Annotated in this window: 56 protein-coding genes (1 of these 56 running past the window's edge); 7 read left to right on the top strand and 49 right to left on the bottom strand. The window is 54.9% G+C overall.

Features of this window, described 5'->3' with window-relative positions; all coding sequences use genetic code 11:
- The 3 genes from CDO73_RS12195 to CDO73_RS12185 all read left to right on the top strand — a co-directional run.
- Nucleotides 1–344, top strand: the 3' portion of a protein-coding gene (locus CDO73_RS12195) for an NAD-dependent epimerase/dehydratase family protein (protein ID WP_088488800.1). 517 nt of this gene lie to the left of the window's left edge; only the last 344 of its 861 coding nucleotides appear in the window; its start codon lies beyond the left edge, outside the window; it ends in the stop codon at nucleotides 342–344.
- A gap of 312 nt (nucleotides 345–656) precedes the next feature.
- Nucleotides 657–1,619 carry a hypothetical protein gene (locus tag CDO73_RS12190; RefSeq protein ID WP_088488799.1) on the top strand — a complete coding sequence of 321 codons (963 nt, stop codon included), beginning with the start codon at nucleotides 657–659 and terminating at the stop codon, nucleotides 1,617–1,619.
- A 79-nt stretch (nucleotides 1,620–1,698) separates the two neighbouring features.
- Complete coding sequence (locus CDO73_RS12185; RefSeq protein ID WP_088488798.1) at nucleotides 1,699–1,911, top strand: hypothetical protein; 213 nt, start codon at nucleotides 1,699–1,701, stop codon at nucleotides 1,909–1,911.
- Nucleotides 1,912–2,003: 92 nt separating this feature from the next.
- On the opposite strand, the gene CDO73_RS12180 is transcribed toward CDO73_RS12185, so the two are convergent.
- The 28 genes from CDO73_RS12180 to CDO73_RS12040 all read right to left on the bottom strand — a co-directional run bounded on the left by CDO73_RS12180 (nucleotide 2,004) and on the right by CDO73_RS12040 (nucleotide 31,524).
- Nucleotides 2,004–3,605, bottom strand: a complete 1,602-nt coding sequence (locus tag CDO73_RS12180) for a S41 family peptidase (RefSeq protein ID WP_179218681.1) — start codon at nucleotides 3,603–3,605, stop codon at nucleotides 2,004–2,006.
- A 221-nt stretch (nucleotides 3,606–3,826) separates the two neighbouring features.
- A complete protein-coding gene (locus CDO73_RS12175; RefSeq protein ID WP_088488796.1) occupies nucleotides 3,827–4,276 on the bottom strand; it encodes a DUF1569 domain-containing protein in 450 nt (149 codons plus the stop codon).
- Between the two features lie 37 nt (nucleotides 4,277–4,313).
- Entirely contained in the window at nucleotides 4,314–4,973 is a 660-nt protein-coding gene (locus tag CDO73_RS12170) for a DUF4279 domain-containing protein (RefSeq protein ID WP_088488795.1), read from the bottom strand.
- Between the two features lie 12 nt (nucleotides 4,974–4,985).
- A complete protein-coding gene (locus CDO73_RS12165; RefSeq protein ID WP_088488794.1) occupies nucleotides 4,986–5,474 on the bottom strand; it encodes a DUF6985 domain-containing protein in 489 nt (162 codons plus the stop codon).
- A gap of 89 nt (nucleotides 5,475–5,563) precedes the next feature.
- A complete protein-coding gene (locus CDO73_RS12160; protein ID WP_088488793.1) occupies nucleotides 5,564–5,932 on the bottom strand; it encodes a hypothetical protein in 369 nt (122 codons plus the stop codon).
- Nucleotides 5,933–5,984: 52 nt separating this feature from the next.
- Nucleotides 5,985–6,734: a hypothetical protein gene (locus tag CDO73_RS12155; RefSeq protein WP_143536127.1), complete on the bottom strand. Its 750-nt coding sequence runs from the start codon at nucleotides 6,732–6,734 to the stop codon at nucleotides 5,985–5,987.
- Between the two features lie 16 nt (nucleotides 6,735–6,750).
- Complete coding sequence (locus CDO73_RS12150) at nucleotides 6,751–7,215, bottom strand: hypothetical protein (RefSeq protein WP_088488791.1); 465 nt, start codon at nucleotides 7,213–7,215, stop codon at nucleotides 6,751–6,753.
- The gene (locus CDO73_RS12145) at nucleotides 7,212–7,577 is read right to left on the bottom strand and encodes a hypothetical protein (RefSeq protein ID WP_088488790.1); all 366 of its coding nucleotides are present in this window, start codon (nucleotides 7,575–7,577) and stop codon (nucleotides 7,212–7,214) included. Before CDO73_RS12145 ends, CDO73_RS12150 begins: the two co-directional genes overlap by 4 nt.
- Nucleotides 7,578–7,612: 35 nt before the next feature.
- Nucleotides 7,613–8,086, bottom strand: a complete 474-nt coding sequence (locus CDO73_RS12140) for a hypothetical protein (protein ID WP_088488789.1) — start codon at nucleotides 8,084–8,086, stop codon at nucleotides 7,613–7,615.
- A 41-nt stretch (nucleotides 8,087–8,127) separates the two neighbouring features.
- Nucleotides 8,128–8,460 carry a DUF2834 domain-containing protein gene (locus CDO73_RS12135; RefSeq protein ID WP_256972694.1) on the bottom strand — a complete coding sequence of 111 codons (333 nt, stop codon included), beginning with the start codon at nucleotides 8,458–8,460 and terminating at the stop codon, nucleotides 8,128–8,130.
- A 39-nt stretch (nucleotides 8,461–8,499) separates the two neighbouring features.
- Nucleotides 8,500–9,045, bottom strand: coding sequence for a GNAT family N-acetyltransferase (locus tag CDO73_RS12130; protein ID WP_088489121.1), 546 nt, complete (start codon nucleotides 9,043–9,045; stop codon nucleotides 8,500–8,502).
- 1,044 nt (nucleotides 9,046–10,089) lie between these two features.
- Nucleotides 10,090–10,521, bottom strand: a complete 432-nt coding sequence (locus CDO73_RS12120; RefSeq protein ID WP_088488787.1) for a hypothetical protein — start codon at nucleotides 10,519–10,521, stop codon at nucleotides 10,090–10,092.
- Between the two features lie 32 nt (nucleotides 10,522–10,553).
- On the bottom strand, nucleotides 10,554–10,802 hold the full coding sequence (locus CDO73_RS12115) for a hypothetical protein (RefSeq protein ID WP_256972673.1): 249 nt from the start codon (nucleotides 10,800–10,802) through the stop codon (nucleotides 10,554–10,556).
- 124 nt (nucleotides 10,803–10,926) lie between these two features.
- Nucleotides 10,927–11,658, bottom strand: a complete 732-nt coding sequence (locus tag CDO73_RS12110) for a DUF695 domain-containing protein (protein ID WP_088488786.1) — start codon at nucleotides 11,656–11,658, stop codon at nucleotides 10,927–10,929.
- 148 nt (nucleotides 11,659–11,806) lie between these two features.
- Nucleotides 11,807–12,484, bottom strand: coding sequence for a hypothetical protein (locus CDO73_RS12105; RefSeq protein WP_088488785.1), 678 nt, complete (start codon nucleotides 12,482–12,484; stop codon nucleotides 11,807–11,809).
- A gap of 125 nt (nucleotides 12,485–12,609) precedes the next feature.
- A complete protein-coding gene (locus CDO73_RS12100) occupies nucleotides 12,610–13,218 on the bottom strand; it encodes a hypothetical protein (protein ID WP_088488784.1) in 609 nt (202 codons plus the stop codon).
- A gap of 111 nt (nucleotides 13,219–13,329) precedes the next feature.
- Nucleotides 13,330–14,163, bottom strand: a complete 834-nt coding sequence (locus CDO73_RS12095; RefSeq protein ID WP_256972672.1) for a tyrosine-type recombinase/integrase — start codon at nucleotides 14,161–14,163, stop codon at nucleotides 13,330–13,332.
- 4 nt (nucleotides 14,164–14,167) lie between these two features.
- Complete coding sequence (locus tag CDO73_RS26965) at nucleotides 14,168–14,335, bottom strand: hypothetical protein (protein ID WP_218821623.1); 168 nt, start codon at nucleotides 14,333–14,335, stop codon at nucleotides 14,168–14,170.
- A gap of 292 nt (nucleotides 14,336–14,627) precedes the next feature.
- Nucleotides 14,628–17,033 (bottom strand): hypothetical protein, encoded by a 2,406-nt coding sequence (locus CDO73_RS12090; protein ID WP_088488783.1) that lies wholly within the window; start codon nucleotides 17,031–17,033, stop codon nucleotides 14,628–14,630.
- Nucleotides 17,030–20,260, bottom strand: a complete 3,231-nt coding sequence (locus CDO73_RS12085; RefSeq protein WP_088488782.1) for an alpha-mannosidase — start codon at nucleotides 20,258–20,260, stop codon at nucleotides 17,030–17,032. The genes CDO73_RS12090 and CDO73_RS12085 overlap by 4 nt, the downstream gene beginning before the upstream one ends.
- Before the next feature lie 106 nt (nucleotides 20,261–20,366).
- Entirely contained in the window at nucleotides 20,367–21,809 is a 1,443-nt protein-coding gene (locus tag CDO73_RS12080) for an extracellular solute-binding protein (protein ID WP_088488781.1), read from the bottom strand.
- Between the two features lie 96 nt (nucleotides 21,810–21,905).
- A complete protein-coding gene (locus CDO73_RS12075; protein ID WP_256972671.1) occupies nucleotides 21,906–22,841 on the bottom strand; it encodes a carbohydrate ABC transporter permease in 936 nt (311 codons plus the stop codon).
- The gene (locus CDO73_RS12070) at nucleotides 22,838–23,842 is read right to left on the bottom strand and encodes a carbohydrate ABC transporter permease (RefSeq protein ID WP_256972670.1); all 1,005 of its coding nucleotides are present in this window, start codon (nucleotides 23,840–23,842) and stop codon (nucleotides 22,838–22,840) included. The genes CDO73_RS12075 and CDO73_RS12070 overlap by 4 nt, the downstream gene beginning before the upstream one ends.
- Nucleotides 23,843–24,096: 254 nt before the next feature.
- On the bottom strand, nucleotides 24,097–25,275 hold the full coding sequence (locus CDO73_RS12065) for a GntR family transcriptional regulator (RefSeq protein WP_088488780.1): 1,179 nt from the start codon (nucleotides 25,273–25,275) through the stop codon (nucleotides 24,097–24,099).
- A 301-nt stretch (nucleotides 25,276–25,576) separates the two neighbouring features.
- Complete coding sequence (locus tag CDO73_RS12055) at nucleotides 25,577–27,622, bottom strand: GxGYxYP domain-containing protein (RefSeq protein ID WP_088488778.1); 2,046 nt, start codon at nucleotides 27,620–27,622, stop codon at nucleotides 25,577–25,579.
- Between the two features lie 183 nt (nucleotides 27,623–27,805).
- Entirely contained in the window at nucleotides 27,806–29,848 is a 2,043-nt protein-coding gene (locus tag CDO73_RS12050) for a glutaminase family protein (RefSeq protein ID WP_088488777.1), read from the bottom strand.
- A gap of 258 nt (nucleotides 29,849–30,106) precedes the next feature.
- A complete protein-coding gene (locus CDO73_RS12045) occupies nucleotides 30,107–30,619 on the bottom strand; it encodes a CarD family transcriptional regulator (protein ID WP_088488776.1) in 513 nt (170 codons plus the stop codon).
- Between the two features lie 308 nt (nucleotides 30,620–30,927).
- Nucleotides 30,928–31,524 carry a YdeI/OmpD-associated family protein gene (locus CDO73_RS12040; RefSeq protein ID WP_088488775.1) on the bottom strand — a complete coding sequence of 199 codons (597 nt, stop codon included), beginning with the start codon at nucleotides 31,522–31,524 and terminating at the stop codon, nucleotides 30,928–30,930.
- 171 nt (nucleotides 31,525–31,695) lie between these two features.
- Here CDO73_RS12040 and CDO73_RS12035 point away from each other — a divergent pair, with 171 nt between their 5' ends.
- From CDO73_RS12035 to nagA, 3 genes are read left to right on the top strand one after another with little or no spacing between them, the layout of a single operon-like run.
- Entirely contained in the window at nucleotides 31,696–32,562 is an 867-nt protein-coding gene (locus CDO73_RS12035) for a MurR/RpiR family transcriptional regulator (RefSeq protein ID WP_088488774.1), read from the top strand.
- Nucleotides 32,559–33,284: a glucosamine-6-phosphate deaminase gene (nagB, locus tag CDO73_RS12030; protein WP_088488773.1), complete on the top strand. Its 726-nt coding sequence runs from the start codon at nucleotides 32,559–32,561 to the stop codon at nucleotides 33,282–33,284. Before CDO73_RS12035 ends, nagB begins: the two co-directional genes overlap by 4 nt.
- The gene (gene nagA, locus CDO73_RS12025; RefSeq protein WP_088488772.1) at nucleotides 33,281–34,576 is read left to right on the top strand and encodes an N-acetylglucosamine-6-phosphate deacetylase; all 1,296 of its coding nucleotides are present in this window, start codon (nucleotides 33,281–33,283) and stop codon (nucleotides 34,574–34,576) included. Before nagB ends, nagA begins: the two co-directional genes overlap by 4 nt.
- A gap of 135 nt (nucleotides 34,577–34,711) precedes the next feature.
- Here the strand turns inward: nagA and CDO73_RS12020 are convergent, their stop codons facing one another.
- The 5 genes from CDO73_RS12020 to CDO73_RS11995 form a co-directional block, all read right to left on the bottom strand.
- Complete coding sequence (locus CDO73_RS12020; protein ID WP_088488771.1) at nucleotides 34,712–35,524, bottom strand: inositol monophosphatase family protein; 813 nt, start codon at nucleotides 35,522–35,524, stop codon at nucleotides 34,712–34,714.
- A gap of 161 nt (nucleotides 35,525–35,685) precedes the next feature.
- Nucleotides 35,686–36,501: a TrmB family transcriptional regulator gene (locus CDO73_RS12015; protein WP_088488770.1), complete on the bottom strand. Its 816-nt coding sequence runs from the start codon at nucleotides 36,499–36,501 to the stop codon at nucleotides 35,686–35,688.
- 249 nt (nucleotides 36,502–36,750) lie between these two features.
- Nucleotides 36,751–37,758: a methyl-accepting chemotaxis protein gene (locus CDO73_RS26480; protein WP_143536126.1), complete on the bottom strand. Its 1,008-nt coding sequence runs from the start codon at nucleotides 37,756–37,758 to the stop codon at nucleotides 36,751–36,753.
- The gene (locus CDO73_RS12005) at nucleotides 37,755–38,900 is read right to left on the bottom strand and encodes an FIST signal transduction protein (RefSeq protein ID WP_179218680.1); all 1,146 of its coding nucleotides are present in this window, start codon (nucleotides 38,898–38,900) and stop codon (nucleotides 37,755–37,757) included. Before CDO73_RS12005 ends, CDO73_RS26480 begins: the two co-directional genes overlap by 4 nt.
- A gap of 548 nt (nucleotides 38,901–39,448) precedes the next feature.
- Nucleotides 39,449–39,913, bottom strand: coding sequence for a VOC family protein (locus CDO73_RS11995; RefSeq protein WP_088488767.1), 465 nt, complete (start codon nucleotides 39,911–39,913; stop codon nucleotides 39,449–39,451).
- Nucleotides 39,914–40,033: 120 nt separating this feature from the next.
- Between CDO73_RS11995 and CDO73_RS11990 the strand changes: the two genes are divergently transcribed.
- Nucleotides 40,034–41,218: a helix-turn-helix transcriptional regulator gene (locus CDO73_RS11990; RefSeq protein WP_088488766.1), complete on the top strand. Its 1,185-nt coding sequence runs from the start codon at nucleotides 40,034–40,036 to the stop codon at nucleotides 41,216–41,218.
- A 636-nt stretch (nucleotides 41,219–41,854) separates the two neighbouring features.
- Here the strand turns inward: CDO73_RS11990 and CDO73_RS11985 are convergent.
- The 16 genes from CDO73_RS11985 to CDO73_RS11910 form a co-directional block, all read right to left on the bottom strand.
- The gene (locus CDO73_RS11985) at nucleotides 41,855–42,742 is read right to left on the bottom strand and encodes an ABC transporter permease (RefSeq protein WP_088489118.1); all 888 of its coding nucleotides are present in this window, start codon (nucleotides 42,740–42,742) and stop codon (nucleotides 41,855–41,857) included.
- 11 nt (nucleotides 42,743–42,753) lie between these two features.
- On the bottom strand, nucleotides 42,754–43,950 hold the full coding sequence (locus CDO73_RS11980; RefSeq protein ID WP_373446978.1) for an extracellular solute-binding protein: 1,197 nt from the start codon (nucleotides 43,948–43,950) through the stop codon (nucleotides 42,754–42,756).
- 14 nt (nucleotides 43,951–43,964) lie between these two features.
- Nucleotides 43,965–45,023 (bottom strand): ABC transporter ATP-binding protein, encoded by a 1,059-nt coding sequence (locus CDO73_RS11975; RefSeq protein WP_088488765.1) that lies wholly within the window; start codon nucleotides 45,021–45,023, stop codon nucleotides 43,965–43,967.
- A gap of 45 nt (nucleotides 45,024–45,068) precedes the next feature.
- Nucleotides 45,069–45,893, bottom strand: coding sequence for an ABC transporter permease (locus CDO73_RS11970; protein ID WP_088488764.1), 825 nt, complete (start codon nucleotides 45,891–45,893; stop codon nucleotides 45,069–45,071).
- A gap of 8 nt (nucleotides 45,894–45,901) precedes the next feature.
- Complete coding sequence (locus CDO73_RS11965; protein ID WP_256972669.1) at nucleotides 45,902–46,987, bottom strand: LacI family DNA-binding transcriptional regulator; 1,086 nt, start codon at nucleotides 46,985–46,987, stop codon at nucleotides 45,902–45,904.
- On the bottom strand, nucleotides 46,960–47,742 hold the full coding sequence (locus CDO73_RS11960; protein ID WP_088488763.1) for a glycerophosphodiester phosphodiesterase: 783 nt from the start codon (nucleotides 47,740–47,742) through the stop codon (nucleotides 46,960–46,962). The genes CDO73_RS11965 and CDO73_RS11960 overlap by 28 nt, the downstream gene beginning before the upstream one ends.
- Entirely contained in the window at nucleotides 47,742–49,013 is a 1,272-nt protein-coding gene (locus CDO73_RS11955) for a CehA/McbA family metallohydrolase (protein WP_088488762.1), read from the bottom strand. The genes CDO73_RS11960 and CDO73_RS11955 overlap by 1 nt, the downstream gene beginning before the upstream one ends.
- A complete protein-coding gene (locus CDO73_RS11950; protein ID WP_088488761.1) occupies nucleotides 49,010–49,474 on the bottom strand; it encodes a hypothetical protein in 465 nt (154 codons plus the stop codon). The genes CDO73_RS11955 and CDO73_RS11950 overlap by 4 nt, the downstream gene beginning before the upstream one ends.
- A 194-nt stretch (nucleotides 49,475–49,668) precedes the next feature.
- Nucleotides 49,669–50,289, bottom strand: coding sequence for a hypothetical protein (locus CDO73_RS11945; RefSeq protein ID WP_088488760.1), 621 nt, complete (start codon nucleotides 50,287–50,289; stop codon nucleotides 49,669–49,671).
- A 121-nt stretch (nucleotides 50,290–50,410) separates the two neighbouring features.
- Nucleotides 50,411–50,728, bottom strand: a complete 318-nt coding sequence (locus CDO73_RS11940; RefSeq protein WP_088488759.1) for a spore coat protein — start codon at nucleotides 50,726–50,728, stop codon at nucleotides 50,411–50,413.
- A 13-nt stretch (nucleotides 50,729–50,741) separates the two neighbouring features.
- Nucleotides 50,742–50,936 (bottom strand): spore coat protein, encoded by a 195-nt coding sequence (locus CDO73_RS11935; RefSeq protein WP_088488758.1) that lies wholly within the window; start codon nucleotides 50,934–50,936, stop codon nucleotides 50,742–50,744.
- A gap of 311 nt (nucleotides 50,937–51,247) precedes the next feature.
- Nucleotides 51,248–52,072: a carbohydrate ABC transporter permease gene (locus CDO73_RS11930; RefSeq protein WP_088488757.1), complete on the bottom strand. Its 825-nt coding sequence runs from the start codon at nucleotides 52,070–52,072 to the stop codon at nucleotides 51,248–51,250.
- A complete protein-coding gene (locus CDO73_RS11925) occupies nucleotides 52,065–52,994 on the bottom strand; it encodes a carbohydrate ABC transporter permease (protein ID WP_088488756.1) in 930 nt (309 codons plus the stop codon). The genes CDO73_RS11930 and CDO73_RS11925 overlap by 8 nt, the downstream gene beginning before the upstream one ends.
- A gap of 256 nt (nucleotides 52,995–53,250) precedes the next feature.
- The gene (locus CDO73_RS11920; protein ID WP_088488755.1) at nucleotides 53,251–54,573 is read right to left on the bottom strand and encodes an ABC transporter substrate-binding protein; all 1,323 of its coding nucleotides are present in this window, start codon (nucleotides 54,571–54,573) and stop codon (nucleotides 53,251–53,253) included.
- 237 nt (nucleotides 54,574–54,810) lie between these two features.
- Nucleotides 54,811–56,613: a cache domain-containing sensor histidine kinase gene (locus tag CDO73_RS11915; RefSeq protein WP_088488754.1), complete on the bottom strand. Its 1,803-nt coding sequence runs from the start codon at nucleotides 56,611–56,613 to the stop codon at nucleotides 54,811–54,813.
- 12 nt (nucleotides 56,614–56,625) lie between these two features.
- The coding region (locus tag CDO73_RS11910; protein WP_143536125.1) for a helix-turn-helix transcriptional regulator at nucleotides 56,626–57,671 on the bottom strand (1,046 nt) is incomplete at its 5' end.

Below are 57,671 nucleotides of genomic sequence, written 5' to 3'. Positions count from 1 at the left end.
ACGCGCCGAACGGATTGTTCGCGGAGCAGGCCCGACTCGGGGAGCTGCCTGCCGCGGAAGGCGTAACCTCCTTCGTGCATACGGAAGACGCGGCAGCGGCAGCCGTGCTGGCGCTGAACTGGACGCCGGGCATTTACAATATTGCGGACAGCGAGCCGGCAGCCGGTACGGAATGGGTACCGGTCTATGCCGAAGCGCTGCACGCCCCTGCTCCTCGAATCGTACCGGGAAGCGGGCGGGGCGAACGCGGAGCTTCGAACGCGAAGGCGCTTCGCGCAGGCTGGCAGCCGAGATTCGCTTCATGGCGCGAAGGATTTCCGGCCACGCTGCAAAGCGGCGAATAAACCGCAGCTTCTGCTTTCGAATCGACAATCCGACAAGTTCAAGCGGGCAAGCGGAGATCTCGGATCTCCGCCTTTTTTTTCGCGTCCGATCCGCATTCGATGAACCGATCTTCTTTTTTTATCATAAAAAAAACCAACTTTTGTTCGTTCGCAGGCGTCCATACTTATAAGCCTTTACAAATAAAAAGCGCCGAAAAATCGATTAAAGCTAAAAAAAGCACGCGTTTGACAAACGAATGGATGTTTTATAAAATGCAAAAAAAAAGAAAAGGAGGAAAGATCAGCAAAAAAAATAAGAGGAGGAATTATACGATGAAAAAACTGAATTCGGCTGTCGCGACGGTGGTTCTGGCAAGCGCAAGTCTGGTGGGCTTCTCCAGTAATGCCCACGCTAACGAGATTAACGGAGCAAACGCAAAGATCGGCGGGATGCAAGCTCAAGCAGGAGCAATCAAGGAACTCTCGCATACCAGCTCTACCGAGAACGGATCGACCAAAGTCGAAGCTTCTTATCAACTGAACGACCAAGGCGATACTTCGAATTTCGAGGTCTTGGATAATTCCGGCCAAAGAAACGTCAAGCAATTTATCAATGGAGAATTGGTGGCCGAAGCCACTTACGATAAGCAAAAAGGTACGGTGACCACGGTCGATGCCGAAGGACAAAAGACGGTCCAAAAAGCGGACGACTTGGTCAAAGTAAGCTCGGAGATTCCGGCCGAAGACGAGAAAGCGTTATCCGAAGGATTCGAGCAGTCCAATGCCGAGCAGGGCTTCAGCCCGAATTCGGCTCCGAATGCCGCGCCTTCGGCGATCGAAGGTAAAGCGGCGGCCGCCGCGTCTCCGGGATTCAATCTGGTCAAAAGCAAATACAATACGGCTTGGAATCAGTACGGTTATCTGTATCAAAAGCAAACCGTGCAGGATACCAAACACTATGAGCTGAACGTCAGCGCGGGCACACTCGTCGCGACCATAGCCGCAGTTGTGGATGTCATTCTGACCAAAGGCGGCTTGACGGTGCTGCTGCGGACGCTTCTGTATTCGGCGGCAGGCGTGGTGATCGACAAACCGATCCGCAGCTTCTCGGCGAAAAAGTATCTGACCGAAATCGAGGTCTATTCGCAAGGACTGTTGGGCCTGAAAAGCGAACAGTTTATCGTCACGGCTACAGTAGACAGCAAATACGGTCAGGTTCACGACGGAGGCGATACCCGAACGTACGACGAGATGTTGGACAACGGCGTATACAACGTGGTCCTGCAAAAATTGTAACGATGCGCAGGCCTACGAAGATCGATCGGGCCTCCTTATCGACTGCTTATCCTCTTCGTGACAGAAGGGAGCTGAAATCATGAATGATGGATCTGAACGCCAGCGTATCGTTCGGAACTTGATCGCCACCGCCGTTTATCTGGTCTTGATGCTGATCGGCGTCGTGTATTTGGCTTCCGTGTCCCGCTTTCCGTCGATGTTTGTCGTGATCGTCTTCTGGTTGATCGGCGCAGCGATGATGGCGACCTTATATAAGAAGCTGAAGAACACGAATGCAGGAAACGGCAGGTAAAAACGAATGCAGCATAAACACAGTCGCCTTCAAAAGGCGGCTGTGTTTTTTAAGTTCAAAGACGGTTAATCTTCTCGACCGTTCTCTTGATCTCATCGTGTAAAAACAGCCTCTTCTTCGATCAGTTCGATCGCTTTCTCGATATACTCATCCTTGCCCTGCACGATTCCTTCGACGGTAGGCTGTAGGTAAATATCAGGCTGGACGCCTACGCCTTGAATCGGACCTTTCTCGGGATCGAATACGCCGAATCCGCTGATACGAGTTTTGATATTTCCCGGCAAGCTGAATTCGACCACATCCCCGTTGGCTCCGGCGGTCGGCCTGCCTAATAAAACGACGTTTTTGCCGTTTCTGAGGGACATCGCCACGGTCTCGCCGTTGCTGATCGTATGTTCGTTGATCAAGAGAACCACCTTGCCTTGATACAGATCATGATCCGTATTTGCAGTTCTCCCCGAAACTTCGGGCTGCGTATAATCAAACTCGCCGGGAATCGCGCGGTTAGGCATCGAAAAAAGAGCAAATTCGGTCGGAGAAGAGACCAGATACTCTGCCAACACGTACGAAAGTTCCGTTTTCGGGTGGTTTCTCAGATCGACGATTAGACCTTTGGTGTTCCGATGTTCCTTCATGATGCGGTCGACTTCCGCGTCCTGCATTTTTCCCGCATTCATATAATAAATATCGCCGTTCTCCATAACCTGCGAAGGAGTGCTTATCTGAAATTCGGAAGCATAAGCAAAACCCGAAGCGCGGACAACAATCTCTTTGCCCCGGCGATTTACCGCAACGGAAGCGTTCCGCTGATCGATTCGAAGCAGAGAACGGAAAAATACGGGAGACGTGTCTTCTCGCGATTGCGAAATGTAAGTTCTCCGATTCTTTGCGATCTCTTGGATATCGACGCCGTCGATTTTTAATACGATGTCTCCGAGCTTAAGCCCGCAATCGCCAAACACTTGATCGATTACGATCCGACCGTCGATCTCGACGAAGCTGACGGGAAGCTGATACTTGCCGAAAGTGCTCGCGACATCTTTTCTTTTTTCTCCGACCAAATTGACATGAGAATCATGGACTCTTGCGGTCAGTTCGGCCAAAGTCTTGAAATACGAATCGTAATCGTCGCCGGCTATGATCTTAGGGATAAATTCCCGAAGCACTTGATCCCAATCTTCTCCGTTCTGATTCTTATAAGGGTAATAATATTCGATGATATTCCAATACCGGAACAAACCCAGCAGTCGATACCCCGTGTCGTCAAATTTCATTTGATAATACGGTCGTTCCCTCCCCATATCGAAATAACCCGAAGCATTTTTAAAACTGACATAAGCCCCTTCGCGTTCGGTAATATGAGCGGTCAGAAGCTTGGATAACTCAAGACTCAATTTGCCGCCGAGGTCCTGCCGATCTTTGACCCAACCGGTATTCGGACTCCGCTGCACCGAACTTGCGAGCACACGGTAAGGCGCTTGCAGCTCTTCGGGAACGATCTCCGTATCCAACGCTTTGACCCAGTCATACAGAATCGCGTTTACGTCCGCATGATCTTCCAGAATCTTATGCAGGGTGCGAAAAAACTCTTCGTCTCCGTTCGCTTCGCTCGAGATGAATTTAGGATGATGATACTTCATCAGCCCCCACACTTTGCCGAGCTTCGCAAGTTCGTCGATCTTTTGTTCAGACAAGGCTGAAAACTTCATCCCGCTTCCTTGTTCGAAATCGTACACCTTTTCCTGCTGCCGATTCTTCTCTTTAGCATGCTCGCTTTTTGGGAGAGCCGAATACATCAACAAAGCTAGCGCAGATAGCAGAAGGCATAAAAAGATAACTTTTTTCTTGCTCATCCCGGCCTCCTTCGGATACAAGCGAACGCTCTTGTTTCTATCCGTTAACGCTCGCTTCTCGACTATACGTCAAACTGCCGCAGATGATGATCCAGATGTTTGTAGACGCCTCTACCCCATTCTTCCGCAGACAGTCTGCCGAAAAAAGGATGCGGATTGCCCGTACATTTCTCCGGGCCGTTTTGTTGAAAAGCGGTAAGGCTTCGGATCAATTGTTCTTGCTCCTCTTCGAATACTCTTTCGTCCGCAATCCGAATGCCGGGAATCGTGGACATGTTCTGCGGGAGCGGTTTATCGTTGTAGAAAACGGGTTTGGCGAATCTCCCTACCGCGAGTCCGAGCCAACTTCTCGCATGAACGGTTTCTCCTGTCGCAACCTTCTGAAAAGCGCTGCAATGAGCCAACATTTGCGCGGCATTCATCTTGCCCCAACACGGCTGCAAATCCGGGCTTAATTGTCGGATTCGGGCGATGATGGATTCTGCATGATTGCGTTCGAAGATGTTATTCATTCGGGCAGCTCCTTTACGAAAAGACAGATTAGATGCGTCACTCAGGCAGATCCGGACCGCTCGCGTATAGATCGATATCGATATGAGCGTTCAACTTGGCCAATTTCATGAGGGTATCCGGTTCGAGGTGAATCCCCCACATTTGATCTTTGTATCCGTAATAGACGACTTGGATTTCCCGATGGATGTCTTGCGAATTTAATACCCGATCCAAGCTCAAGCCATCCAGCATATCGATCAGTTGAGCAATTTTTTGATCCGCGGTTCCGCTGTTGCTCCCGTTGATCTCGTATGTAAAGCCGCTGTCTTCATAAAACCGCTCGGCCCTTCGATTCGGTATCCGGGTTCCTTTTTGCCAAGTCTCCGTCGGCTGCCGATCGAGATCCTGAATAAGCTCCTCCAGATCGATGACGGAAGAACTAGCGGAGAAATAGACTCGGCTTCCGGCTTCCATCCCCATGAAGCGGACAGATACTTTGGGAGCCAAGTCCAAATAAATGACGAAATAATAGTCCTCGCCCACGATCGGGAAATAGACCTCCGCCGTTTGTTCGCGTTCGCAAATGTCGATCTGCTCGATCTGCGGGAGGCCTTCCTTGACCACTAACGTATTAACGGACAAATATTGTTTGGTCAATTCGAATCGCGGAACCGCGATTTCGTCGAGTACAGCTCTTCGGATCTCTTCGATGATCATAGGCGTCTCCCCTTAGTCCCAAATCGCAAACTCGCCATAGCCCAGATACTCGCGCACTTCAAGAACTCGGCTTCCCCGCAGCACAATCTCCATACCGTTCTCGGAGTCCCAGTCCGCGCCGCCGCTGACAATAGCGCCGAAGACGGGATCGTCTCGGTCATAAGGATTGCGATAGAGATGAACTTCCCCTACAGACATAAACTCCAAGATGCTTCTGCCTTGCGCTTCGGCCAATCTTGCCGGATAGTCTGCCGTATTAGCGGACAATTGAGCGTTTTTCCATTCGCAGGCTTGCTTGCATAGTTCATCGACGACCGGTTCCGGCAGTTGATTCAAGACATTATGAATATAGAGTTCGGCTTCTTCCAGACTCATATCTTCCGTCCGAAAACGATATTCCGCCTCATTTCCGAATAAAGCGAAAGGTCCGAATCCGGAAAGCGTCTCTTCGTCTGCGGCATCATCCGCACCGACGCGTTCCAAACGAAACTTTTCAGTCATTGCGGCCTCCTCTCCTCAATCAGAATGTCTTTTCCAATAGGAAAGACACTTCGCTTTGGATTTATCAAATACAAGTTTCGTCGAAAACCTTATTCCGTATGTGGACGTACATATTCACCGGTCTGAGGGTTGTACACAGCCAATCCGTACTCCCTCGCGAGTTTCACGATCAGCTCCTCGACGTATTCCGCTTTCGACCATACGCAGCTTAGGATCAGATGCCCCGGCGACCGGTCGAAAGCATTACTCCACGGACACACGTCCAGATCGTCGATATCTTCGTCCGCGACTTCATCGATCTCGGGATGCATGGACGTAACAGCCGAATAAAAGCGGTCTATCGCTTCATGCGGCCTAACAGCGTCGATTTCCCCTTCGCACAACTGTATGTACACTTCTCTTGCTTCTTCGTTCGTTAAGTTCTTGGCCGGGTACCAGACTGCCAGATCGAAGCTCATCGGGTTCACCTCTTGTGTTTTTTTGATCGAATATAAGCCGGATTTCTTGCAATCATTCAAACAGGTCTCGGAAACCGCCTCGACTCCACAGCCAAAGCGGAGTATGCAGATCGATCAAAGTCAACTCGCTTCCGGCCAAATGTTCGCTCCATACCGCATTAATGAGACTTTGCAAATTGTGACTTTCCAGATCTTTCTCCTCGATCAGACCTAATTTGCGGGAAGCTTGGATTACGTGAGTGTCGGGTGCGATTGATAAATATTCCTTGCCTGTTAACTCGGCATCCGTGTAGGTACTCATCACGTACAGCCAGTAGTTGCAGATCTTCGGTCCGCACAAATAAGGAAAATCCTTTTTATGTTCTTTTTGCATGTAATGAAGAAGGTTCGGAATATCCCAACGGCAGGCTATAAATAAATTCCGGATATCTCCTTCGAAATCCCTGTGCAGAGTTTGGCATAATGCCAACCATGTCGCTACATGTTTATTTGGCTGCAGGGCTACTTTATGCTTTAGCAATAACGATCTCAGCTTCTCTTCCTCAATCGAAACCACATAAGAAGGATCGAAAATGCTTGTCGTCTCCTGATCCAGATAAGCATGTTTGGCCGACTCCCATAAGGTGTAGGAATTTCTCTGATAATTGAGTGCCATAGGCAGCGTAAAATAAAGATAGTTTTGCGCGGAATGCTTAGGCAGCTCGGGATTGGCATCTTCGGGCATTATTTCGCCTCCGAGCAGACCTGACAGATACATATTGCGGAGCGTTTTAGCCTTATTTAAGATATCTGAATTTTCCACTTATTCATTCAACCTTTCAACATACGTTTATACTCAGTACCTCGACAGCCAAGATCGCTTCCTCTTTATACTTTTCAAGGTCTTTCCGTTCAAGCCACTCGGGTTCGTCTTTTCTCAATTGGTAGAATCGAATCACGACTTCTTCGCCTTCGAGCGTGGAACTTAGAATCAACATAAACGACCGTTCCGGATACTTCGCTTTCAAATGCTTTTCCCAATTCGCCATAAGGTCTAAACCCATTTCGAGATTCTCCATATGATAATGATTGATCGAAGCTTCCAGAGCTGTTCGGTCCGGATAAACCGTTTCTTCGATCGAATTCATCTCTTCCAACCCCGAACCGTCCATAAGGATGCAATCGTCCCACTCGTCAAAAATAGGATCAAACAAATCGCATTCCAAAGGTTCATCCATCGGAACAAGCTCATTTAATAAACGCTGCATCGCTTTATTCGTTTTCTTGACGACCGCGCGGCTCATCGGGCAGCCAGTTCGTCGATCGCTTGAACCGATTGATGCAGCGCTTTGATGCGTCTTTCCAGCAGCGTTTTTTGCGGGCTGCCCGCTTTAGATCGTTCATAGCTGCTCTCGACCGACGGGAGCAGACCGACTATGACTTTTCGGGCTTCTGTCAGATCTTCTTGCGTATGGGAAAGAGGGCTGTGATTCCAAACCTGTTCGAGCGCGGCTAGACCGACGTGGATAGCGTGAAGCCTTTTTTTGACGAGCGTGGTATTGGTACCGTTCTCCGTCATCTGAGCTAAAGCACTCTCCAATTTATGCAGCGTCGACTTCATGGATTGAATGGATTCGAGCTTGCTTTCGTTCGATAAATGTTCCATATTCCCCGTCCTTTCTTCGCTTGGGCTGGAGTCGATCAGAGGATCAGCTTGAACCAATCGATCGCTTTTAATTCTTCCACTGTCGGATAGACGGACAGGCCGTAGAAACGTTCGGAAGCCTTATGCCGAGTCAAATCTTCAGGAGAATCGACTTGAATCGAGCATTCGTCGCACTCCAAGTAGAATCGGTTTGTCGCGAGTTCTTTCCAAATTTCAAAATACCCCTGACACCCCTCATGCCAAGCGACTTTGTAGGGGTAATTCGGATACGCCGCCGCCCAGATCCGGTTAGCCAAACGCACCCGATCGCCGAACTTCATAACGCAACGATGCTCCAGCAAGATGTCTTCGATACTAGCGGCCAAGGAGTAGGAGCCGTCGAACAAACCGATCCGTTTCAGAAGCTCAGCATCATCAGGATTCCATAGGGAATTCGATAAAGGAAGTGGAATGTCGCTGTATGTATAAATTAAACGTTTTAAAACTTCCTTAGTTCGGCTCTCTATCAATGTTTATCCATCCTTATCGAGATCTTCATAATCGACGCTTCTCAACGTTCTTTCATTTTCTCCATTCGAATCTCGCGCAGCAATAAAAATAAAGGCAATCCCAACGAGACGCCCACGGTTAACGTTCCGACGATCGGGAGCCACTGGTATTTTACGCCGACTCGCCTGCCTTCATAGAGAATAAATCCGATCAGAACAACTACAGAAGCAAGGATATCCAGCCAAGCAAAAGAACTGATTCGATTCGCTGCCGCTTCGCTCAAGAGTAGGCTTAGATTAAATCCGTTCTCGCCCAGCCAAGGGACGAACTGCATGTAAGGAATAACAAGCCCCAGAATCGATAACACGCCGTAGAAATATTTCAATTTTCTCACCTCGACCGTTATGGTTTTATACACGTACTTTCCGTCTGTTCATTCGTTTGTAGGTGTATCTTTTTTTCTCCATTCCTCTTCTAAAATACTCATCTCGATCAGATTCCAATAGTTGTCTTTGTACTTTCTCGCATCTCTAAGCAATCCTTCTCTCACAAAACCCGCACTCTCATAACACTGTATAGCCGAGATATTGAAATCGAATACACCTAAGCTAATTCGATGTAATTCAAATTCGTTAAATCCGATATGCAGTACACGATCAATGAGCTGTTTTCCGTACCCTTTGCCTCTATGATTCGGGCTCAGCAGGACTTTGCCGATTCTTCCTGATCGATTAGATCGGTCTACGTTCCCAAGAGACACATGGCCTACAAGTTCGTTCGTATGCTGCTCGACTGCTTTGTAGATAAATTTATTAGAGGTTCTTCTATCATTCGCATCTTGTACATAACGAGTCAATTGATCGATCATTAGCGGATATTTAAAATCAGGCCCGGACCATTGAAGCAAAAACTCTTCGTCTCCGCTCCATTCAATAAGCGAAGCAAAGTCGGCAGGTTCGAAATATTCAAGAGTGATCATGTTTATCTGTCCTCTCATTCATCTTTCCGTACCTTCGCTACTCCAGAATCAATGTCAGATTTTCATGTTTTCTTATCATCTCGGTTAGCTGGTCAAAGATCGTGGGGCGAGTTCTACTCTCAGCCATGCGAATTTCTTGTACAAAAATTATTCTTTCACCCTATATTTAATGGCTTTCGCACCTATCAAGCACTGAGTATCTTCTGCTCGATCTTTAGGCTTAAAACTAAAAATATGATAACCATGCTCTACTCTAAAATACGCATTGATTCTTCGGGCTTCTTCATTCTCTATAATCCTTAATGCCGTTTGCTTCGTATCGGTATGCCAGTCAAAAGGTAACGAAGTAAAGTAAATTTCACTTTAACGCATGTCGAGTATCCGGCGAATGCCGGATCAAAGGCGTATGCCTACAGCTCGAATATGATGTTATGTGTTGCTCCCCTCTTCTTCGATTTCACAACCTAACTTCTTTAATTCATTTTGGATCGTCAAATATCTTTCCGATCCTAAAAGCAACTCGTTGTAAAAATACATGTAGTTCCCTGGATATTCTGTTTGTTCTCTTTGATGATCTTTTAAAAGTAGTTCGACATGTTCTTTGTAGAATTTTATGATTTCCTCTGTCTTTCGATCTGACCTCTTTGTATTTAAATACACTTTCAATTCAATTAGTTTTTCTTTCGTATACTTCCAAACCTCGCGAACATCTGGTTCTCGTAGTGAAGGGTAAGCTTCTGATCGGGTTTCCCAATGGTTGGTAAAGATCTCTTTCCGATCCTTCATGATCTCAAATATAGGCTTCACGATTTGTAGTTCTTGCTTTAGTCGATAGATTTTAAAGAAAGAAAAAGGGTTGGAAAGAATGGGGATTCACCTCGATGTTAAAAGGTTTTTATCGTTTTGGGGAGTACACATAACATTCTTGTATTCACGCCCCGACGTATGTCGAGCATCCGGCGGCTGCCGGATCAAGGACGAATGCCCGCTGCACGAATATGATGTTAGCTGAAGTTAATATCCTCTATAAAACACCTTCAGATTCTAATGACTTTCTTCATTTTCTTCTTTATAAAAACATTCTCCATTCTTACACCCGTATGTAATTTTTGAGCCGAAGTCTTCGTAATAGATGACTTCATTAAAATCAGAAGGTGGTGTTTCTCTAATTTTCTCTAGTAAAGCTTTTGCGGACTCTATTGCATTTGGTTGATTTTCCTTTCGATCGTAACCAATTGCAGGCCCTGAAGGGCCATCATAAACCATAAAATGCCACTTGCTTGTATCATGGCTTACTTCAATTACATAATGGTATGCACCTTCAGCATTATCTGATTGATATAACGGTTCACCAAATAAAGTAAGAAGCGATCCTCTAAACTTTGCGCTTTCTTCACCTGCATAAATACCGGTATCAAGAAATTTTGAAAATCCTAGTGTTAGATCTTCTTCGGAAATAGCCTTGTAGGTATACATTTTATCTTCTTCCTCCTTTGAAGGATTGTTATTTATTTGATTATCTTGTTCGGAATTCTTATGCATATTATCCGAACAGCCCTTGATCCGTATAGCCTTTGCAACTTGTCACTTCCCCATCCAAGGGAAGGTACTAAATCATGCTTCTTAAGCGTTTGATAAAGTGACCTATCATCAATAATCAAATCAGCAAACTTTGTGTTTTTATTTTCTTCTTTATTGGGATCCAGATCAGCAAAGCGGCTTGCAAGTTTTGTTTGTAAATGACTTATTTTTTTCATTATTTCTCCTTATGCCTTGTAGGGATTTCATACAACGTTCCGCATTTACGACGTCCCGCCACCTTAAGGCTGCGTAGCAGCCAGCCGCGATGCGGCTAGGTGGTGCGGATGCTGCTTTGAATCGCTACTTAATTACTTGTGTTTCCCAACCCTCATACCTTGCATTAAATTCATTTACTAAATCGACCAACAGATCTGTAAGATCATTTATTGATTGTGGGTCTACTCTATCTGCTCGATAAATCCGAAGTGTAATTGCGTCTGTAGACTGATGTTCTTGTTCAATCTTGAAATCCAGTGATTCTACTTTTTTGATGAAACCTAGTTTGTCCATATCACTTCTAAATTCTATCCAGTGATCTACACGTCTTGATTCTTCTAAAGAATCACCAGAAGTACGAAGAGACTCTAATACCTTCCGATTTCCCATATGTTGAATTTCATACTCGTTTGGATATAAGAAGTTAAAATAAAATCCCCAAGGCTCTTCTTCATTAATAGAAAATGTTTCAATATCATATCCATGTTCTAAAAATATCGGACCTGCCAGCGAAGACAAATCATAATCTTGGCTAAAATAAAAAAATAAATCTCTTATTCCGTTAGTTGTTACTCGTCCAACATGATATCCGGTACCATTGATTTCATTAATTATTCTGTCTTCTAAATCATTTATTATTTCTGCCTCTCGATCTATAGGAATACCGCTCTTATTTGGATTTTTAATTTTAAATCTCAAAGCCATGGGAAAAGAAAACTGCCTTTGATCTACTTCTTTCCAAATACCCATATCTAAAACGATGGATGCAAAATGCTCTTCTATTGTAGAAAAATAAATATCCCAATGATTTGACATTTTTGACTCTCCTTTAAGGAAATTTCGTCTAACGTTCCTGTATTCACGACTCGACGTATGTCGAGTATCCGGCGACTGCCGGATCAAGGGCTTATGCCCGCAGCTTGAATATTATGTTATCCGATGCTACTTTTCCTTAAATGGACTATTAATTATCCATCTGTCTTTTCAATAAATTCAAAAGTCCATTAATTATTATTTTTCTCATCTGTTCATAAGTGATTGATACATAGTAAGTTCTTTCTTCTTCTACATCTTTACCATGTTCTTTCATAACTAAAGAGTTCAAAACTCTCTCTTCGTTAGCTGAACTAAAATGGAAATTCGAATAAATGCCTTCATGTACAAAATCATGTCTAATGTTATAAAAGATCGTAGCTATGATACTTAGACTTATTTCCGATGAATTTTCTTCGCGCATATCTATGATTGCTCTTTCGATATGCCTTAATAGAAACTCCTTATCTATCTCATTAATGTATTCTTCAAAAAAATCTCTAATAATCTTAATTTTATACCTTTCCTTTTCACCTTGATTAGCTATGTTACTCACTGCTTCAATGCTCACTATCCAATAAAAGATCGCCAGTCCATGTCTACCTGGCTTCAATGATATAAGTTCGTCTCCCAACGATATTAGTCTGGCAATATTATTTATGATTCTTCTTGGTCTAACATCTTGTTCACTCATTTCATAACAAGTCTTTAATAGATCTATACCTCTATTTTCATCCTCAAAAAAATCACCGAAAAATTTTATATATTCCTTGTTGATTGCTGATACTTCTATAGTACTTTCATCTAGGTTTCTTTTTATTATCTCCAAAGCAAGTCACCTCAACATTGGATTTAAGTAGTTTCGGATAACGTTCCTGTATTCACGACTCGAAGCATGTCGGGGGTCCGGCGTATGCCGGACTCAGGACGGATGTCCGCAACGTGAATATTATGTTAGACGAAGTCTTCCTCACGAGAGACATTCACTAATGTCCAAGAGTTTTTAGAAAAGATATTATCAATGGCTACTATATTCATTAGATTATATATATTCATTGGGGTAGAATATAATTTTAAAAACTTATCTACAGTAACTGGTAAGAACCTTTTGATTGAGGAATTCCAATACTCCATATTTCTTTCTTTAAGCTCTTGCATTATATTCAGTCTTACTTCACGAATAAATCTATATGGATCTCCTCTCCACTCTTCTGGAAGATGGTGCATTATTTCGTTCAACCCAGCAAGAATCCAAATTAGAGCTTGTTGTTCTTTATTCTCTTTATTATCCCACAGTATTTCAGCAGTTCGTTTAAAGCCTTTTATGGTATTCCACTTCGCACCACTAATCCCTCTATCATTTAAATTTTGTATTCTTAACTCTACTTCATTGCTTGGCCACCAATCTATTATGCCAGTTCCTACATCGAGTTTAGGATTCAATTGAGCTTTTATTTGAATCTGTTTAAAAGCTAAGTTTTCGAAGGATTCATAGCATTCCTCTTGAACGAAGTATCTCCAAGACGAGTAAATACTTTTCCATGAGAGATTATTAGAATTCATTTTTGTTTACCCTCTTTATAAAATAGTTTAGTCAGTGGATGATTTCGTATAACGTCTTATTCACGAACTTCGTCCATTCCCGTTACTCCGGGGATTTACGAACTAGCCCGCTCAATATTCTTCTTCACACTCGTTCAACCGATCCAAAGGGCTCTGAATCTTGCCAATATCTCTCCGGCTAACGTGAGTATATCGCTCGGTCGTTCGTACGCTCTGATGGCCTAATAACTCCTGAATATAGCGAAGATCAATCCCATTCTCCAGCAAATGCGTAGCAAACGAATGCCGGAGCGAGTGGATGCTGACTTCTTTGCGAATATTGGCTTGTAGCAGCGCTTTTTCGAACACTTTTTGCGCGGAACGCTCGGTCAAGTGTCGGTCGGCTCGTTGTCCGGGGAACAGCCAATTCTGCGGGTTCTCTTGCTCCATGTATCGATCCAATACCTGCACCGCCGCCTCCGATAACAGTGTCTGCCGATCTTTCCTCCCTTTACCCTGCCGAACCTTCACCACTTTTCGTTCTCGATCGCAATCTTCAAGCTTCAGACGAACGACCTCGCTTACCCGCAGCCCCGAAGTATAGGTGAGATATAAAAGGGTTTGGTGCTTTAAGTTTTTTACGCCTTTGAGCAAACGCACAACCTCGGCAAGAGACAAGACGTTAGGGAGCTTGTTCTCCTTTTTGGGTCGAATATAGTTGTTAGAGTTGGGCTCCTTCAGCACATGACGGAAATAGAATTTCAGCGCGCTAATGGCTTGATTGACGTGGGCGTGAGAATAACCTTTCTCCAGCATAGCCAACGCATACTTTTTCACCTGTTCGCTGCTCGGTGTCAGGTTTGGCATCTCCGCATTCTCGAAAAAGCGCTGCGTCTGCGATTTATAGGCTTTGATGGTCTTGGTGCTGTATCCTCTTGCTCGGAGCGAATCTTTCAACTCCTGCATACGTTCAGGATTCCAAACTGAAGATTTCATAGTAAGGGATGGTCCAGATCTTGTTTTCTTGCACCCATTTTCGCCCGGGCACGGCATGAACGTCTTTTAAGCTACCCGAATCGAAACTTGTTATTTTTACTCCGAGAGTCCGTTCATCTCTATAAATTAAATCGATATTCATCCTCGCTTGCCTCCTCAGTTTATCATCGCATTCAATTTTTGGAAATCTGGTTTTCGCATAAAAAAGGCCCTGAAGATGGAAGTCCATCTCAAGGCCCGATTCTTTCGGCACTTGCTGTATGACGTTAAGTTTATAGTAAAACGATCTGAAATTTCTGTCTACTCGACAGTGACGCGAAGCACAAATTCGATCGCACGCCGCCTACTCTGTTTGCCGACCATACAGGCTTCTTTTTTATACATGCAGGCGGACAAAATGGGAGGGAGACCCGCTGCCGGCATCGGTTCTGCTGCTAAAACTCCACCTTCATCTCAATCCCCGCCGCGTCGTTCACATAACGGATCAACAACGTCGAACTAAACGCGTCCCATTCCCAATCCGCGTCTTGCCATGTTCGACTCGGGTCGTTCTTTTCGGATCGCAGCACGCTGACCCGTTTCGGCGAGGCGTTCAGCAGGAAACGCGCCGCGCCGACCACGTTCGACGGGCCTTCGGCGGTGCAGACGAAACCGGCTTCGTCGGTTCGAATCTCGTCGATCCGCGAAGCGGCGGCAATCAGCCGAACGGCGGGAAGGCCGAGCCTTCCGCTCGCTTTAGCCGAGTCGTCAGCATTCGCCCGATCCAGATCGTAGAGCAGCATTTGCTCGCCTTCGCGGAGCGTCGCCTGCTTCAAGATCGGCAGATCGGCGTCCAGCAGATCGACGAACTTGCCGCTGAACGCGAATTCCTTTCCGCCTGCCGCCGCTTCGATCGCTGCCGTCTCCGCGTGCTGCTCTTCGCCGCTTCCGGCTTCGGATTCGTCCATCGCCGCCGCGATCAGGTAAGGCCCTCTCCGCAGCGCAAGCCTGCTGCTCCGATTCCATTCCGGCCCGCCGGCCGCCGCGATCGCGGCCCGCACGATCGCCCTCAAGCGCTCCGCAGCCTGCGGCCGCTGCGCGCATTCGGCCGGATGCACATCCAGATAGGCCGCGAAGCCTCGGCCGACCGGATGAACCCCCGGCTCGGGCGAGGCGCCTAGCCCAAGCTCCGCAAACAAATGCTCCGCCGGCGAAGCCCAGCTCCGCTTCCCGAGCGGAACCCAGCGGCTCTCGCCGCTGCCGGCCCCGCCTTCCGCTTCGCCTTCTTGCCCGCCGCGACCCGCATCATCCTCTCGGGCCGCTTCGCTGCCGCCTCCGCCCTCTCCCCCGTTCCACCATTCCCGAACCCCGTGAAATTCGTCGCTCCCGTCCCCCACATACACCAACGCCCCGCCCTGCCGAACCCACTGGGCCAGAGCCTGATGCAATCCCGGCGATTCGGGTTTCATGAACTCGTAGCTGAGAACCAGCACCCGATAATCATCGAGATAGCCGGGGAAACGCCCCGCGTTATCGAGCTGCACCGGCCGCACGATCGCGCCGTGCTTCAGCAGCGGCAGCGCCAGTCCGTAGAACGCCGACCAATCCAGAATCGTCTGCTGTTCCTCGCTCAGTTCCGCCGCGACTTCGGTTCCGTCGTATTTCAACGCCGACGCTTCTTCGCTCCAATGCGGATACTGCCGCTGGTACATCGCCGAATCCGCCAGCAGCAGCCCGATCTCCGGTCCGTTTTCCGCCCATTGTACATCCAATCCGTCCATTCGGCCGAGCGCGTTAGCAATGACCTGAAGTTCCGTCGCGTACCGCGCCGGAATCCGTTCGCGTCCGCTGCCGTCGGATTTCGGGTATTCGCCCGTGTAGATCCGCCGCGGCCACGGGCAGATCTCGTACCGGCTCACGCCCGGATGCAGCAGCGACGCGACCAGCGTGCGGATATAATTGCGGCGGTAATCGCGCCAAGTGTGCTTGGGATCGTCCGCGATCGGATCGTGGAGAAACCACATCCGGCGATCCGTCCCGCGCACCAATTCCTGCATGATGCCGTATTCCAGAAAGGCCGTCTCGAACGTTCGCTCTTTGCGCACGCCGTTATACACGTTCGGCGTCTGCGCCGTACCGGTCCATACCTGCGCGATATATCCGTCGATGCCCGGCAGGTCGAGCAGCTTCGATTCCGGACTGACGATCCGCCACTGCGCATAATTGATCAGGCTGTGCGTCGGCACATAGAAGCGGATACGCCGTCCGTAGCGGACCCTCGCGTATTCTTTGAGCGCGCCGCAGATCCGGTCGAGCGTGCGGGCGTAGAGATACGCTTTGAGTTTCGACGCCCGGTACTGCGCGTCGGCCGACGTATGCGGCGCCTGCCACGGCTCGCGGTAATAGACCTCCCATTCCCGGCGAAAAGCTTCCGAATAGCCGCCTGCCGCCCAGAACTCCGGTTCTTCCAGATGGATCGCTTCGACGCCCGCGTCCACGGCCGGGCGAACCCGTTCCGTCAGAAAATCCGCGTAAGCGATCGTCGGCACCATATACGGAATATCCGCCGACGTTCCGTGCACGATGCGCGCTCCCTGCCGATCGGTCTGCGCTTCGTCCCAATGCTCGCGGCCGTCGATTTTCCCGTTCAGATAATCTTGATACCCGCCCCACGATACGCCGGTCATCAGATGAACGACGTACCCTTTGCGTTTCCACGCGGAGATTCGTTCGTCCAGATCGCCGTGCAGACCGTAGACCATCACGAAGTCCGCGCGAAGATCGTAAGCCGGATCGTAAGGTCCGCCTTCTTGAAACCCGGTCCGTTCCCGCTCCGCTTCCCGTCGTCCGGCCTTGGTCATACGCTTGCTCCCGATCCGAACTTCACCCGCAGCGTCTTGATCTCGAACGGCCGGAAATCCAGCCGGGCGCGGCAGGCGCTTTCCACGGACAGCGATTCCGCCTCCTCCGCACCGCTCACCAGCGGCCGTTCCATCAGGTCCGTCTCCGCGATTTCTTCGCAATCCTGCCCGAACGTAACGACCGTTTGCGCGTCCGCGCCGGCCGTCTCGTATAGGCGAATGATCAGATGCTCGGAACCTTCGGCTTTTTTGACCGCTTCGATCATGACGCGAGGATGATCGGCAGCGATCAGCGAATAGGCCGCCGAATCGTGCCGGCTATCGGACGGCTTCCCGCTTCCGGCCGAAGCCGCTGCGCGTCCGCCGCCGTTCGACCACGCGGCGGCTTCCGGTCCCGGACGTTCGGCCGTCCCGACGCGGCTTGCCGAACTGCCTTTTGCCGTATGGACGCCGGATGCCGTGACCTCGCTCCGGCGCGCTTCCGCCGCTTCGCTGACGACCAGCGGCGTATTCAATTCGTAGCCTCTGCGATACACCTCGGCCTGCACGAAGTCTCCTTCGTGCGGATACAGCGCATAGACGAATTCGTGTTCCGCGCGGTCCGCGACCGGATCGGGATAGCCGGGACTGCGCAGCAGATTGATGTCCAGCGTATGCCCTTCGGCGCTGTATCCGTATTTGCTGTCGCTGAGCAGCGCCACCCCGCGATCGGGCTGCGACAGATCGATATATTGATGCGCGCAGATTTCGTCCCGGGCGAATTCGATCCGATTATTGCGGGTCGTCGGACGCTTGAGATAACCGAACTGAATCTCGCAGTTGACTTGATCCGTACGCACCTGCACCGGGAACGCAGCGCGCAGCATCTTCTCCGACTCCCGCCAATCGACGAACGTCTCGAACCGCAGCGTATCCGCGTCCGCTTCCAACACGATCTTCTGCACCAGCACGGAATCGCCGAAAAGATACCGTTGTTCCAGCACCGCGCAGACGCCTTCGATTCGCGGCAGGCTTTGCTTCAGCTCCATCCGGCCCGCGACCGTATCCCGGTAATCGCGCGGGAAATCCCAAGCGTCGCCGTGATCGTGATAGACGGTCAGCACGTTCGCTTCTTCTCCGGGCGCGATCGTTTCGCGGCCGCCGGGTTCGGATTCGGTTTTGCGCAGCAGCGACACGATGCCTCCGCTTTCGCCGAGCGTCACGCGCAGATGCCGATTCTCCAGCACGCGTTCTTCTGCGCGCAATTGCGACTCCGCCGAGCGCGAACGACGTTCGTCCCAACGTTCGGCGGCCGCCAACAAGGCGTACCCCATCGGAGGCACCGTTACGCCATAGCGCTGTCCGCCGCGTTCGATCGTCAATTCCCGCGCCCACGGCAGCGAGTTGAACGCCAGTTCTTCGCCGTCTTCCGCTCCGATCAGCCGCGCGACCTGCCGCTGCGCGGCCTGCGTCAATGCTTTCGTCTCGGCCAAGAGCTTCGCGTAACGTTCCAACGATTCGTCGAACACGCGCGTAATGGACGAGCCGGGCAGAATATCGTGGAACTGATACAGCAGCGTTTCTTTCCAGATCCGTTCCAACGCTTCGGCCGGGTAATCGTCTGCCGAACCGCCGGCGGCCAGCGCCAGCGAAGCGGCGAATTCCAGCTCGCGCAGCGCTTTTTCCATCTGGCGATTATAGCGTTTGTTCCGGGCTTGCGACGTCAGCGTTCCCTGATGTTTCTCCAGATACAATTCGCCGCGATACGTTTGAAGCCGATCCTGCTCCTGCTTCAACTTATGGAAAAAGTCCAGCGACGGCTCCATCTTCACCGGCGGAAGTCCCAGCAGATTTTGCTCGCGCGCCAGCCGTTCCAGATGTTCTTCGCCCGGACCGCCGCCGCCGTCTCCGATTCCGAACAGCATCAGCGCGTGCTCCGAGACGTTCCGGTCCAGATACGACGCTTCGATCTTCGCGAGCGAACGCGGCGCGGCCGGGCTGTTATACGTATCTTCCGGAGGCAGATGGGTCAGCACCGAACTGCCGTCGATTCCTTCCCAACGAAAACTATGATGCGGATGCGTATTGTACACGCTCCACGACAGCTTCTGGGTCATCATGTAATCGACGCCGGATTTGCGCAGCAATTGCGGCAGGCTTCCGCTGTAGCCGAACACGTCGGGCAGCCAGAGCACTTTCATCTCTTGACCGAACTCTTCCGCGAAAAAGCGTTTGCCGTACAAAATCTGCCGCACCAATGCTTCGCCGCCCGAGATATTCGTATCCGGTTCGACCCACATCGCGCCTTGCAGCTCCCAGCGGCCTTCTTGAACCCGTTCGCGGATCTGCTCATACAATTTGGGATAATATTCTTTTATCCATTGATAGAGCTGAGGTTGGCTCGCGCCGAACACGTAATCCGGGTACTTCTCCATATTGCGCAGCACGGTAGAGAACGTCCGGGCTCCTTTGCGAACGGTCTCGCGGATCGGCCACAGCCAAGCGAGATCGATATGCGCGTGTCCGATCGCGCTGACGGTCAGCACGGGATCGCCGCCGCGTTTCGCCAATTCGCCGCGCACGCGCTCGATCGCGCGCCGTACCGTTTCTTCATTAATAACGGTAAGCATAAGCGAAGCTTCGTAGAGCGCTTGAACGATCCGGTCGCGTCTGGCGCTGCGCGCTTCGAGCTGTTCGGCCAATTCGATCAACACTTCGAAATCGTAATAGAGCCGCCGCGTTTCTTCATGGCATACGGCGATCAACGCTTCTTTCATCGTGCCGCCGCTGAACTTGCCGAACAGATCGTTGCAGCCCGCGTCCGCCCACAGCTCGACGGTTCGTCCCGCCGCTTCGCCGCCGAGATCGACGACCCTTTTGCCCGGAAGTCCCAGCGCCGTTTCGAATTCGGAATTGATATTGGTCAATCCTTGACGCGGCGAACCGTCTTCGTCGACGATGCACAGTTCGCCGTTGATATCGATCAGCAGCACGGCTCGGCTTCCCGCGACCGACTCGGGAACGGTACCGGCAAAACGGAACCAAGCGCAGTCCCATAATTCGCCCCAGACGTCGCCCGGCCCGATCTCTTTGCGGATGCCGGAGGTCCGTTCTTCGTAAGGCACCGGTTCTTTGGTTACCCATGCCGTCGTCCGCAGCGTTCCGACCGGTTCGTAGATCGCGCCGCGCAGCCGGTTCAACGTCTCTTTGGCCCGATTCAACATGATTCCGTGATTTTCGTAAGGCATCTTGTTCACTCCCGTTAACCGCTGAATTTGAAGCAAAAGGGACTGATCGCCTCAGTCCCTTTTTGCTCTGCGTATCGATTTCTCCGCTCCGTGACGCTTGCCGGGTCTACCGGGTCACCAGTTCCGCCCGCTTCTGCGCGTCGTCCAGAATTCCTTGAATATCGCCGTCGGTCATGATGCCTTTGACGACGGCTTCGCCCCACATCTGCCAAGCTTTCGAATTGTCTTTGGCGAATGTCGGCAGGCCCGTCACGTCGCCGGACATCGCTTGGTAATGCAGATACATCTCCGGATGTTTTTCTTGATACTCTTTCGATTCGCCGATCTTTTTGAGAATCGGGGAACGCGTGTTGGAGTCCGCGACCAACTGCTGAATCTCTTCGCTGTACATCGCTTTGATGTAGGCGAACGCTGCTTCTTTCTGCTTGGCGTCGACCGGAACCGAATGGAACGCCGCGCCGATCGTCACGTTGGCCGGTTTGCCGTTCGGCGACAGCGGAATCGGCGCCATGCCGAGATCGATGCCGGTCGTCTTGGATTCCTGCACCCGCCACGGACCGTCGATCAGATACGCGATCTGGCCTTTGTTCCAAGCGTCGAAATACGAACCTTCGTTATTGTTGACCATCAGGCCGGGCGGATGCGCGGCGTTCAGGTCTTTGAGCAGGGCGACCGTCTCGGCGTTCTGCGGCGAGTTGAACGCCGGCAGTCCGTTCTCGTCGGCGAACGAACCGCCGTTGATCGCGATCAGCGCACCGTAACGCAGATAACCGCCGAAGTTCGGAGCCGCGTATACGCCACCGCCGTAGAATTTGCCTTTGCCCGCTTCGGTGACCGCTTTGACGTTATCGCGCAGCTCCTGCCAGGTGGTGATCGCTTTGTCCGGATCGAGGCCGGCCTGCTTCACCAACTTTTTGTTCCAGAACAGATTGCTGACGCCCGGCTGCGCGGCCAATCCGTAGATCTTGCCGCCGACTTCCATCGGTTTCCACGCGGCCGGCGATACGTTCTCGCGGATATCCGCCGCCATATCGTCGGGGAACGGTTCAAGCAGCCCCTGCTGCGCGAAGCCCGGCATCTGCGTTTCGCCTACGATGATATCCGGAATGTTTTTGGCGAGAAAACCGGCAGTCTGCTTCTGGATCAGCGGCTCGCCCCAGCCCCAGTCTTCCGTCACGACTTCGATGTTCTGCGCTTTGAGCTTCTCGCTCATGATCTTCTGGTACTGCAGAGGGAAAGTTTCGACCGGCGAACCCGGCTTGTAATCCAGACTGACTCCGGCGTCCGTATATTCTTTTTCTTTGGCCGCGAACAGATCGTCGAGCTTGCCGACCCCGATCGCGACCGCGCCTTCGTTCAAGACGGTGATCGTCGTAACGCCCGGCGTCGTTTCCGCTTTGCCGCCCGTTTCTCCCGCAGGTTTCGTTTCGCCGCCCGTGGCCGCTCCCGGAGGCGCGCCTACCGTGGCTGAACCTCCTCCTCCGCATGCCGATAACGCCGATACCAACATAACCGTGCCTACTAAAGCCGTGATCTTTCGGTTTTTCACTCGGACCCCTCCAAATCGAGAATGACTGGCTTTTGACGAGTTCAATATAGCATAGGATTATGACATATTCAATATATTAAATAGATTTTAGGGCGATTAACCTTTGATTCCGGTATTGGCAAGCCCCTGCACGATATACTTTTGGAAAAAGAAAAACAGCAGCAGCGCCGGCAGCGTCGTGCCCAGACTAAGCGTGATGATCAGCGGCCAGTTCGGCACGGCTCCGGGACTTGCGGCGGCCGAAGACAGACGGGTAATCGCCGCGGGCAGCGTCTGAAGACTATCCGACGACGTGTAGAAGAACGGCGTGATAAAGTCGTTCCAAGTCGCCAGCGCCGTCGTGATCGCGATGAACGCCATGATCGGCATTTGCAGCGGCAGCAGAATCCGGAAGATGATGCGCAGCGTGCCCGCGCCGTCCATTTTCGCCGCTTCGTCCAGCTCGTAAGGCAATTTTTCGATCGACTGCTTGACCAAGAACGCGCCCATGATGTTGATGCTCGGCCCGCCGATCAGATAGACCCACCACGTATCCAGAATCCCGGTTCCGCCGGTGAAAATATCGTTGCCGCCCGCGAAAGGCCATCTGGCGAACTGAAGATAAGTCGGGATCAACGCGATGGTCGCCGGGATCATCTGCGTGCCGAGCAGCGCCAGAAACAACGTGTTTTTGCCTCTGAACTGAAGACGCGCGAACACGTAACCCGCCAGCAGCGCCGTCAGCAGCGCCCAGAACGTGGCATATACCGTACGCAGCGTCGAGTTCAAGAAATACTTCCGGATCGCCGCGTCGGCCGAACCGTTGAACAGCGTCAGATAGTTGTCCCACGTCGGCGCTTTGGGGATAGGCAGCAGGCCGAGCACCGTGGTCATGAACTCCGTTTTGGTGAAGAAGCCCGCCAGAACCATAAAGACCAGCGGATACAGCAGCACCAGACCGACGCCCAGCAGCACCAGATGCGCAAGCAGATATTTGGGTTTGAATTGTTCCGCGATTCGTTTGGAGAAGTCGCTTTTTATCGTTTGGCTCATGCTCGTCTGCCTCCTCTGCGGCGGTTGCGGTTCGAAGTCGTGCGGCGGTCCGATTCGGTGGACCAGCGGTAATAGAATACGGTCGCGGTAAAGACGATGACGGCCATGATCAGCGAAGACGCGCCCGCCATGCCGAGGTTGAAATCCCAGAACGCGTCGCGGTAGATCCGGAACACCAGCACTTCGGTCTGTCCGTAAGGACCGCCGTTGGTCATGAACAGGACCTGCTCGTAGATCTGGATCGCGCCGATCAGACTGGTGATGACGATATACGTTGCAATCGGTTTCAATCCGGGCAGCGTCACGTTCATCAGCTTCGCCCAACGCCCCGCCCCGTCGATGTCCGCCGCTTCGTACAGCGCGGTGTCGACGGATTGCAGGCCGGCCAGCCAGATCAGCGCGGCGCCTCCGACGCCTTTCCAGACCGAGTAGACGACGATCCAGAACACGCCCCAGAACACCGAATACTGCCAGACGATCGGTTCTTTGCCGAGCGAGACGAGGATATTGTTGATGACCCCGTTGTTCGTATCGAGCAAAATGTTAAAAATCTGCGTGGTCGCCACGGTCGAAGTCACCGCCGGGATATACCAGATGGAGCGGTAGACGCCTTTGCCGAACAGTGGCAGGTTCATGAGCAGCGACGCCCCGAATCCCGCCACCAGCGTGATCGAGGTAACCAGTCCGCCCATCCAGATCGAGCGCCAGAGCGCCTGATAATACAGCGGGTCTTGGAAAAAGCGCACGTAATTGTCGAACCAGACGAACTTCGGGCTGTCGGAGATCCCGATCCATTCGAAGAAGCCGAGCACGAAACCGAACAACGTCGGAAACCCCGACAGCACCAACCACCAGAGAATCATCGGGGTCAGGATGATTGCCGCGATCAATCCGTCTTTCCTGCCGATCTTCGATCGTTTCCGTCGAGACTTGCCTAAGTTCCCGGCGATAGGCAAGCGCTGCATTTCGGCGTCTGCCGTTTTGCCGTCATTGCTGATCATGGGCTTGATCCTCCTTTGATGTTCCAACTGCGTTTTCTTTTTGTGATATCATTAATTATATTCATTATATCAAATTGGTCAATTAGGCAAAAAGAAAAAGCCCGACATTCTTTCGCGCTCGGCGAAAAAGAATATCGGGCTTGCTGCTTCGGATCGAAAAGCGGTGCGTTCGAGTACGGCGACGATGTCGCGATTGTTAAGTAAGTGCTCCGGCCGAAACGTAACAAGAACAGCCGGACCACGATCGCTCAGACTCAGACCGTCGCCGCAGGACCGCTGGTCTTGCAGACGACCAGACGCGGTTCGAGCACGATCTTCTTGAACTCTCGGCGCTGGCTGCCGGCGTTGTCGATCGCTTGCAGCAGCAGCTTGACCGCTTCGGCTCCCATCTTGTATTCGGACTGGTCGATATGGGTGAGCAGGCTCAATTCTTCGAACAGCGGCGTCGGGTTGTCGAACGTGACGACCGAGATGTCTTCCGGCACTTTCAAGCCGACTTGGCGGGCGATGCTTAAGATCTGCACGCCCAGCGAGCAGTTGAGCGCGATATAGGCGGTTGCCATGCGGTTCTGGATAAACCGGTACAGCGGATGCCCGGCGTCGATCGCGGCAGCGGGCGCGTCCGGACGGTTCAAGTGGGAAGAGTCCAATTCGAAATCGTTGAGGATCAAAGCGGGGTTGATCAGCGCGCCTTTCTGCTTCAGCGCGTCGAAATACCCTTGAATGCGTTCGTCGACGGATACCGTCATCATCGGGGAATCGGTGCAGATCGCGATATTGCGGTGGCCCAGCTCCCAGAGGTGTTCGACGGCCAGCATGGACGCCCGGCCGCTGTCGGACGAGACGACGTTGGTCTCGACGCCCGGCAGATGGCGGTCGATCAGCACGAACGGGTAATTCTGCATTTTGAGCGCGATAATCTCTTCGTTATAGACTTCGGCGTCGACGGGGAAAATGATCAAGCCGTCGACGGTCGGTTTGAGTTCGCGGATCACTTCTTTTTCTTTTTCCTTCGAATTGTTGGTCAGCATGATATGCAGGGAATACCCCTGCGATTCCAGTTCGTCGGTAATCCCGCGGATCAGGCGCACGGCGAAATAGTCTTCCAGCGTCGGGAACACGAGGCCGATATGCATTCCTCCGGCGCGGCGGGATTCCGGTTCGGCGGGAGAAGCGGCAGCCGCGGATTTGTCGTTCATCTGGGATTCGGGAATGCCTTTGACGTAGGTGCCGCGTCCGGGAATCCGATAGATCCAACCGTCTTTGGCCAGCTCGACGAGCGCGTTGACGACGGTGATCCGGCTGACGCCGAACTCGTCCATCAATTCTTTCTCTGTCGGGATTTTCTGGTCTTCGACCAGCGTCCGATCGATGATTCGTTCTTTGAAATGGTTCTGGATCTGTATATATAACGGTTCTCTCTCCTGGTTCATCCCGTTCGGGTCCCCTTCCAACCTGAATTTGTGTATAGGTTATATTATAACAAATATATTAAAAGGTGCCTATGCGCGATGAACGCAAATTATCGCGGTCACGTAGCGACGGTTCGCGGAAGACGCGAGACGGAGCGGAAACGGATCTGCGGAGAACGTCGTCTTTGGGCCGATTCGCTGCCCGCTTCAAAAAAAGAAGCCGGGATACGCTGGACTTCAGCGTATCCCGACCTTTTTTGCTTCTGCCGCTTCTGCTTCTGCCGACTTTTCCGTTCCCGTCGCCGGCAGGATGCCGATCGTTTTACGGCGTAACCGTCGAAGGATCGACGGGCAGACCCAGATCTTCTCTCATCAATTGGAAGTAGTTGTCGGGACGCACGAACACGATATCGGCGTTCGAGCTGTAATGGTCCACGACGTCGACGAAGTCCTGATAATCCACGTCCCACGGATTGGCTTGAATGCTTACGAAACGAGGAGCGGTTCCGTCCCAGCCCGCGATCGCGTTGCCGATCTCCATCTCCAGCGTCTCGTACGAATAGCAGTAGTTGGCGTTCAGCACTTGATTCGGCAGCGAGTTGTCGAACACGTTGATGCTGCCGTTGCCGCCGCCTTGAGCGGTCAGGCCGAGCAGATCCGGCGCGTTCTGCGCGAAGCTGATGCCGACGTTGGCGTTGGTCGAGCCGGTAATGGTGTTCCAGATCGTCGCGACCCGAAGACCCGCCCGCTGCATGTAATCGCCGGACAGCGCCGTATATTCGTCCAGATACGTCTGGTTGTCCCAATAGTTCGGATACGTGTATCCCACGCCGCTCGGACCGGAGATCAGCGCGTCGTTCGGCGTCGCGGTATCGTAGAGATAATCGAGCACGCCCGGCATCGCGTCGAGCATCGCCGGCGAGACCGTCCAGCCGAGCGGCACGTCGCCGCGGTTCGCGGCATCCCAGATTTTTTTGAACCGGTGCTCCATGTATTGCAGGTTATCGCCGTCGCTCAAGATCAAGGAGACGTAGATCTTGTTCTCCAGAGCCGGCTTGGCCGGAACCGGCTTTACGGACACGTCGCGCGACGTGCCGCCGAACACGGTCAGATTGGACGAGAAATCGCTGGCGATCGTCGAGATCCCGTATTCGGAAGCGGTCTCGACGCCGAGCTGTTCTTCCGGCCACCAGCCCATGTAGATGCCGCTGCCGTAAGGCATGTCGCCGAAGAAATCTTGCAGCAGCGCTTTTTCCGCCGGGACGGCCGGGTCGAGCCAGACGGTCGCGGTGCCGACGGCGGTCGCGTAATCGCGCAGATAACCTTTGAGATTCGGATTCAGACCCACGATCAGCTTATGCGGCAGGTCCGGCCAATAGTTGTCGTACAGATCTTGATACACTTCGAGCTTATTGGCGTAATCGCCGCGAAGATCGTCGAGGATCGGCAGGTTGTAAGGCGCCGCCGTCAGCTTGCTTACCAGACTCGGCGGCGCGACGATCGCGTCTTCCTGCGAAGCGATGGTCGTCGCCAGATTCACCGTGTCCGGCACGTTGTCGTCGTAGACGACGATGCCGTCGATCTCGCTGCGGTATTTGGTCAGCAGCGACCAGTTGTCCGCGACGTCCTGATGGCCGAGACCGAGCGAGTTCATCCAATTGTATTTGCCTTCTTCGCCTTTGACCGGATTATCGTAAGTATAGATACGCGGCTGTTCGCGGTTCACGATGCCTTTCAGCGAAGTGAACAGCGCCGCTTCTTCGGCCCGATCCAGCGATTCCGTGCCGATCGTGCCGACTTTGATGTACGAAGCGCCGTGCCAGAACACGCGGAATTCGAGATCGTGCCCGGCGGTCGGATTGGCGAAATCCAGTTCGAAACGTTCGTAGCTGGAGGCGTGCGTCCAATCCTGTCTGCGCAGTTCGCGGCTGGCCAAGACCTGCCCGGTCACGTTGTCGCGCACGTCCAGCGTCACCATGACATTGTTGTCGGCCGTGTTGTTGTCGATGATCAGATCGAAGAAAGCGGTATGGTCGCCGGCCGGAATGTCGGTCGCGTAAGGGCCGTAGACCATGTACTTGTTCGGCGCGTCGATCGAGGTCTGCGCCAGCCAGCCGTTCACGTCCGGTCTGCCCGTCTCGTGCTGAAGAGTCGGATCGTTCCATTTGTAATTGTATTCCGTTACCACATCCATGACGTCAAGCGTCGAAGCAGGGGCAGAAAATGACGGGAGCAGTTGTCCGGAAGGCCAATCGAGCCCCGCGGCTTCGGCTTGAGGCACCCAAGACGACGGCAGCGCCGCCGCGATCAGCGTCAGCGCGAAAAATGCGGCCGGGCCTTTCCTTTTCCAACGTTTGTTCAGGTTCATGCTTCTCCTCCTCTTGGATCGAATAGACAGGCTTGTCACGCTTATCGCCGGAACCACCTTCCGGCGGTAATAACATATCATATATGTCTTTTATGTTCAATATGTTTTATGGAAAAAGAATACCAAAAAAAGCTGCACGGCTCTTTCCGAAGAAAGGTCCGGCAGCTTCTGTCGTTTAGCGTTTTATCGTTCCGAAAAAGCCTGCGTGGAGCGGCTCGGTTCGAAACGCATCGTTCCTCGGTCTTTCAACAGCTTCATGAACAGCCCGCCGAGCACGCTACGATGCTGGAAACCGATCTGGCGGGCCGTCACCGTATCCGTCCAATCGGAGAACGGAACGCGGTCCTGCGTCTTGCTCAACATCTCGCCGATCGGAGCGACCAGTTCGGCGAAATCGGCGTTGTCGTCCGCGAGCGAAGCCGCCCAGACGAGCCAATCGGATTTGGTATAATCGGCGCGGCTGTCGAGCGGCGTGCCGTAAGCGTTGCGTTTTTCCTTATACCAAGACACTTCGCGCCGGATCATGTCGGAATCGAACAAACCGGTGCCGTAGAGGGTATCCCAGATCAGATTGTATTTCAGGCTCCATGTTCCGTCTTGGCCGAACGCCAGCTTCGTATGATCGCCGTCGTCCGCCAGTTCGCTCCATTTGCCCGCCATATCGCGCGCGATGTCCATATAACGCTGCGCTTCGGCTTCGTCCCCTTGCAGACGCTTGAGGATCGAGAAGCTGGCGACGCCCATCACCGCTTTGACCGACAGGTTCGCGTTGCGCGCCAGATGGCCGGCAAAATCGTCGGTGCAGAGCTGATTCTCGGGGTCCAGCCCGTATTCGATCAGATAGCGTACCCACGCTTCCCACAGATCCGTCTGCGCCAAAATGTATTCGCGGTCTCCGCCCGCCAAACAGGTCGAAGCCGCCATCACGAGCATGTTGCCCGATTCTTCGACCGGCATCTGGTACTCCAATTTGTTCTCGCCGTACACCTGCCCGTTGCCGAGCGGATACTGCCCGATATCGTGCGGCGCGAAATCGAACGGCCAGTCGCCGCTTCTCGCGTATTTGACGATCGGGCGGATCATGCCTTCGACCAGTTCCGGCGCGTACAGCAGGAACAGCGGGATCGACGGATAGCTGACGTCCACCGTCGCCAGACAGCCGTTGCTGTAACACTCTTTGGACAAGAACAGCAGCTTGCCTTCGGCGTCCGCGACCAGCTTGTGGGCCGCGATCGCCTGACGGTATCCCAGCGCCAGCAGTTCCGCGTAACGTTCGCCGCCGCTGCCCGACGCTTCTTCCGACAGCTGACGGTCGAACGCGTCGCAGCGTTCGATCAACGCGTCGTGTTCGGCGAAAGCCGCTTCGATCATCGTCCGCGCGTCCATGCCGCTTCGTTTCCAATACGCTTCGAGCCGATCGCCGAAATATTCCATCGCATAGACGTCGTCGTAAGCGAATACGATCCGGCGCCGGGTACCTTCTCCGTTTACCGATCCGCAGTCGAACGCGAGCGCGGCGACCGGCTGATCGTCGCGCACGACGCGCGGAGCCGCCGACAGATCTTCCGCTTGCAATGCCTCGCCGCGCGCGAAAGCTTTCCGCAGCGCCGCCGTTCCCAGCAGGGCCGTCGTGCCTCCGTCTTGCTCCGCGTTCAGATAGAAATACCCCCAATCGATGCGGTGATCGTCGCCCGAGCGATTGAGCGGTTCCTGAATCTCGTGTCCCAGCTTCAGCGACACGAGATCTCCGATATCGGACCGCTCTCCGAGCACGCGCTGCTGCGGCCGATCCACGCACCATTCGCCGGTCGCGTCGAAATAAATCTGCACGTCGTGATGCCGGCCGTCCGTTGATTGCGCTTCCAAATCGAGATACGAAGCCGGGCGCGACAGCACGTCGAGATCGTCCAGCAGCAGCGGCGAAGCGAAACGCAGATTCAACCGCACGCCCGACGCTTCGAACGTATAGAACGTGCTGAGCGCCGTAACGCGCAGCCCCGTCTGCTCCATCGCGGGCGGTTCGGGATAATAACGTTCCGCGTTCGGCTCGACTTGTCCGGCGAAACGAAACACGCTGCCGTCGATCCGGATCAACCCGACCATGCCGTGGCGCTGGCCCGTCCAATGGCGGGTATGGTCATCGGTCAACCGGTCGGCGAAAGACCAGACGCTGAAATAAGGGTCGACGGTAACGAGCGGAACTGCGGAAGGACGAATCGCATTCATCTCTAACACTCCTTATAATTGAATTATTTGATATGATCAATATATAAGGAATGCTTTTGAAGTGTCAATGCGGAATAACGCCGTTCGCGAGGCTTCATGTCGTCATTCCGACCTGATTTCGCAAAGAGGAATGAATCGGTCGGCGATCCGCGAAGTTTCGTCTTTCCGATATGCCCCTTATCCCAGCACGTACAAAAAAGAGCCTGAAAAGGCTTAAGCCTCTCCAAACTCTTCGATCGGATATAACGAACATTCGGTTCATCGGCTCGCTTCTACAGTATCGTCCATGTAGCGCTTCACTCCGTCCACGCTCATATCGAGCGCGATCGCGAATTCGTCGCAGACCATTTCTTCGGCACGGCGAAGATAAGTGCGGTCGGTCTGATTGAGCTTCTTGCCGCCGCTGGCGATTTCGTCATGCTTGCGGTGGATGATCTTGATCAGCTTCAGCAGCCGTTCGGCGCTGCCCCGTTGGATCAGGCGATCATAATGCGCCGACAGCACTTTGGTATTGCCGCAGTACTGCCCGTAATCGCCGTCTTCGATCGACGACATGCTCTCGATCAACGTTCGAGCTTCTTCGCCGCTGACCAGCGGACGGATAAACACCTGCGTATCCACGGGCGTGTAAATCTTCATGTCGCTGTTCATCGGCGACAAGGTGTAATACGCTCTGGCTTCGTCGAAGCCTTGAACGTCGGAAAGCCCGATCTCGTCGACGTGACAGACTCCGTGGCTTCCGTAAATCATATAATCTCCTGCATCGAACATGGTTTTTGCCTCCTGTCGACCGGAGCATCACGTTCGCGTCCCGGTCGTTTTGTCGTGCAAAATCCCGGCGATACGACCTCGTCGATCGCATACGAAACCCGTCTGCTCTCTTCGGCAAACGTTCGGTTATCTTTCAGTATAACACGGTTTCCTTATCCCCGTACGGCGCGCGTCAAAAGCGAAAGGCCTTATTCCGCCGAATTCGCCCCTATTCATCCCTATAAGACGGAATAAATAAAAGCCGAACCTTTTCTATTCCGCTGCCGCATGTCGTCAAGGCAATCTAACGAGCGCGCGGCAAAGCGGATTCAACGGTCGTTTAAGCCTTTGCCGTCCAGAATGCGCGGAAAATGTTTCTCGATGCGGGCTTCCCGGGTCTTGGACTGTTTGGGTTCGGTAAAATGCAGCAGGTAAGCTCTTCTCCGTCCAGGCGTCAGCGCTTCGAACGCTGCGCGGAAAGCGGCATCGCCGTCGAAGCGGGTTTGCAGCTCGATCGGGACCGCGAATTCTTCGGCCGGCTTCAATTCGACGGTCAGCCCGGCCCGTTCGATTTCGATCGCGTCCCGCATATACGCGGCGATCTGCTCCGCTTTGCGCTCGACCTCGCTCAGGTTTGAGAAACGAAGCTGCCGCGCCGCCTGCACTTTCTGCGTCTGCCGAATGAGCAGCCTGTCGTTGTCCGGCATCAAGGCTCCTTTCATGAACAAGACCGCGCAGTACTCTTTAAAGCCGTGAATCAGAAACACGTTTCCGCCTTCGAACGTGTAACAGGGCTGGCCCCATTTCAATTCTTCGGTCAAGCCGCTGTCCAAAGCCAGATTTCTGAGAACTTCGAATTCCGGTTTCCACTGCTCCGTTCGCTCCATGAACGCGTCCACTTTAGGATTGGGCTGCCGTCTCGCCATGTTCGTTCTCCTCCGTTTGCCATGAATGAAAGTCTTCTTGATTATACCTGTTTTTTCTCCGATCTCCTCTTGCCGTCGACGCGATTTTGGCTTATTCTGAAGACGTAAAGAAAATTTTTTTCACGAATAATATGCAATATAGAAAAATGTTTTTCATCAAGGAGGACTGCCATGTCTGCCCTGCTATCGCTGCTGCGTGAACAAATCGAACGCTTCTCGCCGCAGGAAAAGCGTCTGGCCGAATATATCTTGGAAGACCCGGAGCAGGTCCAGCGCATGGGGATCATCGAACTGGCCGCCGCCTGCGGAACCAGCCCGGCGACCGTGACCCGGTTCTGCAAATCGCTGCGGTTCAAAGGATTCCCCGACTTCAAAATGCGTCTGATCGGCGAGCTGTCGCGGACCGCGGACGCCGGCACGTATCAAGACATCGTCGCGGGACGGCCGCTCAAAGAAATCGTCCGCGCGATCGAAGCCAACCATATGACCTCGATTACCGATACCACGCGCCTTCTCGATCTCGAGGTCTTGGAACGGGCCATCTCGACGCTGCGTTCGGCTCGCCGCATCGATCTGTACGGCATGGGCACGTCTTCCATCGTCGCTCAAGATTTCTATCAGAAGCTGATCCGGTTAGGCAAAAGCTGTACCGCCTTCGCGGATTCCCATATGCAGATCACTTCCGCTTCCACGCTGAACGAAGGCGACGTCGCGTTCGCGATCTCGTATTCGGGCGAGACGCCGGAGACGATCGCCGCGCTGCAATGCGCCAAAGACGCGGGCGCGTTGACGCTGTCGCTGACCCGTTACGGAACCAGCCCGCTGCCTGCGCTGGCCGATATTCCGCTGTACACGTCTTCGCTGGAAGAAGGCGTGCGGCGCGGTCCGATGGCGTCGCGAATCGCGCAGCTTCACGTGATCGATATCCTGTTTACCGGAATGATCAGCGAAGGTTTCGAAGAATACGTGCCTATGCTCGAACAGTCTTATCACAATGTTCGCCAGTATCTTAATCCATCCGGAGGTGCCCAATCATGAATTTGTTGACGTTCCGTACCGAAGAAGATCTGAACCGCGCCGGAGCCGGCCTGATCGCCAGCCTGCTCCAGACGAATCCGCGTGCCGTGCTGGGACTTGCCACCGGCAGCACGCCGATCGGCATTTACGAAGAACTGGTCAAGCTGTATCAAGGCGGAAGCGTCAGCTTCGCTCGTGCGCGTTCGTACAATCTCGACGAATATGTCGGCTTGTCGGGCAGCCATCCGGCGAGCTACCGCTGCTTCATGAATACGCATCTGTTCGACCAGGTCGATATCGACCCGGCGAACACGCATGTGCCGAACGGCCTCGCGGTCGATCTGGAACAGGAATGCGCGTATTACGACGCCATGATCGAAGACGAAGGCATCGACCTGCAGCTGCTCGGACTCGGGCACAACGGCCATATCGGCTTCAACGAACCCGACGATTCTCTGATCGCCGGCACGCATGCCGCGACGCTTCAGCATCGGACGCGCGAAGCCAACGCCCGTTTCTTCGATTCGATCCGTGACGTGCCGAAGCAGGCGATCACGATGGGCGTCGCTCCGATCATGAAAGCTCGTCAGGTGATGCTGGTAATCCGCGGCGAATCCAAAGCCGAGATCGCCAAGCAGGCGCTGACCGGCCCGATCACGACGAAGTGTCCGGCTTCGCTGCTGCAGCTGCATCCGAATCTGGTCGTGCTGATGGACGAAGCGGCGGGAGCGTGGGCCAAATGAGCGGAACTCCACTCGGAACGCGGCTTGACGGTCGCAAAGGACTGCTGAAATTCGTCAACGCGAATATCGTTACGCCGGACGGCATCGTCGAAGGCGGAAGCTGCCTGACGGCGGACGGCTGGATCGTATCGGTAGATCCTCCGGTCGGCGAAGACGGGGAAGAAACCGTCGGGACCGCGGCAAAAAGCGGAGCCGCATCCGGCGACGGCGCGGTTGCGGACAATTCAGCGGGAAGCGAAAGCGCGGATCCAAGCGGCGACGTACGGGTCGTCGACGCGCAGGGCGGCTGGCTGCTGCCGGGCTTCGTGGATATCCATGTCCACGGAGGAATGGGCGAAGACTTTATGGACGCCGCCAAGCCCGGCGTGCTGGACACCATCGCCAAGTTCCACGGCTCGCACGGTTCCACGTCGATGCTGGCGACGACCATGACGGCGACGCGCGGCATGATCGACGGCGTGCTGGAAGCCGTCTGGGCTTACCGGCAGCGGGGCGAGATGCCCGGCGCGAGCATCGAAGGCGTGCATCTGGAAGGGCCGTTCATCAGCCCGAAATGGCCGGGGGCGCAGAACCCGGCGCATATCTCGCCGCCGCGCACGGATTGGCTGGAAGACTGGGAAGCCCGCTTCCCGGGCTTGATCCGCCAAGTGACGTTGGCGCCCGAGCGCGAAGGCGCGCCGGAGACGGTCGCCTGGCTGCGGGCGAACGGCATTACGGCGGCGATGGGACACACCGACGCCAGCTACGAGGAAGTGCTGGCGGCCGTGGAAGCCGGCCTGAACCATGCGGTGCACACCTTCAACGCGATGACGCCGCTGCATCATCGCAAACCCGGCGCGGCCGGCGCCGCGCTCGGCACGGATGCCATCGCGGCCGAGGTGATCGCGGACGGGATTCATGTCCATCCCGGCGCGGTCAAGCTGCTGGCGAAGGTGAAGACGGACGGCAATCTCGTCCTCGTCACCGACGCCATGTCCGCCGCGGGACTCGGCGACGGGGATTATTTCCTCGGCGACATGCCCGTGGTCGTGAAAGACGGCGTCGCCCTCACGCAGGGCGGCGCGCTCGCGGGCAGCCGCCTGACGATGGCGGAAGGCTTCCGCTTCCTCGTTCGCGAGGCGGGCCTCAGCGTGGAGCGCGCCTCCGACGCGGCCAGCGGCGCGCCGGCCCGGCAGGCCGGCCTTTATGCCTTTGCCGGCTCGATCCAGCCGGGCAAACGCGCCGACTTCGTCTGGATGGACGAAGCGCTGGAACTGCGCGGCGTGTGGGCCGCCGGGCGCAAGATCGGCTGAACAAGGTTCGCGCCGCTGCACGAAAAGCCCCCGAAACCCGTATATGGCGGGTTTCGGGGGCTTTTGTCTTACCGAACGAACAAGTTTGTTTTGGGTCGCGAGTCGCGAGTCGACCTCGCGAATGCGCGCGGTTTATCACGACGGCTTGGCGCTTCTCCATGCTTCGGCCATCCGCTCCGCCAACTCGGCCGTTCCGGCGGCCGCGATGCTTTCGGTTCCCCAATCGAACGGGCGTCCCGCCGCGTCCGTGACGATGCCGCCCGCTTCGCGGATCAACAGCGCGCCGGCCAGCCAATCGTAGATGCCCGAACCGAACTCGATATAACCGTCGGCGCGGCCGCAGGCGATATAAGCCAATTGGAGCGCCACCGAACCGAGCATGCGTCCCGCGGCGATCTGCGGCAGCAGCAGATCCAAGCTGCGCGTCGTTCGCGCGGCGTTGTCTCGTTCGAGCGCCGAATCTCCGGGAGGCGAGGTCAGCAGGACGGAATCGTCCAGATCCTTTTTGCCGGACGGAGCGATACGCATGCCGTTCAGATAAGCGCCGCCTCCGGCTTGCGCATGGAACAGTTCTCCCCGAACGGCATCGTAGATGACGCCGAATACCGCCTGTCCCCGTTCTACCAGACACAGCGAGATCGACCAGAACGGGAAGCCTTGAATCAGGTTCACCGCGCCGTCGATCGGATCGAGTACCCAATAAGGAGACTCGCTTTCCGGTCCTTCCTGAGCGCTCATGTCCAATTCCGCCTGCGACCAGCAAATGTCCGGATGCAAGGGCGTCAAAGCCGACCGGATCTCCCGTTCCGCCCATCCGTTCAGCTCGTCGAAACGCCGATGCATCCCCGCTCGACTGTCCGGACGGCCGGCGGCTTCGTTTCTTTGCGGAAGCTCCTCGCCTACTTTTCGCAGAATCGACTCGATCGCTTGCAGATTGATTTCGGTCATGGTGATTTGCTCCTTTTCGTTTAAGGTGTATTTCAGAATACTACTATAAACTAGCCTAGAAAAAAGACACTCCTTCGAGTATCTTTTTCTTCTCTTCGCGAGAAGTCGCGCCGCCGCATCGAGAATCGGCCTGATCGCGTTTCCGGAAACGAACGTCGAACTTATTTTTCTCCGCCGCTTGCCCTCTCCGCGTCTTGACCCAACAGTCCGCCGTAAAGGCTGCGGATCGCCTGATAGTCGCGGCCGTATCGCTCTTCGAGCTGCGCGCCGAAATCTTCTTCGATACGCTGAACGATCAAGTCGTGCGCGAACGCGTTCTCCAGCAGTCCGGCGATCGCCGGATGGTCGCTCTCCAGCGCGGACAGTTGAATCCGGCGGCCGAAGCTTCCGATCAATCCGTAAGTACGGTCGCACAGCAGCGTGAAGCGCCGGACTTCGGAAGCCTCCGCGTCTTCGGGCCGCCGATGATTCAGCACGGTCTTCAACGCGGTCGATCTTCTGCCGATCAACATGACGGCCGCCTGCACGCCCCGCCGTTCGGCGGCAAGCAGTTCCTCTTCGAACCATTCCAAATCTTCTTCCCATACATCGACCAGAATCGTATGCTGCGCGCCCGAGATCAAGCGGCGGATCGTCAATTCGACCGCTTTGTCGCCTTTCCACGTTCCGAACGACGAGCCGCGTTTGGGCGGCGCGGCCAACTCTTCGAGCAGCATGCCGGTAGACCGTTCGAAGTCCGTTTTCAGCAGCCGCACCACGTCGCCGATCGGTACCGCTTCGTACAGCACGGGATCGGCTTCGATCATTCGGCAGATGCCTTTTTCGCTTAATGCGCGCAGCGCCGCATAGACATTGGTCCGCGACACCGATACCCGCTTCGCCACTTCGTACCCGGATAACGACGATTCGCCGTGCAGGGCCAGATAACAGCGCGCTTCCAGATCGGACAATCCGATCTTTCGAAGTTCTTCGATCAACAATCTTCCTCCTTCAACTTGATTCGACTATACGTGTTATTTTAAAATACTACTAAGTTCTTGTCAACTCGACGGCTGCTTGTTCCCGATTCGTTATCGCTGTTTTCGCCGTCCGCCGTAACCGCAGCAAAAAAGCCGCGCTTTCCGCTCGAAAGCAGAAATCGCGGCTTTTTGCCGTTCGCGTCAGCGACGGATGCGGAGAACCGCAACCGGCCTTTCTCCGCGATCGCCAAGCGATTCGCGTCGACCTTATACCCGGCGATTGCGCAGCGCCTCCGACAGATCGCGAAGCTGCGACGTATACGCGAAGGTCTCTGTCGAAAACGTGAACTTGTCCTGCGACAACCGGTACAGATGGCCGATTCGCTGATCGCTCTGCAAAAATCCTTGAAGCACCTGCTCCAGCGACACGGAAAAACCGGCCAGATCGGATACGATATGATCGTTGACGCCTTTGATTCGCGACATGCTGCCTCTGAGATGCTGCTCGGTATCCAGAATGCGCGCGAACACGTCTTTGGTCCGGTTCGAAGCGGCGATGACTTCGTCCACGGCCGAGGTCTTCAGCGCGAACTCCCGGTCCAGATCGTCGACGTTCGCGGTCACTTCTTGAACTTTGCCGTCGATCTCCAGCAGGGCGGACTTGCTCTGATCGGCCAGCTTGCGGACTTCCTGCGCGACTACCGCGAAGCCTCTTCCCTGCTCTCCGGCACGGGCTGCTTCGATGCTGGCGTTCAGCGCGAGCAGATTCGTCTGGTTGGCGATCTCCTGAATCGTGGAGGCAAAGTCCGAGATGGACGAGACTTCGCTCTTAAGCACTTGAATAGAAGCGCGGAATTGATTGAAGATCGTTTTGAGCGAATCGATCTCGGTGCTCAGCGCATCCACGCTTCTGCCGCCTTCCACGATGACGGTATAGTTCTGTTCGCTCTGCTGCTCCACTTCGCGCGTAATCGAGGTCACGTTCTCCGTTTGGTCCACGATCTCGCGGATGCTTTGAACCGAACGGTTCAGACGGCCGTTTTGTTCCGCCATATCGGATTTGAGCAGCGCCACCTGATCCATCAATTCGCTGTCTTTGGACGAGTTCTTGGACGTCGACTGCTCGAGCAGGCCTACCAAATCGCCGAGCGATTTGACGACGTTGGCATATTCGCTCTCCGATAAGCCTTGCAGCGTTTCGAGCGCCTCTTCCTGCTGCGGCGCGGAGAGACCTTGTCTGGACTTCAAGGAAGTCAGGATGCTTAATACGTTCATGCCGATTCCCCCTGTCTGAGCGTCCCGAATCCGAGCAGCACCAGCGTCTGGTTCAACTGGGTCCGGTTCAACTGCTCGCCGTAGCTGCAGAATCCGCCTAAGTTAGGCAGTTTCTCCAGATGACCGTTCAGCGCGGGGAACAGCTTCTCGTTATGGAATTGAAATTTGCGCAGGATGCAGTTGATCGCGAGCACGCCGTCCAAACGGGCGAAACGGCCGCGGAACGTATCCAACGTCTGACGAATCGTGGTCACCGGGTCTTTCGGAGACAGCACGTCGACGGTCATGCCTTCGAACAGTTGGCAGTAGAATTTGACGCTGCCGTCCGGCAGCACGTCGAACGGGGAAGCGATGTAGACTTCTTCGTTCACGACCCGCCCGAGCGGATTGGTCATGAAATAACGGCTCAGTTCGCCGGCCGACGCGCCGAGCAGACGAGCGTATTCCGCCGCTGCCGGCCGGCCGTTGAATTCGTGCACGATGCGGGCGCCCGGATCGGCTTTGGTGATTTTCATCGTTTTGCCGGTCGGCGCGAAAATATTTTCTTTGGCGATATGGAACGCGGTATCCGGCTTCACGAACAGCACGAGGCCGCCGGTATGGGAGACTTGACCCTGATACGAGACCTGCGTCCGCTCGAACTTCGCGTCGTCGCCCGCCGTTCCGCCGAACAACGGGAATCCTTCGCGCACGAACACCGAATTGACGACCGACAGCATCTTCTCTTCCGCTCCGACCAAGCCGTTAGGGAATACGAGGCCGAGGCCTTCCCGTTCGGGAGCGGCGCTGCCGCCGTCGATGCCGACCTGCCGGGACGCGTCCACCAGACGGTCGCGGTAGAACATCGGATATTTGACGATATCTTCGATCAGGACGCCTTTCGCTTTGAGCGCTCCCGCGAAGCTCATGGCCGACAAGCTTTTTTCGGAAAAACCGTTCGGTCCCAATTCGCCTACCGTCGTCAGCCCCAGTACTTCGGCATTCGGAAAAGCATCCCGGAACAAGGTGCTCAAAGCTTGAAAGTCATATACGGTGCTGGCGAAAAAAATGACGGCTTTGGCTTGCGGAGACAGCTTGGCCCGAATCTCCTGAAAAGCTTGCGTCGTGTCTGTGTTTGTCGTAAGGAAAGATTTGATTTCCATGTGCATGACTCCTTTATATGAAAGTTCGCTCTTCGAAGCAAGAAACGGAGCAGCGCGCGTCGAGCTCTCTTGCTGATGAATTTACTATCTCTATCGGCAATTATGTTGGGCAAAATAAGATGAAAACCAAAATAATTGTCGAATTTAAGGAACCGGTTCCTTCGAATCGTTTCGAAATACGCTTTCTGAGAGCATGCCTGATATTCTCCTGAATTCTCGCTTATTCTTGGTTATTCTCTGCTTTTTCTTCATTATTCGGATTGCGGATTCTATGAGTGCCAGATACTCATCGGAACTTTAGTCTAACAGGAACGGAAGCCTTTTTGTCGTTAAATGTCGAATTGGCGGGAGCAGAATTCGGTTATGCCAGGACCGGAGCAGACGGCTGCGAAGCTTCGCGTTCTTGCCCCGAAAGACTACGCGCCGCAAGAATTCGAGACGCCAAAAAGCCGCCGGCAATCCGGCGGCTTTCCGAACTTATAAACATGATTCCGTACGAAAGCTCGCGATCGGCTTACGCTATGCGCGGCCTGACCGAGAACGATCGCTTAAAACGCATGGCGCGTGACGGTAAATTGGAACACGACGCCGAACGGATCGCGAACGGCTCCGTAACCGCTGCTGAACGAATTGGCGGCGAGCGGAACCAGCACCGTCGTGCGCTCGTCTGCGGTCAAACGCTCGTAGCAGCGCACGATCTCGTCGTGGCCTTGAGACTGCAAACAAAGCGAAAAGTCGTTTCCGGCGCTCCAAGGGCGCGTCGGGTCCATCTGTTCTTCGGCGATCATCAGCTTGGTGCTGCCGATCCGCAGCACGGAATGGGTGATATGATTCTCTTGTCCGGCTTCGTAACGGAAATCCGGGTCCATTTTCTTCATCTCCGCATAGCTGACTTTCAGCAGCACCTCGGCTTCCAGCGTTCGTTCATAGAATTCGATCGCTTCGGCGGCGCGCCCATTGAGCGAAAGAAACGGAATGGCTTCGAGCGAATAGTCGTTTTGCGGTTGATTCATGATTAACTCCTCCTTCGAATATCGGCGATATGGACAATATAATCGTTAAAGGTGTCAGAATATGATACCTTTTGAACAGATGATCGAAAAATAAAACCGGATAAGAACAGGAGGGTCATCATGAACAGATCGGAGCGATTGAATCGGATACAGCGATACGCGTACCGCAAACGAAACTTCACGCTGCGCGAGCTGATGCAAGAATTCGGCATCTCCCGAAGTACCGCGCTGCGCGATATCGAAGCGCTGGAAACGATCGGACTGCCGCTGTACGCCGATCGAGGCCGCGGCGGGGGTTATCGGGTGTTGGAGACGGCTTCGCTGCCGCCGGTCTCGTTCACGAACCGCGAGATCTTGGCGTTGTATTTCGCGATGCAGACGCTGCGCGGCTTATCCGACGACGCGCTGCGCGTCTCGTTCGATTCGATCCACGCGAAGTTTCTGGAGGTGGTGTCCGAACCGCAGCGCGAACAGATCGAACGTTTCCGGCATCGGATCGCTTTCTATCCCGACGAACCGGCCGAGGCGGGAGCTTGTCTGGAAACGCTGCTGCAAGCCGCCGTGCGCGGCGAGGTGTTGGCGATTCGGTATGCGCCGCGCAGTCGGACGCGCGGCGGAGACGTAGAGCATGAGGGTTCGGCCGGCGAAGGCAGGGATGACGAAGGTATGAACGTCGGAAGAACGGACGGGATTCGTCCGGCCGGCGGGGCGGCGGGCAGTCCGGACGAGCGAAGCAGCGGCGAAGGCCTGCGCAGCGGAAGCGCGGACGGGATTCGTCCGGCAAGCGGCAGGGCCGAAGAACCTGCCGAAGCCGATCGGCAGGCTCTTCGGCCCGAACGGGACGCGAGCTTGCGGCGCATTCAGCCGTTCGCCGTATATGCGGCGCGCGGCTTCTGGTACTGCCGCGCGTACGATCTGGATAAGCGGGAATACCGCGTATTCCGCTGCGATCGCGTGCTGTCGGCGGAGGTTACCGCCGACGAACCGGTCGAAGAGCTGCGCGCTTTCGACCTGCGCGACGCGCACACGCTGCGCCGCCCTTCGGCGGAAGCGATCGCGTTCCGCTGCGCCGTGGCGCCCGAAGCCGCCGCGCAGCTGCGGCGCAGGCTCTATCCGTCGATGGCGCTGAGCGAAGCGCCGGAAACGGCCGGCCGGCTGATTCTCGCCGGCCGTTACGAACCGCAGGAGACGGAATTCATCGTCTCCTTCCTCGCTTCTTTCGGCTCCGCGCTCCGGGTGCTGGAGCCGGAATCGCTGCGCGGCGAGCTTCGCGCGCATTATCTGCGGCTAATCGAGGCGCTGTAAACGGCAGCGGCCGAGTCTGCAGGCGCTTTTACCGATAGCCCCCAAATAGGCAGCCGGTCGAAGCGCAGCAGCGTGCTGCCGCTGAATTCGCATTCGACGGAGACTGTAAGACCGGGAACAGGCTACATGAACAAAAAAGCAATCTAAACGCCAGATTACGCATTTAGAACGCCTTTCGTTGACAATTAGGCAACGTAGACGTCTCATACAAGCAGAAAACAGCAAATTAACGCTTCTACATTGCCTTTTTGTCAATCTAAGTCGCTTATCTGCTTTCATTTGTGCCTCTACATTGACTATTCGGCAATGTAACTCGTGCGAGGTCGAATTACGATTAGTATAGATCGAGCCAACCGTCCTGAATCGAACGGTGGCCGAGATTAAGCCGAACCTGCTAGGGCGTATCTTCAAACTCGGACGAGATCCGCCCATATTTCGCCACACCAAAAACGTGCTCCGAAATCGGAGCACGTTGGAGCACATCCAACAGCCAAGAACGTCCAAACGCGGCTAGAAACGAGACGACGAAGAGAGAAATCGAACAGACAATTCCAGCGAAGTCCGGGCTTTCGGAGAACTCCCCCTCGCAAACTAGGCTGATAGCGTCTCGCTTCTGCTCTCGCGCCCGCTTGTGCCTTACATCTTCGCTTTCTCTTCTTCCGCCATCGAGCGGATATAGAACGCTCCCAGCACCGAGCAGAGCAGGAACGAGAAGAACGCGATCGCCGCGGCCTGTTCGCGTTCGCGGAACACGCTGAACACCTGCTGCATGGACACGCCCAACATCTGCGGCGAGTTCGCTCCGATCAGGAACGGGGCGGTGAACGAGCCGATCACGCCCATGAAGACGAAGGTCACGGCGACAAGGAACGTTTTGTACGACAGCGGGAAAATGAATTTCGTGAACAGCCGCAGCCGTCCGACGCCGACGTCTTTCGCGCTTTCGATCACGGAAGACGGAATGCCCGCCAGCGCCGAACTGAGCAGCATCGTCGTGAACGGAATATTGAACCACAGATTCGCGATGATGATGCCTTTTTCGTCGAAGATGATCCGGGGCAGTTCGCCGCCGAACGCTTCGAGCATCCGCGACAGCCAGCCGTGGTTGCCGAGCAGATTGATCAGGCCGTAGGTCGCGATCACGCCGGGAATGAACAGCGGAATCATGTACGTGCGGCGGATCAGATCGACGATCGGCCCTTGATTGAATCGCATATAGATCGCCAGCGCGTAGCTGACCAGCAGCACCGTCACGCAGGTAATGGCGGTCACGCGCAGCGTGAACACGATATTCGCGCGCATGCCGGGATCGGTGAACAAGTACGCGTAGCGGCTCAGATCGTACCCTCCCTGACCGTTGCTGAGGCTCATGATCAACGACTGCACGATCGGGATAATGACGACGATCAGCAGGATGGCGAAGGAGGGGAGAACCATCGCCAATCCCAGAATCGCCTGCTTGGTCTCCCGGCTGACGGATTTCGCGGGCGACTGCTTTTTCCCCGCGTTTCCCGCGGCGATCATGCCTTTGCTGCTCATTGGGCGGCGACGTCGCTCTGCCAGCGTTTATTGATTTCCGTACCCAGATCCCCGATGTTGAACGTGCGGAAGCCTTCCGATACGCCCGCGAACTTATCCTGCATCTCCTGCGACATGTTGGAGAGCTTGATGCCCGGGAAGCCGTTCATCTTGTCGACCACCACGGCCTGCGCTTCCGGCGACAGCACGAAGTTCAAGAACTGATTAATCGCTTCTTTCTTGTCCGATTCCTGATTGACCATCAGATAAGTCGGCCCTCCGTTGAAGCCCGGCGTGATCTGCTGCATCTTGATCGTGTCCGGCAGCAGCCCTTCGTTCAACTGCTGAAGCACCATGTCCGACCAAGCCGGGATCATCGAGACCTCGCCGTTCATCAGCAAATCCAGCGTGCCTTGATTCTTTTTCGGATAAATGCCTTTGCCGTATACGGACGAACCCAGCTCTTTCAGCAGGTTGAAGCCCGCATCCCACTTCTTCATCATCGACGGATCGGAGTTATGGATGTCTTCTTCCGGCAGGTCTTTGTAGAGGATCGTCTGGACGAACGAACTGCCCGAACCGCCGGTGGACGGATCGTTATACGCGAATTGTTCCGGGTTGGCTTTGATCCACGCGATCAGCTCGTCGAGCGTTTTCGGCGGAGCGGTCACTTTGCTGCTGTCGTAAGCGAGCACGACCGCCGACGAACGGTAAGGCACGGCGTAGTCGTCCACGTCTTTCATCGTCGCTTCGTCGACGTTCGCCAGATTCGGGATGTCGCTCGCGCTCAGTTTCGTCCAGACGCCGTCTTTGGTGCCTTCCGCCACGTAGGTGATCCCGTCTTCGTACAGGTCGATGTCGCCGGAGCCTTTGCCCGCTTTTTTCGCCGCGATGATTCGATCATAGGTCGGTTCCGCGCCCGTGCCGGACGGGATATAGACCATCTTGACGTCGATGTCCGGATGCTCTTTCTCGAACATCGGCTCCAGCGTATCCCACAGATCTTTCACGTTCTGCGAGCCGGTAAAATAGAAATTGAACGACGTCGGCGAAGCGGAAGTTCCGGTCTCGGAGCTGCCGCTCGTGCCCGTACTGCTTGCCGCCGAAGCGCTTTTGTCGCCGCTGCCGCTTCCGCCGCCGCATCCCGCCAACAGAGAAGCCGACAAACCCGCGACCGCCAACAACGTCCACCCGAACTTTTTCTTCATACGCATCCTTTTCATCCTCCTCAAATGGCTTGAGCCGCTTCCATCGCTTCTTCGACCGGAAATCCGGTCAGCTTCGAGATCGAGACGCCGACGACTTGCCCCGTTTGGAGCTGCATAACCGTTTCCTTGCCCTGAAAAGCGCGAACGATGCCGAAACCGTCCAATTCGACCGTCACTTCGGCGTAATGCCCCAGAATCATGACCTGCTTGACTCTCCCCTTCAACAGACTGCCGTTTTCCGCAAACGCGCTCAACTGCACGTCTTCCGGGCGGACTGCCGCCGTTACCCGGCCCATCAATCCTTTGTCATTAGGCAGACGCAGGCTTCCCAGCCTGATCTCCTCCCGATCCGCCACCCCCTCAAGGAAATTCATCTTGCCGATAAAACCGGCGACATATAAGGAAGCGGGCTGATCGTAAATCTGCTGCGGCTGCGCCACCTGCTCGATTCGCCCGTGATTCATGACGATGATGCGATCCGAAAGAGACAACGCTTCTTCCTGATCATGCGTAACGAAGACCATCGTAAGTCCCGTCTTGGTCTGGATCTCCCGCAGTTCTTCGCGCATCTCGTGCCGGAGCTTGGCGTCCAGCGCCGAGAACGGCTCGTCCAACAGCAGCACCGCCGGATTGAGCAGCAGCGATCGGGCGAGCGCGACCCGCTGCTGCTGTCCGCCCGAGAGTTCGGCCGGGTACTTTTTGCCGAAGCCCGACAGACGTACCAGCTTCAGCGCATCTTCCACCGCCTCGCGGATCTGGGCTTTCGGCATCTTGCGGATCTTCAGGCCGAACGCCAGATTGTCGTACACCGACATATGCGACCACAGATTATAGCTCTGGAACACCATCGAAGTCGGGCGTTTCTCCGGCGGCAGGCCGATCACGCTTTTGCCTTCGATCAGGATGTCGCCGGAATCGGGTTCGAGAAATCCGCCGATGCTGCGCAGTACGGTCGTTTTGCCGCAGCCCGAAGGGCCGAGCAGGGTGACCAGTTCGCCTTTTTCGATATCGATGTTGATTCCGCTGACCCCGTCGCCGGTCTTGTAACGTTTGGCTAATTCGCGGACGGACAACTGCATGGGAATGCCTCCTTTTGTCTGAAAATCAAACTCCGACGCGCGCGCTTACTTCATCTGGAATCCGCTCGCCAGCACGTCCGCGCTGACCAGCCTCTGCGCCGCGACCAGCAGGATGATCGTCGGCAGCGTCAGAATGATCGAGAACACCGCCCCCGCGCTGCTCGGGAAGTCCGAGATGATCGAATACATGACGATCGGCATCGTTTTGTAATCGGGAATGCCGACCAAGAACGTTCCCTGCGCTTCGTCGAGCGAATTCAGGAACGTGAAGATCGAAGCGACCATGATGCCCGGCATCGCCATCGGGAGCGTGACGCTTCGGAACACTTTGAACGGGCTTGCGCCGACGTCGCGGGCCGACTCTTCCTGCGCGCGGTGAACGTTCCGGAACGACGCGGTCGGAATCCAAGTCATGAACATGAGCACGTTGATCATATGGATGAGCACCACGCCGAGCAGCGTATTCATCAGGCCGATCTGGTAGAACAGCACGGCGATCGAGACGTACAGCCCCATCTTGGGAAAAGCGTGCGTCAGCAGAAACGAGAACAGGAACATCCGCTTAAGCGGAAACTGAAGCCGGGCAAACGCGTACGCCGCCGGGATGCAGACGACGATCGACAGCAGCGTGACCAGCGTCGCGATCAGGAAAGACAGCGAGATCGACGAGACGATATCGTCTTTGGCCAACACGAAATTCCACCATTTGAATCCCCAAGTCTGCGGCAGCACGTTCGGATAATTCCATTTCTCGCTGAACGCGAGGACCAACAGATTCAGCAGCGGGCCCGCGAAAAAGACCGCGAACACCGTCAGCAGCACGAATTCGATGATCCTCCTCGGCCCTACATGTTTCCAATACCAGCGCATGCGCCTGTTCACTCTCCTTTCGTCGATTGACGGATGATGACTTGACTGTCGTATTCGATCAGGCGCGGCACGCCGGCTTCGCCCCCGATCATCTTATGCAGCGTCGCGACGGCGTCCCGGCCGAGACCTTCGGCGTCGACGCTGACCGTCGTCAGCGACGGATGATACATCCCGCCGAGTTCCGTATTGTCGTAGCCCATGACCGCCGCGTCTTGCGGCACGCGTACACCGCGCTCCAGCAGCACTTTCATGGCGCCCAGCGCCAGCATATCGTTCGTGCCGAACACGGCGGTATAGCCGCCCGAGCGGAAAATCTCTTCATGCGCCCGCATAAGCTGAAGTCCGGAATCGAAGCTCGAATCGGGCGATTCGGCGATATAAACGTATCCGGCTTGCGGCGTATCCGCGGTTAGACCGTTTGCCGCTTCGCGGCTTCCGCAAGGAATGCCGAGTTCCGTCAGTTTCTTGCAGAACCCGGACAACCGCAGCGAATGGCTCCGATGCTCGCCCGGTCCGGCCACGATGAAGAATCGGCGGTGGCCCAGACTGTACAGATGCTCCGCCGCCCGCTCGCCGCCCCGTTCGTCGTCGCTGACCAGATGCACGACCTCGGGATCTTCCGTCGAACCGTTGACCATCACGTACGGGATGTTGAAGTTCTTGACATAGTCGATCACGTTCTTGCGGAAACGGCTGACCAAGATCAATCCGTCCACTCGCTGCTCCAGCATATAATCGGTGGAGCGCAGCGACATCTCGCGGTCCGTCTTGAGAAAGATCGAATAGCCCAAGCTTTCGGCGGCCATCAGGATCTCGTCGACGATCTTCCCGTAGAGCGTATGGGACACGATCGGCAGCCGATCGCGGAATACGATCACGCCGATGTTATGCGTCCGCTTCGCGACCATCGCCCGGGCGACGGCGCTCGGTTTGTAGCGCAGTTCTTCCGCCGCTTTGAGCACGCGCTCGCGGACGTCGGCGCTTGCATAGCCGCTGCCGGAGATCACGCGCGAAGCGGTCGATTTGGAGACGCCCGCAAGCTGCGCCAATTCCCGCAGGCTGTAATTCAATTTGTGGTCCGACCGGTTCTCCAATCTTCGTTCGCCTCCGTGAATTCCTGTTCGCCGCGGACCGCGATCAACGCCGCCGGGTCGCGCGTGGTGATCCCGTCGACGCCCCAACGCGCAAGCTTCCGCATCTCTTCGCTCTCGTTCACCGTCCAGACGTAGACGGCCAGTTCTTCGCGTTTCGCCGCTGCCAGCAGTTCGGGCCGAACGACCGGATACGGCAGGTTCAAGCCGAAACAGCCGGCCGACCTAGCTTCCAAGCAGAGCTGCCCGGTCATTTCATGGATCGCCTGTTCGTCATTCAGCATCTTCAGCCGCTCGGTGTCGACGTTCAGCAGCTTGCGCAGCCCGATCCCCAGACGGCCGGCCAGCTTCGCCCGTTCGTATTCGCAGCCGCTTAAGATGACGCGGTCTTCCATGCCCATCTGCCGAACCAGCTTCGCGGCCGGCAGCAAAGCGTCGTCGCTCTTGATGTCCAGATTCATCATGCGCCCGGATGTGCGAATCCAGTTCAGCACATCGGCCAATTCCAGCGCAGGCGCAGCCGAGTTTTCTTTCCATTCTTCCAGCGTCAGCTCGGCAAGGCTTGCCGGCTGTCCGTTCTTCATTCGCACTTCGTCGTCGTGAGCCAGTACCGGCACTCCGTCCGACGTAACGCGAATATCGTCTTCGTAAATGTCCGCGCCCAGCTTGAGCGCGGCGCAGAGCGACTCCAGCGAATGATCGGGATGCCCCATGCTGCCGGTATGCGCGGTAATTTTGGGAAAAGACTTTAAAGGCATCAGCAGTTCGCTCCTTCCGGGGCATCGAAATAGATCGCGTTGGTAAAAGCAATCCGGACATAAGCGCCGCGCGCCGTTCCCCACAGTTCGGCCCGCAGCCAGCGGCGGCTTGAACGGCTCGCCGGATCGGCTTCGGAAACGGCGGGAAGTTCGACCGCAAGACGCACCGGAGATAACGCTGCGGCATCGCCGTCACCGTCGAGTCTCTCTGCTGTCCGTCCGTCCGGCGTCGGCGTAAGAACTTCGAGCGTCCGTTCCTCGCCCCGTTCGGAGCAGAGCTTCAAGCGGAGGGCCTGTTCCGGCAGCGACCACAATCCGCTTCGCACCGAAAAATCGAGCGTCAGATGCACGCGAATCGACGGAGGGTTCCGTAAGGAATCGGCAGCCGAATCGGACAGCGATTCGGCTGCGCTTTTCCCCGCTGCCTGCGAAACCGCGCTTATCGGTTCTTCCGCAGCGGCCGGAATCGCCGAGCCGATGCCGTACGATCGGCCGCCGCTCTCCACGGTCATCGTCAGCAGCGGACCGATCGTGACGGAAGCTCTGCCCTGCCGCAGTGCTCGGATCAGAGCTTCCGTCTCGGACTCCGTACGAACTTTCCGCGGCAAAAGCAACCCGGCTTCCCGACCGGCCGCTCCGCCGCTCCTTTGTCCGACTCCTTCTTGCTCCTCGACTGCTTGAGACTCCTCGATGCCGAGATACGTCACCGAGATCGGTTCGTCCGTCGCGTTCTGGTTATGCCAATCGCGTCCCGACGTGGCCGCGAGGCGATAACCTTCGTTGAGCTTGTCGGTCCACAGTTCGAACGCCCTCCGGTTATCCGTCCGAATCGACGGGGACGTCCCGGACCAGACTTCGATATAATCGACGGCATTCCAATCGCCGATCTCGTATTCCCAGAAGCAGCCCGTACAGGCCGGACTGCCGATCCGAAACGGATGCGCGAGTCCCGCAAGACCGCCGAAGCGATGCACGTCCTCAATCCCTTCGTCGATGCCGCCGCGCTCCGCCTGCCTCCAATCGGCGTATTCGCTCAGTCCGATCGTCACCATATGGCCGTAGAACGTCGTCCATTCCATGCCCGGCAGAATGCGCAGCCCGGTCTGCCGCTCGATCTCTTCCTTGCCGACCAGCCCGGACATGGTGTTATGGTCGGTTAACGCGATCGCGTCGAAGCCCAGTCCGACCGCGCCGCGCGCAAGTTCTTCAAGCGTCTGGCTGCCGTCGCTGTGCAGCGTGTGCGTATGCAGTTCGCAGGCCAACCATCTCATGACTTCGCCTCCCCGAAAGCGTTGATTCGCAGCCGATAGTCGCAGGTATCCGTGACGATGCAGTGCAAGCTGAGCGTCACGCTCCACGTTCCGGGCAGCAGTTCGGCAGCGATCAACCCCGGCGAAGCCTGCTCCCTCGAGATCGAGAGTTCCTGCACCGGGTCGTGCCGGTGGCAGGCTCCGCGATATCCTTCGGGATCGTCGAGCGATAAGGTGATCAGATTTTTCAACGGCAGATGCCGCTCCGCTCGGATCAGCGCCCGTTCGCGATGCTCCGGCAGGATGTATCTTTCGTAACTGTCGCGGAGCAGTTCCAGCGCGCGCTCCCGGTCGTCCAGCGTTTTCGGCGCATATTCGAAGCGAAGCTCCAGACGTTCGACTCCTTCGCCCAGTTCGAAAGGAATGCGGATATGCGTCCGCGAATCTTCCGGCGTCGCCGTTCCTTGCTTATCCAGCAGCATGTTTAGTCGTCCCGCCTTCCGTTATGTATCGCGTTCCTGCTTCTCCGTCCTGCCCGTTATTCTTCTGTGGGACCGTTCCCACATCACATCCTCATGGTAAAGGCGAAGAGTCAGCCCCGTATCAGCATGATGTTAATCTTCTGTAAAGCCCGAAAAGGCCGATCTTCTATTGAAAGAAGACCGGCCTTTCCCGTTCAATTGTCAAACCAGAACACGATCCGCACTTCGTCGTCGCTGCCGATTCGCCGTTCTTTTTTGAGCTGTTCCATCTGCTCGATCATGGAGGTCAAGTTGAGATTCAGATAGCCGTCCCACTCGCGATAGACTTTGCCGTCCCGAAAACCGGCGTCTTCTTTCACGTCCGTAAAATGGGACTGGTAACGTTCTCCGCGCAGCAATTTGTTCATCGTCTCTTCGTGTTCTTCTTCTTCCACCCAACCCCGGAGCCGCATCCGTTCGCCGTACCCGCTGTCTTTCAGCTCCCGCAGCGTGAGATAAGAAGCATGGTGGAACATGTCATGATCCGCCAGCTCTCCGTAATCGTATTCCCGGCTGAGCAGCGCATCCCATTGTTCGGGCAGCCCCCGAGGAGCCGCGATCGGCGGATAACTGTTATATTCTTCGCTCCCCCGCACGCCCGCCAGCAGATAAAACAACCCGTAATCCCGCGCCCCGTCGAGCAGGTCGACCGGCGTGAACCCTTCTTTTTCCGCCGCGGCGATCTCCGGCCAACCCGTCTGCCTATGCCAGCGGTCGATATTAATCCATTTGTCGTCGAGGTATCCTTCGCAGTACAGGTGAATGTCGCAGCCCATGTTCTTTCCTCCTTAAGAAACTTTAGGTTTATTGTATCGCCCTCCTTATCCGCACTCCAGCTTAACGCAAAAAGACCCGCCGCTCCTTTCGGAGAACGAGTCTTGTCATCGGGTTAACCGTCTATTTCGTCTCGATCAGATTGCGCGCGATCTCCGACTTCTTCATGTCGTGCTCGATCTGCTCTTCGAGATCGTACGGATGGTACATCTCGTTTTCGATCATGTAATCCGCGATCTTCTGGTGCGTCTTGATGGCCGTATCCAGTTGGGACTTCAGCACTTTGCGCACTCTCGGCGAAGCGGCTTCCGTCAGCGCTACCGCGTACGTGCGTACCGCCGTTTTGGCGGACAGCAGCATATCCGTCGCGATCGCCATGTCGTCCATCGGCGTGACCGCTTTAACCAACGTTTCTTTCGTCATCGATTTGGGCGTCGTCATGCGTGATCCCTCCTTAGCTGATTAGAAGTGCTTTCAGTTCGTCGATCGCCTGCGCCGAATTCTCGATGTCTTCTTCGATCAGCGCTTTGAGCTTCTCGTCTTGGACCAATCCCGACATCGCGACCGCTTTGGTCACGCAGGACGTCTTGAGAATCACCAGTTCGTGTACTTCGAGCTTCTCGTGCAGAGCCAATTCTTTCGTTGCCATCTCGATGCACCTCCAGTCGATGTTGTTCCTTCTTGATGTCTTTTCGTTTTCGATGTCGTTCTTTTCTTTTGTACCCGCCCCCCCGCAAAATAAACGAAAAACGAATTAAACTTTTCCATTTCTGGTTTCCCGTTTGAAACCCCCGATTTTCGGATAAGTATACCGTTTGTCCTTCGATTCCCCTGTTTTGCGATCCTATGCAAAACACAAAAGCCCTTCCACCTTAACCAAAGGTGAAAGGACTTTGCTTTTGATTTGGTTTCCCCCGTAAGCCCGCTCATGTTTCCACAGGAATGCGAACTTCGAAAAGGTTATTTCACCGACCCCACCATGCCCGCAACAAAGTGCTTCTGCATCAAGAAGAACACCAGCGCCGTCGGGATCGTCGAGATGACGATCGCCATCATGATCAAGCCGTAGTCCGGCGAGTAACCGGAACCGAGGTTCGAGATCAGCAGCGGGATCGTTTGGTTCTCCGGCGTTTGCAGGATGACGAGCGGCCACATGTAGTTGTTCCAGCTCGACATGAACGTGATGATCGCCGCCGCCGCATAAGTCGTTTTCATCGTCGGCATGTAGATGCGGAAGAACAGACCCAGCTCCGACAATCCGTCCATTCGGCCCGCTTCCAGCAGCTCGCGCGGGAACATCTTCGTGCTCTGACGGAAGAAGAAGATCAGGAACGCCGTGGTAAACGTCGGGATGACGACCGCCGCCGGCGTGTCGATGCCGAACGTCGGGAAGAAATTCGTGACTTGGCCGAACATCCGATAGAGCGGAACCATCAGGGCCGCGAACGGAATCATCATGGACAGCAGCAGGATCGAGAAGACGACGTCTTTCGCTTTGCTGCGGTAGACTTCGAAGCCGTAACCGGCCAGCGAGGCGATCAGCATCGCCAGAATCGTCGTGGAGATCGAGATCTTGGCCGAATTGCCCATCGCGTTCCAGATGTCGACGCTTGCGGTCAGATTCCGCAGGTTATCCATCAGGTGCGAGCCGGGAAGAAGGCGGCCTTTGGTGACGTCCACCGACAGGTTCGTCGAGCTGACGATCATCCAGAAGAACGGGAAGATCGACACGAACGCCGCAAGGGACAGGAACAGGTACATGGAGGCTCTTTTGGCTTTAAGCATTTCGATCACCCGCCACTTTGAATTGAATGAAGGACAAGATAATGATCATGATCACGATAGAGTAAGAAACCGTCGCTGCGTAACCGAAGTCGGCCGAATATTTGAACGACAGATTGTAGATGTACTGCGAGATGGTCGTCGTCGCGTTGCCCGGTCCGCCTTTGGTGATGTTCATGACTTCGTCGAACAGCTGCAGCGTACCGATCGTGGACGTGATCGACGTGAACAGAATGATCGGCTTAAGCAGCGGAACCGTGATGCTGAAGAACTGGCGAACGGCCGAAGCGCCGTCGATGCGGGCCGCTTCGTAGATCGACGAATCGATGTTTTGCAGACCCGACAGGTAGAAGATCATGTTATAACCGGTCCAGCGCCAAGTGATCGCGATGATGATCGTGACTTTCGCCCAGAACGGATCGGAGATCCATTGAATCGGCGCGCTGATGATATGAATGTTCATCAGCAGCGAGTTGACCAAGCCGTCCGGCGCGAACAGATACTTGAAGACGATCGAGTACGCGACCAGCGACGTGATCGCCGGCAGGAAGATCGCGGTACGGAAAAATCCTTTGAACTTCAGGTTGCGATCGTTCAGCAGTACCGAGAAGAACATCGCGAGGATGATCATGAGCGGCACTTGGAACAGCAGATAGATAAACGTATTGCCTACGGCCGTCAGGAAAATCTTGTCCGTGAACAGCCGTTGGTAGTTGCCGAGGCCGTTGAATTTCAAGTTCAGACCGGTACCGGTCTTGAACGACAGAATCAAGGCTTGGACCATCGGATAGAAATAGAAGGCGGCGATCAATACGACCGCGGCGGCGACAAACAACCAGCCGACCAGTCCCGATCGGAATCGGCGGCTGCGGCTCGAACGAAACTTTTCGCTGACCGGGCCGGCTGTGGAATTAGCGGTTTTCATCCGATATTCCTCCTTTGAATTAACGTATTTTAGCGGTAAAGCGATAAAATATAGCCGAACCATTCAGGGCGGAATAAGCCCCGTGCCCGCGTTGTGCATTCAAGACCGTCTCTTGAGGCTTGAAGGCACAACGCACGACAGGGATTTCCCGCTTGCGCATGATCATGGAAGATAAAAGGAAGCCGGCGGACCCCATTCCCGCTAAAAGGTGGGTACGGAAACCGAAGATCCGCCGGGATAAAGCTTGTTCGGAACGTTATTTCAGTTGAGCTTCGGCTTGCGCTTGCGTATCGTTCATGACCGTATCCACGTCTTTGCTGCCGTTCAGGTAGTTCTGAACTTCCGCGGACAGGATGTCTTCGATCGCGTACGTGTGCAGGCCGTAGTTGACTTTCGGAACTTCTGTCGTCCATTTCGCGAAGTCTGCGTAGATCTTTTCGCCGCCGAAGAACTCGTCGGCTTTGTCGTAAGCGGAACCTTCGGAAGCGGATTTCAGAGTACCGATGATGCCGATCTTGTCCAGCATTTCTTGGTAGAGGTCTTTGTCCGAGCCGAACGTCGAAGCCATGAAGTCGGCTGCCGTGTCTTTGCCGTCCACGTTCATGACGTACCACGAGCTGCCGCCGGAGTTGGACGCGTTAACCGAACCGGCCGTAGTTTTCAGGCGAGGAATCGGTACCACGGCCCATTTGCCGGATTGCGAAGCTTCGGCTTTGACCGAAGGCGTGATCCAGTTGCCGGTCGGTACGGAAGCGACGTCTCCGCTGTTGAACGCGGCTACGAATTGGCTCCAGTCGGAGTTCAGCTTCACGATGTTCGCGTCGAACATCTTTTTGTACAGTTCCAGCGCTTCTTTGAACGCCGGGTTGCCTGCGATGTTCGGCGTTACGCCGTCTTCCTTGAGGTACCACGAACCTGCCGATTGCAGCATGACGCGCAGCGTGCCCAGATCGTTCGGGTCTTGAGTCAGCATATCTTTGCCGGTAGCGGCTTTGACTTTCTTGCCGATCTCGATGTATTGATCCCAGTCGATGTTCTCCAGATCCGATACTTTGTATCCGGCTTGTTCCAGATAGTCGGTACGCACGTACAGGCCGGTTACGCCGGAGTCGAACGGAATGCCGTATTGTTTGCCGTCGAAGCTGGTCGGGCCCGCTTTGTAATCCGCGAAGTCCGAACCTTTGATCTTGTCGGACATATCGCGGAACGCGTCCGGATACGCTTGCAGGAAGTTCTGCGCGCGGTAGTCTTCGATCAGAACGACGTTAGGCAGGCCTTTGGTCGTACCGGAGTTCAGGCCGGTGTTCAGCTTCTGCACGATATCCGCCTGCGCGTTTTCCACGATGTTGACCGTCACGTCCGGGTGAGTCTTGGCATATTTTTCTTTGGCCAGATTCAGCGCCGCGATGTTGAAGTTCGGGTCCCATGCCCAGATGGTGATTTCTTTTTTATCCGAACCGCCGCCGCTCGCTTTGTCTCCGCCGCTTGCCGTGGTGCTGTTACCGCCTCCGCCCGAGCAGGCCGAAAGCATCAATGCGGATGCCGCCAACGGCAGCACGATTTTTTTCCAACTTTTCATTTTGTCATCTCCCCTTGAATGATGGTATACAGACACCCTTTAAGCTCCGAAATCTTTGAAAATTCGTGATGAAAGCGGTTGCTTTACGTGAATAATCTTAGCATTTGCGATTCGGGAGAAGTTAGGAATATCTTTGTGCGGAATGGGGAAATCATTATGTCTCGCGAAAATGATAGCGTTATCATTGGGAATAATTTTGGATATTCGTAAAATTTAAAGTTTTGCTTGCCGGGTATCCTAAATTTCTTCCGTGATCAACGGCAGTTCGATCCGGATTTTGGTTCCCTGTCCTTTGCGGCTTTCGATCGAGACTCCGTATTCTTCCCCGTACAGCAGCTTGATCCGGTTATGCACGTTCTGCACGCCGATGCCGGTAAACAGCTGACGCTTGCTTTTCGGATTCGGCAGCGCGGCTCCTTCCGTGCTGTTCCACTCTTCCGCGCCTTCCATGCCGTCGCCGTTGTCGCTCACTTCGCAGATCAACCGTCCTTCGGACTGCGAGACCAAGACGTAGATCATCCCGTTCTGTTTTTCGTTGAACGCATGGAAAAACGCGTTTTCGATAAAAGGCTGAATGATGAGTTTCGGCACGCGGTAAATCATGCAATCCGGCGCGGCGAATACGTTGACCCGAATCCGGTCGCCGTAACGGGCATAATTGATAAATACGTAATTGCGCATATTCTCCAATTCCTGCTCGATGGTCACCGTTTCGCTCACGTTGCTGATCGTGTTTTGCAGCAGGGAGATCAGCGCGTTGATCGTCGAAGCCGCCGCTTCTTTATCGCCTTTTTGCACCAGAATCTTGATCGAGGCCAACGTGTTATACAGGAAATGCGGATTGATCTGCCGCTGAAGCGCCGCAAGTTCCGCGTTCCGCCGTTCCTTCTGCGTCTCCAGCAGCCGCTTGATATAGTCGTTCAGCTCGTCGAGCATGTAATTGTAAGCGCGGCTCAGTTCCTTGACTTCGTAACCGGCCGACTCGGTGACGCGAACGTAGTTGTCGAAATTCTTCTCGGTGACCGTGGACATCTGCCGGACCAGCATGGTCAGCGAGCGTGTCTGCCTGCGGGTGATCAAGAAGACGAGCAGCAGCGCCGCGCCCACGATCAATCCGCCCACGAGCACCAGATCGCGCAGATTCACCACTTTGCCGGCCGCGTAATCGCGATCGATCAGATTGACGAGATAGAAGTCGTATTCGGGAATATAACTCGACAGCAGAATGGAACTCCGGTCGAACACTTCGACGTTGCGGCGTACCACGTCTTCGCCTTCGGCCGAAGGCTTGGCGTAATCGAGCATCTGTCTCGATACTCGCCCGATCAGTTCCGTTCGGTTGCTGGACACGATCCGGCCCGTCGAATCGAGAATGACGACATCGTTGCCCGCGCTGGTAAAGTTGCCGTAGAAACGCCGGAATTCGTCTTCCCGGATCGAGATGTACAGGTCGCCGTAGATGAAGCCGGTCGTCCGTTCCAGCAGAGCTTTGGACGCGACGATATAAGGGACGAAATGACCGTGCTCGTCCCGTTCTTCGTCGAATTGGTACAGCAGGCGTTTGGGTTCCGCTTCGGTGCGTACCGACAGCGGATGATCCAACAGGCGCGATTCGGACATCGGCCAGTAATTGCGGTCCGTCGAATAGCTGCGTCCGTTGACGCCGGCCGCCGTAACGGACAAGTTATAAGCGTCGACGTTCGATTTGACCCGCCGCATCTGCTGGTTCATGCCGAAATACGTGCCCGCGGCGCGCGTCGAATCGGACTCGCCGCCGCTGAGGTAGGCTTTGATCGTGCCGTTCATGGCCGCGTAAGACGCGGCGTTGACGACCGAGTCGTTGAACGACTCCATGCCCGTGCGAATCTGGTTCAAGACTTTGGAATTGGTGATGCCGAACGTCTCGGTGAATAATCGTTCCGACATGCGGATGGTGACGAGCGACGTGACGATGCAGACGGTCACCGTGCTGACGACCATGACCAGGAACAGCTTCGCGAACAGCCGCTGCGCGTGGAACCGGCGCCAGTATGTTCTCATGCCCGAACCTCCTTATCTTCCGGCCGGGTGCTGCCTGCGGTATTGGCTCGGCGAGAACCCGGTCTGTTTGCGAAACACTTTGGTGAAATAGCCGGGGTCGGAATAACCGACGCGGCCGCTGATCTCCGAGATGCTGAGTTCGCCCGTCCGCAGCAGCTCCTCGGCTTTGGTCACGCGGATCCGGTTCAGGTATTCGCTGAAGCCTTCTTTGTTATGCGTGGCGAAGTAGCTGGACAGATACGACGGGTTAAAATGAAAATGGCGACCCAGCCCGGTCAAACTGAGCGGTTCGGCATAATGTTCTTCGATGTAAGCGAGCAGTTTCTTCATGTTCGGATCGCCCGACTGCCCTTCGTGTTCGGCGATCTTGTCTTCGGCGAGCCGCAGAAAACGTTCGAGCAGCAGAATCGCGGTCCGCGCGTCGCTCGCTTCTTCGATATCGCGGAAAAATCCGTATTTGGCTTCGTCCAGATCGGCGGCGTCGTAATCCATATTGCCCAGCAGCGTGATCAGATTGAAGATGATATTGCCCAGAAACGATTTCAAGCCGACCGGCGCGCAGCGGTGATCGTCGGCCATCCGGGACGCATACAGGCGCAGATCGCGGAACGCTTCTGCAAAATGTTCGCGCTTGATCTCTTCGGTGAACCGGCGCAGATCGAATGCCGGCAGAGGCTCGCCCGGCGCGGGCAGTTCTTCCCGCAGCATGACGGTTCGATCCGGGAAATAGAACCGGTAATCCAGCAGTTGGCGAAGCTGCTTATAAGCGGAGCCGAATTCCGCGAGCGACGAGAAGGCGTCGCCGACCGCCCAGAAAGGCGCGGAACTGTCCGGCGAGTCAGTGCCGGACGCTCTTAGGGCCGTGCGGCTGCGCAGCTCGGCGATCAAAGCCGCGCGCCGGCCGGCTTCGAGGCCGACAAGCGCGGCTTCGCTGCCGGCCGCGGCGCCGGAGGTCGCGGGCGGCAGCCCGTAAGCGCGCTCCCAGCCGAGGGCGGCCGCGCCCGGGGCGTCGGGCGCGAGCGCCCGCTTCAGCCGCTCCGCCAGCCGCCGCCGGGCGC

This window comes from Saccharibacillus sp. O23 (assembly GCF_002205895.1).
Lineage (GTDB): Bacteria > Bacillota > Bacilli > Paenibacillales > Paenibacillaceae > Saccharibacillus.
The sequence above is the reverse complement of the archived record's forward strand: the minus strand, read 5'-3'. Positions and strand labels throughout refer to the sequence as shown.

Coding starts and splice junctions, on each gene's coding strand:
- CDO73_RS12190 (WP_088488799.1), top strand. CDS start 657: ATGAAAAAACTGAATTCGGCTGTCGCGACGGTGGTTCTGGCAAGCGCA.
- CDO73_RS12185 (WP_088488798.1), top strand. CDS start 1,699: ATGAATGATGGATCTGAACGCCAGCGTATCGTTCGGAACTTGATCGCC.
- CDO73_RS12175 (WP_088488796.1), bottom strand. CDS start 4,276: ATGAATAACATCTTCGAACGCAATCATGCAGAATCCATCATCGCCCGA.
- CDO73_RS12170 (WP_088488795.1), bottom strand. CDS start 4,973: ATGATCATCGAAGAGATCCGAAGAGCTGTACTCGACGAAATCGCGGTT.
- CDO73_RS12165 (WP_088488794.1), bottom strand. CDS start 5,474: ATGACTGAAAAGTTTCGTTTGGAACGCGTCGGTGCGGATGATGCCGCA.
- CDO73_RS12160 (WP_088488793.1), bottom strand. CDS start 5,932: ATGAGCTTCGATCTGGCAGTCTGGTACCCGGCCAAGAACTTAACGAAC.
- CDO73_RS12150 (WP_088488791.1), bottom strand. CDS start 7,215: ATGAGCCGCGCGGTCGTCAAGAAAACGAATAAAGCGATGCAGCGTTTA.
- CDO73_RS12145 (WP_088488790.1), bottom strand. CDS start 7,577: ATGGAACATTTATCGAACGAAAGCAAGCTCGAATCCATTCAATCCATG.
- CDO73_RS12130 (WP_088489121.1), bottom strand. CDS start 9,045: ATGATCACTCTTGAATATTTCGAACCTGCCGACTTTGCTTCGCTTATT.
- CDO73_RS12120 (WP_088488787.1), bottom strand. CDS start 10,521: ATGTATACCTACAAGGCTATTTCCGAAGAAGATCTAACACTAGGATTT.
- CDO73_RS12115 (WP_256972673.1), bottom strand. CDS start 10,802: ATGAAAAAAATAAGTCATTTACAAACAAAACTTGCAAGCCGCTTTGCT.
- CDO73_RS12110 (WP_088488786.1), bottom strand. CDS start 11,658: ATGTCAAATCATTGGGATATTTATTTTTCTACAATAGAAGAGCATTTT.
- CDO73_RS12100 (WP_088488784.1), bottom strand. CDS start 13,218: ATGAATTCTAATAATCTCTCATGGAAAAGTATTTACTCGTCTTGGAGA.
- CDO73_RS12095 (WP_256972672.1), bottom strand. CDS start 14,163: ATGCAGGAGTTGAAAGATTCGCTCCGAGCAAGAGGATACAGCACCAAG.
- CDO73_RS26965 (WP_218821623.1), bottom strand. CDS start 14,335: ATGAATATCGATTTAATTTATAGAGATGAACGGACTCTCGGAGTAAAA.
- CDO73_RS12090 (WP_088488783.1), bottom strand. CDS start 17,033: ATGACCAAGGCCGGACGACGGGAAGCGGAGCGGGAACGGACCGGGTTT.
- CDO73_RS12085 (WP_088488782.1), bottom strand. CDS start 20,260: ATGCCTTACGAAAATCACGGAATCATGTTGAATCGGGCCAAAGAGACG.
- CDO73_RS12075 (WP_256972671.1), bottom strand. CDS start 22,841: ATGAGCCAAACGATAAAAAGCGACTTCTCCAAACGAATCGCGGAACAA.
- CDO73_RS12070 (WP_256972670.1), bottom strand. CDS start 23,842: ATGATCAGCAATGACGGCAAAACGGCAGACGCCGAAATGCAGCGCTTG.
- CDO73_RS12065 (WP_088488780.1), bottom strand. CDS start 25,275: ATGAACCAGGAGAGAGAACCGTTATATATACAGATCCAGAACCATTTC.
- CDO73_RS12055 (WP_088488778.1), bottom strand. CDS start 27,622: ATGAACCTGAACAAACGTTGGAAAAGGAAAGGCCCGGCCGCATTTTTC.
- CDO73_RS12050 (WP_088488777.1), bottom strand. CDS start 29,848: ATGAATGCGATTCGTCCTTCCGCAGTTCCGCTCGTTACCGTCGACCCT.
- CDO73_RS12045 (WP_088488776.1), bottom strand. CDS start 30,619: ATGTTCGATGCAGGAGATTATATGATTTACGGAAGCCACGGAGTCTGT.
- CDO73_RS12040 (WP_088488775.1), bottom strand. CDS start 31,524: ATGGCGAGACGGCAGCCCAATCCTAAAGTGGACGCGTTCATGGAGCGA.
- CDO73_RS12035 (WP_088488774.1), top strand. CDS start 31,696: ATGTCTGCCCTGCTATCGCTGCTGCGTGAACAAATCGAACGCTTCTCG.
- nagB (WP_088488773.1), top strand. CDS start 32,559: ATGAATTTGTTGACGTTCCGTACCGAAGAAGATCTGAACCGCGCCGGA.
- nagA (WP_088488772.1), top strand. CDS start 33,281: ATGAGCGGAACTCCACTCGGAACGCGGCTTGACGGTCGCAAAGGACTG.
- CDO73_RS12020 (WP_088488771.1), bottom strand. CDS start 35,524: ATGACCGAAATCAATCTGCAAGCGATCGAGTCGATTCTGCGAAAAGTA.
- CDO73_RS26480 (WP_143536126.1), bottom strand. CDS start 37,758: ATGAACGTATTAAGCATCCTGACTTCCTTGAAGTCCAGACAAGGTCTC.
- CDO73_RS12005 (WP_179218680.1), bottom strand. CDS start 38,900: ATGGAAATCAAATCTTTCCTTACGACAAACACAGACACGACGCAAGCT.
- CDO73_RS11995 (WP_088488767.1), bottom strand. CDS start 39,913: ATGAATCAACCGCAAAACGACTATTCGCTCGAAGCCATTCCGTTTCTT.
- CDO73_RS11990 (WP_088488766.1), top strand. CDS start 40,034: ATGAACAGATCGGAGCGATTGAATCGGATACAGCGATACGCGTACCGC.
- CDO73_RS11985 (WP_088489118.1), bottom strand. CDS start 42,742: ATGATCGCCGCGGGAAACGCGGGGAAAAAGCAGTCGCCCGCGAAATCC.
- CDO73_RS11980 (WP_373446978.1), bottom strand. CDS start 43,950: ATGCGTATGAAGAAAAAGTTCGGGTGGACGTTGTTGGCGGTCGCGGGT.
- CDO73_RS11975 (WP_088488765.1), bottom strand. CDS start 45,023: ATGCAGTTGTCCGTCCGCGAATTAGCCAAACGTTACAAGACCGGCGAC.
- CDO73_RS11970 (WP_088488764.1), bottom strand. CDS start 45,893: ATGCGCTGGTATTGGAAACATGTAGGGCCGAGGAGGATCATCGAATTC.
- CDO73_RS11960 (WP_088488763.1), bottom strand. CDS start 47,742: ATGCCTTTAAAGTCTTTTCCCAAAATTACCGCGCATACCGGCAGCATG.
- CDO73_RS11955 (WP_088488762.1), bottom strand. CDS start 49,013: ATGAGATGGTTGGCCTGCGAACTGCATACGCACACGCTGCACAGCGAC.
- CDO73_RS11950 (WP_088488761.1), bottom strand. CDS start 49,474: ATGCTGCTGGATAAGCAAGGAACGGCGACGCCGGAAGATTCGCGGACG.
- CDO73_RS11945 (WP_088488760.1), bottom strand. CDS start 50,289: ATGGGCTGCGACATTCACCTGTACTGCGAAGGATACCTCGACGACAAA.
- CDO73_RS11940 (WP_088488759.1), bottom strand. CDS start 50,728: ATGACGACGCCCAAATCGATGACGAAAGAAACGTTGGTTAAAGCGGTC.
- CDO73_RS11935 (WP_088488758.1), bottom strand. CDS start 50,936: ATGGCAACGAAAGAATTGGCTCTGCACGAGAAGCTCGAAGTACACGAA.
- CDO73_RS11930 (WP_088488757.1), bottom strand. CDS start 52,072: ATGCTTAAAGCCAAAAGAGCCTCCATGTACCTGTTCCTGTCCCTTGCG.
- CDO73_RS11925 (WP_088488756.1), bottom strand. CDS start 52,994: ATGAAAACCGCTAATTCCACAGCCGGCCCGGTCAGCGAAAAGTTTCGT.
- CDO73_RS11920 (WP_088488755.1), bottom strand. CDS start 54,573: ATGAAAAGTTGGAAAAAAATCGTGCTGCCGTTGGCGGCATCCGCATTG.
- CDO73_RS11915 (WP_088488754.1), bottom strand. CDS start 56,613: ATGAGAACATACTGGCGCCGGTTCCACGCGCAGCGGCTGTTCGCGAAG.